The sequence below is a fragment of the Anaerosolibacter sp. genome (assembly GCF_029240175.1).
Classification (GTDB): domain Bacteria; phylum Bacillota; class Clostridia; order Peptostreptococcales; family Thermotaleaceae; genus Anaerosolibacter.
The window spans coordinates 115,343-173,013 of sequence record NZ_JARBTM010000016.1 but is presented as its reverse complement, the minus strand read 5'-3'; the positions used below and the strand labels follow the sequence as shown (position 1 = coordinate 173,013).

General features: G+C 40.7%; 56 protein-coding genes. 53 read left to right on the top strand and 3 right to left on the bottom strand.

Annotated features, from left to right (window positions below; genetic code table 11):
* Positions 1 to 128 precede the first annotated feature (128 nt).
* The 23 genes from K0R93_RS12660 (at position 129) to K0R93_RS12550 (ending at position 22,361) form a co-directional block, all read left to right on the top strand.
* Positions 129 to 548: a DUF3785 family protein gene (locus K0R93_RS12660; protein ID WP_300301866.1), complete on the top strand. Its 420-nt coding sequence runs from the start codon at positions 129 to 131 to the stop codon at positions 546 to 548.
* Between the two features lie 34 nt (positions 549 to 582).
* Positions 583 to 1,344: an exodeoxyribonuclease III gene (locus tag K0R93_RS12655; protein ID WP_300301864.1), complete on the top strand. Its 762-nt coding sequence runs from the start codon at positions 583 to 585 to the stop codon at positions 1,342 to 1,344.
* 43 nt (positions 1,345 to 1,387) lie between these two features.
* Positions 1,388 to 1,633: a SemiSWEET transporter gene (locus K0R93_RS12650; protein WP_300301862.1), complete on the top strand. Its 246-nt coding sequence runs from the start codon at positions 1,388 to 1,390 to the stop codon at positions 1,631 to 1,633.
* Between the two features lie 72 nt (positions 1,634 to 1,705).
* Complete coding sequence (locus tag K0R93_RS12645) at positions 1,706 to 1,975, top strand: hypothetical protein (protein ID WP_300301860.1); 270 nt, start codon at positions 1,706 to 1,708, stop codon at positions 1,973 to 1,975.
* A 143-nt stretch (positions 1,976 to 2,118) separates the two neighbouring features.
* On the top strand, positions 2,119 to 2,457 hold the full coding sequence (locus K0R93_RS12640; RefSeq protein WP_300301858.1) for an arsenate reductase family protein: 339 nt from the start codon (positions 2,119 to 2,121) through the stop codon (positions 2,455 to 2,457).
* A gap of 100 nt (positions 2,458 to 2,557) precedes the next feature.
* Complete coding sequence (locus tag K0R93_RS12635; protein ID WP_300301856.1) at positions 2,558 to 2,896, top strand: YckD family protein; 339 nt, start codon at positions 2,558 to 2,560, stop codon at positions 2,894 to 2,896.
* A gap of 121 nt (positions 2,897 to 3,017) precedes the next feature.
* Positions 3,018 to 3,920 carry a phosphogluconate dehydrogenase (NAD(+)-dependent, decarboxylating) gene (gene gnd / locus K0R93_RS12630; protein WP_300301854.1) on the top strand — a complete coding sequence of 301 codons (903 nt, stop codon included), beginning with the start codon at positions 3,018 to 3,020 and terminating at the stop codon, positions 3,918 to 3,920.
* 19 nt (positions 3,921 to 3,939) lie between these two features.
* Positions 3,940 to 5,412: a glucose-6-phosphate dehydrogenase gene (gene zwf, locus K0R93_RS12625; protein ID WP_300301851.1), complete on the top strand. Its 1,473-nt coding sequence runs from the start codon at positions 3,940 to 3,942 to the stop codon at positions 5,410 to 5,412.
* A gap of 11 nt (positions 5,413 to 5,423) precedes the next feature.
* Positions 5,424 to 6,065, top strand: coding sequence for a cyclase family protein (locus tag K0R93_RS12620; RefSeq protein ID WP_300301849.1), 642 nt, complete (start codon positions 5,424 to 5,426; stop codon positions 6,063 to 6,065).
* A gap of 267 nt (positions 6,066 to 6,332) precedes the next feature.
* Entirely contained in the window at positions 6,333 to 7,226 is an 894-nt protein-coding gene (locus K0R93_RS12615; protein ID WP_300301847.1) for a DMT family transporter, read from the top strand.
* Between the two features lie 245 nt (positions 7,227 to 7,471).
* Positions 7,472 to 8,905 (top strand): PTS system trehalose-specific EIIBC component, encoded by a 1,434-nt coding sequence (gene treP, locus K0R93_RS12610; protein ID WP_300301845.1) that lies wholly within the window; start codon positions 7,472 to 7,474, stop codon positions 8,903 to 8,905.
* 150 nt (positions 8,906 to 9,055) lie between these two features.
* Positions 9,056 to 10,720, top strand: a complete 1,665-nt coding sequence (gene treC, locus K0R93_RS12605; RefSeq protein ID WP_300301843.1) for an alpha,alpha-phosphotrehalase — start codon at positions 9,056 to 9,058, stop codon at positions 10,718 to 10,720.
* Between the two features lie 35 nt (positions 10,721 to 10,755).
* On the top strand, positions 10,756 to 11,469 hold the full coding sequence (treR, locus tag K0R93_RS12600) for a trehalose operon repressor (RefSeq protein WP_300301841.1): 714 nt from the start codon (positions 10,756 to 10,758) through the stop codon (positions 11,467 to 11,469).
* Positions 11,470 to 11,659: 190 nt separating this feature from the next.
* Positions 11,660 to 12,406, top strand: coding sequence for a polysaccharide deacetylase family protein (locus tag K0R93_RS12595; RefSeq protein WP_300301838.1), 747 nt, complete (start codon positions 11,660 to 11,662; stop codon positions 12,404 to 12,406).
* 17 nt (positions 12,407 to 12,423) lie between these two features.
* Positions 12,424 to 13,371: an ABC transporter substrate-binding protein gene (locus K0R93_RS12590; protein ID WP_300301836.1), complete on the top strand. Its 948-nt coding sequence runs from the start codon at positions 12,424 to 12,426 to the stop codon at positions 13,369 to 13,371.
* 91 nt (positions 13,372 to 13,462) lie between these two features.
* Entirely contained in the window at positions 13,463 to 14,908 is a 1,446-nt protein-coding gene (locus tag K0R93_RS12585; RefSeq protein WP_300301834.1) for a sigma-54 interaction domain-containing protein, read from the top strand.
* Positions 14,909 to 15,235: 327 nt separating this feature from the next.
* Positions 15,236 to 16,414: an acetyl-CoA C-acetyltransferase gene (locus tag K0R93_RS12580; RefSeq protein ID WP_300301832.1), complete on the top strand. Its 1,179-nt coding sequence runs from the start codon at positions 15,236 to 15,238 to the stop codon at positions 16,412 to 16,414.
* Between the two features lie 26 nt (positions 16,415 to 16,440).
* Positions 16,441 to 17,094, top strand: coding sequence for an acetate CoA-transferase subunit alpha (gene atoD / locus K0R93_RS12575; protein ID WP_300301830.1), 654 nt, complete (start codon positions 16,441 to 16,443; stop codon positions 17,092 to 17,094).
* Positions 17,094 to 17,753 (top strand): 3-oxoacid CoA-transferase subunit B, encoded by a 660-nt coding sequence (locus K0R93_RS12570; protein WP_300301827.1) that lies wholly within the window; start codon positions 17,094 to 17,096, stop codon positions 17,751 to 17,753. Before atoD ends, K0R93_RS12570 begins: the two co-directional genes overlap by 1 nt.
* A gap of 136 nt (positions 17,754 to 17,889) precedes the next feature.
* Positions 17,890 to 19,770, top strand: coding sequence for a molecular chaperone HtpG (gene htpG / locus K0R93_RS12565; protein WP_300301824.1), 1,881 nt, complete (start codon positions 17,890 to 17,892; stop codon positions 19,768 to 19,770).
* A gap of 176 nt (positions 19,771 to 19,946) precedes the next feature.
* On the top strand, positions 19,947 to 20,123 hold the full coding sequence (locus tag K0R93_RS12560) for a hypothetical protein (protein WP_300301821.1): 177 nt from the start codon (positions 19,947 to 19,949) through the stop codon (positions 20,121 to 20,123).
* 617 nt (positions 20,124 to 20,740) lie between these two features.
* The gene (locus K0R93_RS12555) at positions 20,741 to 22,234 is read left to right on the top strand and encodes a sodium-dependent transporter (RefSeq protein WP_300301818.1); all 1,494 of its coding nucleotides are present in this window, start codon (positions 20,741 to 20,743) and stop codon (positions 22,232 to 22,234) included.
* 22 nt (positions 22,235 to 22,256) lie between these two features.
* On the top strand, positions 22,257 to 22,361 hold the full coding sequence (locus K0R93_RS12550) for a MetS family NSS transporter small subunit (RefSeq protein ID WP_300301815.1): 105 nt from the start codon (positions 22,257 to 22,259) through the stop codon (positions 22,359 to 22,361).
* Positions 22,362 to 22,432: 71 nt separating this feature from the next.
* On the opposite strand, the gene K0R93_RS12545 is transcribed toward K0R93_RS12550, so the two are convergent.
* A complete protein-coding gene (locus K0R93_RS12545) occupies positions 22,433 to 22,693 on the bottom strand; it encodes a glutaredoxin domain-containing protein (RefSeq protein ID WP_300301812.1) in 261 nt (86 codons plus the stop codon).
* A 183-nt stretch (positions 22,694 to 22,876) separates the two neighbouring features.
* On the opposite strand from K0R93_RS12545, the gene K0R93_RS12540 reads away from it, so the two are divergent.
* The 8 genes from K0R93_RS12540 (at position 22,877) to K0R93_RS12505 (ending at position 32,656) form a co-directional block, all read left to right on the top strand.
* Positions 22,877 to 23,650 carry a GNAT family N-acetyltransferase gene (locus K0R93_RS12540; protein ID WP_300301809.1) on the top strand — a complete coding sequence of 258 codons (774 nt, stop codon included), beginning with the start codon at positions 22,877 to 22,879 and terminating at the stop codon, positions 23,648 to 23,650.
* 79 nt (positions 23,651 to 23,729) lie between these two features.
* On the top strand, positions 23,730 to 24,380 hold the full coding sequence (locus K0R93_RS12535; RefSeq protein WP_300301806.1) for a GntR family transcriptional regulator: 651 nt from the start codon (positions 23,730 to 23,732) through the stop codon (positions 24,378 to 24,380).
* A 144-nt stretch (positions 24,381 to 24,524) separates the two neighbouring features.
* Positions 24,525 to 25,712 carry a CaiB/BaiF CoA transferase family protein gene (locus K0R93_RS12530; RefSeq protein ID WP_300301803.1) on the top strand — a complete coding sequence of 396 codons (1,188 nt, stop codon included), beginning with the start codon at positions 24,525 to 24,527 and terminating at the stop codon, positions 25,710 to 25,712.
* A gap of 191 nt (positions 25,713 to 25,903) precedes the next feature.
* Positions 25,904 to 26,917: a formimidoylglutamase gene (gene hutG / locus K0R93_RS12525; RefSeq protein WP_300301800.1), complete on the top strand. Its 1,014-nt coding sequence runs from the start codon at positions 25,904 to 25,906 to the stop codon at positions 26,915 to 26,917.
* Between the two features lie 258 nt (positions 26,918 to 27,175).
* Positions 27,176 to 28,405: an aminopeptidase gene (locus tag K0R93_RS12520; protein ID WP_300301799.1), complete on the top strand. Its 1,230-nt coding sequence runs from the start codon at positions 27,176 to 27,178 to the stop codon at positions 28,403 to 28,405.
* A gap of 163 nt (positions 28,406 to 28,568) precedes the next feature.
* Positions 28,569 to 29,024: a MarR family winged helix-turn-helix transcriptional regulator gene (locus tag K0R93_RS12515; protein ID WP_300301796.1), complete on the top strand. Its 456-nt coding sequence runs from the start codon at positions 28,569 to 28,571 to the stop codon at positions 29,022 to 29,024.
* A 39-nt stretch (positions 29,025 to 29,063) separates the two neighbouring features.
* Positions 29,064 to 30,791 carry an ABC transporter ATP-binding protein gene (locus K0R93_RS12510; protein ID WP_300301793.1) on the top strand — a complete coding sequence of 576 codons (1,728 nt, stop codon included), beginning with the start codon at positions 29,064 to 29,066 and terminating at the stop codon, positions 30,789 to 30,791.
* Positions 30,788 to 32,656, top strand: a complete 1,869-nt coding sequence (locus K0R93_RS12505; RefSeq protein ID WP_300301790.1) for an ABC transporter ATP-binding protein — start codon at positions 30,788 to 30,790, stop codon at positions 32,654 to 32,656. Before K0R93_RS12510 ends, K0R93_RS12505 begins: the two co-directional genes overlap by 4 nt.
* A gap of 41 nt (positions 32,657 to 32,697) precedes the next feature.
* Here the strand turns inward: K0R93_RS12505 and K0R93_RS12500 are convergent, their stop codons facing one another.
* Complete coding sequence (locus tag K0R93_RS12500; protein ID WP_300301787.1) at positions 32,698 to 33,324, bottom strand: GTP pyrophosphokinase; 627 nt, start codon at positions 33,322 to 33,324, stop codon at positions 32,698 to 32,700.
* A 267-nt stretch (positions 33,325 to 33,591) separates the two neighbouring features.
* On the opposite strand from K0R93_RS12500, the gene K0R93_RS12495 reads away from it, so the two are divergent.
* The 22 genes from K0R93_RS12495 to K0R93_RS12390 all read left to right on the top strand — a co-directional run bounded on the left by K0R93_RS12495 (position 33,592) and on the right by K0R93_RS12390 (position 55,985).
* Positions 33,592 to 34,623 (top strand): hypothetical protein, encoded by a 1,032-nt coding sequence (locus tag K0R93_RS12495; protein WP_300301785.1) that lies wholly within the window; start codon positions 33,592 to 33,594, stop codon positions 34,621 to 34,623.
* 465 nt (positions 34,624 to 35,088) lie between these two features.
* Positions 35,089 to 36,222, top strand: a complete 1,134-nt coding sequence (locus K0R93_RS12490) for an alpha/beta fold hydrolase (RefSeq protein WP_300301783.1) — start codon at positions 35,089 to 35,091, stop codon at positions 36,220 to 36,222.
* A gap of 97 nt (positions 36,223 to 36,319) precedes the next feature.
* Complete coding sequence (locus tag K0R93_RS12485) at positions 36,320 to 36,928, top strand: TetR/AcrR family transcriptional regulator (RefSeq protein ID WP_300301781.1); 609 nt, start codon at positions 36,320 to 36,322, stop codon at positions 36,926 to 36,928.
* 255 nt (positions 36,929 to 37,183) lie between these two features.
* A complete protein-coding gene (locus tag K0R93_RS12480) occupies positions 37,184 to 38,152 on the top strand; it encodes an MBL fold metallo-hydrolase (protein WP_330685157.1) in 969 nt (322 codons plus the stop codon).
* A 23-nt stretch (positions 38,153 to 38,175) separates the two neighbouring features.
* Entirely contained in the window at positions 38,176 to 38,946 is a 771-nt protein-coding gene (locus tag K0R93_RS12475) for a dienelactone hydrolase family protein (RefSeq protein ID WP_300301779.1), read from the top strand.
* A 97-nt stretch (positions 38,947 to 39,043) separates the two neighbouring features.
* Positions 39,044 to 40,939 carry an ABC-F family ATP-binding cassette domain-containing protein gene (locus K0R93_RS12470; RefSeq protein WP_300301777.1) on the top strand — a complete coding sequence of 632 codons (1,896 nt, stop codon included), beginning with the start codon at positions 39,044 to 39,046 and terminating at the stop codon, positions 40,937 to 40,939.
* A 151-nt stretch (positions 40,940 to 41,090) separates the two neighbouring features.
* Positions 41,091 to 41,912, top strand: a complete 822-nt coding sequence (locus tag K0R93_RS12465) for an undecaprenyl-diphosphate phosphatase (protein ID WP_300301775.1) — start codon at positions 41,091 to 41,093, stop codon at positions 41,910 to 41,912.
* Between the two features lie 295 nt (positions 41,913 to 42,207).
* Positions 42,208 to 42,894 carry a GntR family transcriptional regulator gene (locus K0R93_RS12460; RefSeq protein ID WP_300301772.1) on the top strand — a complete coding sequence of 229 codons (687 nt, stop codon included), beginning with the start codon at positions 42,208 to 42,210 and terminating at the stop codon, positions 42,892 to 42,894.
* Between the two features lie 46 nt (positions 42,895 to 42,940).
* Complete coding sequence (gene kduI, locus K0R93_RS12455) at positions 42,941 to 43,783, top strand: 5-dehydro-4-deoxy-D-glucuronate isomerase (RefSeq protein ID WP_300301770.1); 843 nt, start codon at positions 42,941 to 42,943, stop codon at positions 43,781 to 43,783.
* 19 nt (positions 43,784 to 43,802) lie between these two features.
* Complete coding sequence (gene kduD / locus K0R93_RS12450; protein ID WP_300301767.1) at positions 43,803 to 44,564, top strand: 2-dehydro-3-deoxy-D-gluconate 5-dehydrogenase KduD; 762 nt, start codon at positions 43,803 to 43,805, stop codon at positions 44,562 to 44,564.
* A gap of 313 nt (positions 44,565 to 44,877) precedes the next feature.
* Complete coding sequence (locus K0R93_RS12445) at positions 44,878 to 45,735, top strand: PRD domain-containing protein (RefSeq protein WP_300301764.1); 858 nt, start codon at positions 44,878 to 44,880, stop codon at positions 45,733 to 45,735.
* A gap of 346 nt (positions 45,736 to 46,081) precedes the next feature.
* A complete protein-coding gene (gene nagE, locus K0R93_RS12440; protein ID WP_300301762.1) occupies positions 46,082 to 47,488 on the top strand; it encodes an N-acetylglucosamine-specific PTS transporter subunit IIBC in 1,407 nt (468 codons plus the stop codon).
* A 106-nt stretch (positions 47,489 to 47,594) separates the two neighbouring features.
* Positions 47,595 to 48,359: a glucosamine-6-phosphate deaminase gene (nagB, locus tag K0R93_RS12435; RefSeq protein WP_300301760.1), complete on the top strand. Its 765-nt coding sequence runs from the start codon at positions 47,595 to 47,597 to the stop codon at positions 48,357 to 48,359.
* Positions 48,360 to 48,412: 53 nt separating this feature from the next.
* Positions 48,413 to 48,898: a PTS sugar transporter subunit IIA gene (locus K0R93_RS12430; RefSeq protein ID WP_300301758.1), complete on the top strand. Its 486-nt coding sequence runs from the start codon at positions 48,413 to 48,415 to the stop codon at positions 48,896 to 48,898.
* 44 nt (positions 48,899 to 48,942) lie between these two features.
* Positions 48,943 to 49,206: an HPr family phosphocarrier protein gene (locus K0R93_RS12425; protein WP_300301755.1), complete on the top strand. Its 264-nt coding sequence runs from the start codon at positions 48,943 to 48,945 to the stop codon at positions 49,204 to 49,206.
* 252 nt (positions 49,207 to 49,458) lie between these two features.
* Positions 49,459 to 49,629, top strand: coding sequence for a hypothetical protein (locus K0R93_RS12420; RefSeq protein ID WP_300301753.1), 171 nt, complete (start codon positions 49,459 to 49,461; stop codon positions 49,627 to 49,629).
* Positions 49,622 to 50,245: a PTS transporter subunit EIIC gene (locus K0R93_RS12415; RefSeq protein WP_300301751.1), complete on the top strand. Its 624-nt coding sequence runs from the start codon at positions 49,622 to 49,624 to the stop codon at positions 50,243 to 50,245. The genes K0R93_RS12420 and K0R93_RS12415 overlap by 8 nt, the downstream gene beginning before the upstream one ends.
* Before the next feature lie 55 nt (positions 50,246 to 50,300).
* Complete coding sequence (locus K0R93_RS12410) at positions 50,301 to 50,609, top strand: PTS lactose/cellobiose transporter subunit IIA (protein ID WP_300301749.1); 309 nt, start codon at positions 50,301 to 50,303, stop codon at positions 50,607 to 50,609.
* 42 nt (positions 50,610 to 50,651) lie between these two features.
* Positions 50,652 to 51,740, top strand: coding sequence for a DUF871 domain-containing protein (locus K0R93_RS12405; protein ID WP_300301747.1), 1,089 nt, complete (start codon positions 50,652 to 50,654; stop codon positions 51,738 to 51,740).
* Between the two features lie 68 nt (positions 51,741 to 51,808).
* On the top strand, positions 51,809 to 52,987 hold the full coding sequence (nagA, locus tag K0R93_RS12400) for an N-acetylglucosamine-6-phosphate deacetylase (protein ID WP_300301745.1): 1,179 nt from the start codon (positions 51,809 to 51,811) through the stop codon (positions 52,985 to 52,987).
* Positions 52,959 to 53,684: a glucosamine-6-phosphate deaminase gene (gene nagB, locus K0R93_RS12395; RefSeq protein ID WP_300301743.1), complete on the top strand. Its 726-nt coding sequence runs from the start codon at positions 52,959 to 52,961 to the stop codon at positions 53,682 to 53,684. The genes nagA and nagB (K0R93_RS12395) overlap by 29 nt, the downstream gene beginning before the upstream one ends.
* Positions 53,685 to 53,798: 114 nt before the next feature.
* The gene (locus tag K0R93_RS12390) at positions 53,799 to 55,985 is read left to right on the top strand and encodes a DNA topoisomerase III (protein WP_300301740.1); all 2,187 of its coding nucleotides are present in this window, start codon (positions 53,799 to 53,801) and stop codon (positions 55,983 to 55,985) included.
* A gap of 31 nt (positions 55,986 to 56,016) precedes the next feature.
* On the opposite strand, the gene K0R93_RS12385 is transcribed toward K0R93_RS12390, so the two are convergent.
* Complete coding sequence (locus K0R93_RS12385) at positions 56,017 to 57,093, bottom strand: M24 family metallopeptidase (protein WP_300301737.1); 1,077 nt, start codon at positions 57,091 to 57,093, stop codon at positions 56,017 to 56,019.
* Positions 57,094 to 57,671 lie beyond the last annotated feature (578 nt).

Sequence of the window (57,671 nt, the reverse complement as noted above, 5' to 3'; positions counted from 1 at the left end):
TCTTGGCTTTGTTTGTGAAACCTGCTCCGACAGTATGTAAGAAGACTTCCTTTTTAGAAAAAATTTCTATATAATGAAGGGACAAGGTGGTAAGAATACTAGGTAGAATACATACTTTGGAGGTAAGCATGGAAAGTTATAAATTTATTTTTGATGGCAAGGAATATGAATTGGGTATAGATCCAAATGGAGAACTGATTAACGATGAGGAGCATCCTGTTTCGGGAATTGAAATTCCCGATGTGTTGGCACTGCTTAATCAATGGGAGGAAGTTCAGTTTGATATCGCCCATTATGATCAGCCGTGTCCCAACTGCTTGGCAGGAAAGGCTGAAAAGGAAAAATACTTTAAGTTTTTGGAGTATCACTTTTATATCTATTCAAAAAACGGCCAATATGTGACCAGCAATATTTCTAAGGATATGGAGGACATTTCCTTTAATAAGCTGTTGAAAAAGGGAAAAGTAGATAATAGCTATATTGTAAGTGTAGTCGTATGTGTAAGCTGTGGAGACTATTCCATAGAAATTGAACAATGTGATATTTAAAGATGGATTTAGATAATTTTGTGGAGGTAACCATATGAAATTGGTGTCATGGAATGTAAATGGCCTAAGAGCTTGCGTAGGCAAAGGATTTTTAGAATATTTTAAAGAAGTGGATGCAGATATATTTTGTATCCAGGAATCTAAGCTGCAGGAAGGTCAAATCGACTTGAATCTGGAGGGCTATGGTCAGTACTGGAATTATGCCGTAAAAAAAGGGTATTCAGGAACAGCCGTATTCACAAAAAAGGAGCCTCTGTCGGTTCAATATGGCATAGGGATAGAAGAACATGATCAGGAAGGTCGAGTCATCACCCTGGAGTTTGAAGAATTTTACCTGGTAACCGTATATACGCCGAACTCCCAAAGAGAACTGGCAAGACTAGATTATCGGATGGGATGGGAGGAGGCTTTTAAAGAATATCTTCAGAGGTTAGATGAAGACAAACCTGTTATTATCTGTGGGGATTTGAATGTGGCCCATGCAGAAATTGATCTGAAGAATCCTTCTTCTAACAGAAAAAATGCAGGATTTACCGATGAGGAACGGGATAAAATGACGAGGCTGCTGGGCGCAGGGTTTATTGATACCTTTAGATATTTTTATCCTGATAAGGAAGATGCATATACCTGGTGGTCATACATGGGAAAGGCTAGGGATCGAAATGTTGGTTGGAGAATCGATTATTTTGTTGTCTCTGAGAGGTTAAAGGATAAGCTGCAGGATGCCCAGATCCATGCCAATATCATGGGTAGTGACCATTGTCCAGTAGTGCTGGAAATTAATTTGGGAAAATAATACTGTAGCAAAACATATAGATGTGATCAAGGGGGGACAAAGCATGGCTTTTATAGGGTGGATTGCTGCAGCACTAACCACATTTTCATTTTTGCCCCAGGCGATAAAAACGGTGAAGGAAAAAAACACCTCAGGCATTTCATTAGGTATGTACAGCATGTTTACCGCAGGTGTTTTTCTTTGGATGGTATACGGATTTATCATTGGAGATATTCCTTTGATGTTATCAAATATCGTTACATTTTTATTTGCATCCATTGTTCTTACCATGAAATTGAAGTATAAGTAGTAAACCAAGAATCAAAAGCAGGGAAACGGAGATAATAAAAATCATAAACATGCTTTTGAGGAGGACAAAGATATGTCAAGACTTACAGATGCCATGGAGAGAATTAGAGCCTTGGAATGCCCAACGGGAGATGTGGCGCATCGAGTGACAGGGATTCTTGAGGATTATGAGGTTGCTAATGGTGAAGCTATTACGGTGGAGCGGGAAGGCGAGCTAGGCAAAAATGGCCTGGAGGTATATCGGGCAGAGATTGGCAATGTTGGAGAGCAACCTATTATGATCATCGTACAATCAGGCGCCGATGACTATGTGGCGAAGGTCATAGATGTTCATATAGGTTAGTCTCATGATTTGATAAAACATGAAAATGTATAAAGTAAGTTAGCAAATAAAACCACCGACTATGATGGGACGCATCCATAAGGTGGTTTTTATTCTATACTTCAAAAAAAGTGAAGCATAAAGTCAGGGGGGAATTTATATCAATGAATATTCAAATTTTCGGGGTTAAAAAATGTTTCGATACAAAAAAGGCAGAACGATATTTTAAAGAGAGAAAAATAAACTATCAGTTGATAGATTTGACCATAAAGGGTTTAAGTAAGGGAGAGCTCCAAAGCGTAAGCGCAGCGGTAGGCGTGAATAATTTGATCAACCGTGAAGCAAAGGATTATAAAAAGCTAAATATGGATCGTATCGTTAGTGCAAATCTCCGGGAAGAAATGCTGTTGAAGCATCCAAGTCTTTATAAAACACCTATTGTACGAAATGGAAGACAGGCTACGGTAGGCTATGCACCAGATATTTGGCAAACCTGGGAATAGGTAATAAGAAATTGGAAGAGTGAGTTTCCTAGATAACGGATAAAAAAGAATAAAGATACAAAAAATAGGACTACCAACTGAGAAAGGAGTGATTTTTTTCATGGGTAACTTCAAGGCAGTTTTGGTGGCTTCTTTGTTAGCGATTGTGTTTGCTATTTCATTTGGAATACTTTCAGTACAGCCCGTTGAAGCTTTGACCTTTGATGCTGAAAAGACGACGGTACAGTTAACAGAGGCGCAAAAGAGAGAATTGGCAACACTTCACAAGGATATCTTGATAAAGCGAAAAGAAGTAATCTCAAAATATGTTGAATATGGAGTTATGACTGAGGAAAAAGGCAAGAAAATCATCTCTCGGTTGGAAAAACGTTATGAGAAGCTCGAAGAAAATGGATTTGTTCCAAAGTGGGATAAATCAAAAAAGAAACGTTGTCACTAGTCTTTAAAGGAATACTGCCTCTAGAAATAGAGGCAGTATTTTTTTGGGTATCTTTGATTTATGAATATACAAATGTGGTACTAAATATAATAAAATATCGATTGGCAAAGGAGTGGTAGTTTTGGAAATCGGAATCATAGGTTTGGGAAAGATGGGATACAATCTAGCATTGAACATAAAGGATCATGGTCACAAGGTGTTTGCCTATAATCGATCACCTGAAAAGATACAGGAAGCGGAGAACCAGGGTGTATTAGGTGCATACAGCATAGAAGAACTGGTAGGTAAACTGAGTGCACCGAGGGTCATTTGGCTGATGGTACCTGCAGGGAATCCTGTAGATGAGATGGTAGAAATGCTAATGCCACTGGTGGATCAAGGGGATATGATTATTGATGGGGGAAATTCAAACTACAAAGATACCTTGAGAAGATATGAAAGGTTGAAAGAAAAAGGGATTCGATTTGCAGATGTAGGCACAAGCGGCGGCGTAGAAGGTGCAAGAAACGGCGCTTGTATGATGGTGGGTGCTGAGAAGGATGTTTTTGAGAGGATCGAGCCTCTCATCAAGGATATCTGTGTAGAAAATGGATATGTACATACGGGTGAGAGTGGCTCAGGACATTATGTGAAGATGATTCACAATGGCATCGAATATGGTATGCTTCAAGCAATTGGAGAAGGTTTTGAAATTTTGGAGAAAAGCCAATTCGAATTGGACTATGGAGCTATTGCAAAGGTCTGGAATCATGGTTCTGTGATCCGAGGCTGGTTAATGGAATTAATGGAGAGAGCCTTTGAAAAAGATCCCCAGCTCCAGGCTATTAAAGGGGTGATCCATTCCTCAGGGGAAGGCCTATGGACTGTACAGGAGGCGCTAGAACTACAGGTTCCAGTCCATACCATAGCCAGTTCTTTATTTGTGCGGTATAGATCCCAGCAGGAGGATACCTTCTCTGGAAAGGTCATTGCAGCTTTGCGGAATGAATTTGGAGGACACAGTGTAGAGAAAATGGATAAATAATAGAAAGTAGGTGCGTAGAATGGACTTATCCTGCACCATGATCATATTTGGTGGAACTGGCGACCTGGCCCATAGAAAGCTGATGCCTGCGATCTATAATCTTCTCCATGAGAAGCTTCTCCCTGAAAATTTCGCAGTGGTAGCCGTTGGAAGAAAAGAAAAAACAAGTGAAGGCTATCGAGAGGAAATCTATCACTCTATTAGAGAGTTTTCAAGGTTTAAGGTAGATGAAGGGACATGGAATCATCTAAAAGATAGAATTTACTATAGAACCCTGGATTTTCTACAAGAAGAGGCGTATATTTCATTGGAGGCGTTTTTAAGAGATAAAGCAGATCAGTATCATACAAAGGGAAACAGAGTTTACTATATGGCAGTGGCACCAGAATATTTCGAAGGCATTGTAGATAAGCTGCATCGACATTGTATGGGTGGAGACGTCGCTGGGTGGCAGCGTGTTGTGATTGAAAAACCTTTTGGCAGGGATTTAAGCTCTGCAAAATATCTTAATGACAAAATTGTTCAGGTATTTCAAGAGGAAAATACCTATCGGATCGATCATTATTTGGGAAAAGAAATGCTGCAAAACATCATGGTGCTGCGGTTTGCCAACATGATTTTTGAACCCCTTTGGAATAATAGATTTATCGATCATATACAGATAACTTCCAGTGAAACCGTGGGTGTAGAAAATCGTGGAGATTACTATGAACGATCTGGAGCAATGCGGGATATGGTTCAAAGCCACATGCTTCAGCTCCTAAGCTTGATTGCCATGGAACCCCCTAATGATTTAGATACGGAATCCATAAGGAATGAGAAGGTCAAGGTTTTAAAAGCCCTTAAAAAGATTGAGGGTAAGGACGTTGTCGAAAATACAGTTCGGGGTCAGTATGGATCATATGAAGCTGATAATGGGAAAACCCCTGGATATAGGGAAGAGGTTCGGGTAGATCATCGCTCGGTTACAGAAACATTTGTAGCACTTAGGATTTTTATAGAGAATTTTAGATGGGCTGGCGTACCCTTTTACATAAGAACAGGGAAGCGGATGCCTGAAAAGTCAACGGAGATACTAATACAGTTTAAAACCATGGAAAACATACTGTATTTTAAAGATAAACAGCTGCAGCCCAACATTCTGGTCATCAGAATACAGCCCATGGAAGGAGTATTCTTTCAGTTCAACGCGAAGGAGCCAGGTACACGACAAAGAATCATCCCGGTGGAAATGGATTTTTGTCAGAACTGTCGGGTTGGGATCAACTCTCCGGAGGCTTATGAAAGACTTCTGTATGACGTCATGAGAGGAGATGCTACTCTTTTTGCAAGATGGGATGAAGTGGAATATGCCTGGAAATTTATCGATAGCATTCTTGAAGGATGGAAAGATCATATCCCTGTATTCCCAAATTATGAAGCTGGGACCTGGGGACCTAAGGAAGCAGATGAATTACTAGAAAAAGATCAGAGGAACTGGATCAATAGATAGGAGAATGTACCATGAAGATTTATGATATTTCGATGGATATCCATAAGGATATGACAGTCTATAAGAACAAGGAAGAAAAGAAACCCAGAATCACTGTTGCCCAAGATCATAAGACAGGTAGCTCCTATACCTCCTATATAACCATGGAGATGCATACAGGAACCCACATTGATGCACCCTTACATATGATTGATGGAGGAAGCACCATGGAACTTTATGATCTGGAGAAGTTTATTAGGAAATGCAAGGTATTCGACTTTACGAATGTAGAAGATAAGATTACAGAGGAGCTATTACAGAAAAAGAATATTGAAAAAGATGACTTTATTTTATTGAAAACAAGGAATTCCTTTGTAGAGGATTTTGATTTTCAATTTGTATACCTAGAAAAAAGTGGTGCAGCCTACTTAAAGGAAGTGGGTATTTCAGGTGTAGGTATTGATGCTTTAGGGATTGAAAGAGACCAAGGGGGACATGAAACCCATAAAGCCTTATTGGGTCAAGGCATCATCATTATGGAGGGACTCAGGCTTAAGGAAGTAGCGGAAGGGGAGTACATATTGTGCGCGCCACCTTTAAAAATAAGAAACGTGGAAGCTGCACCCACCAGAGCATTATTGATCAAGGATATACCTTCAAATATTTTTGAATAATGGGTCATACTGCCTCTAGCAATAGAGGCAGTATGTTTTGGGTGAAGATGATTCCATTCCATCGATAGTTTAGTTATAGGATTAGAGAGGAAAAATTAGTAGGATTGTTGAAGTAGTTTAAATATAACTGTACATATAGGCAATTATCGGTTGAGATATATCTCAAATCTGTGAAAGTTTGTTAAGGTGGACCTACAATATACAATTGTTAGATAGTTATCTGATGGAATATGTGTTGTGGGAGCCCGTTCAAGGGAGGTTAAGGATATGAGCAAGCATCGGGTTTGGTTATTGTTAATTGTGTGCAACTTGTTTTGGGCAGGGAACTATGTGTTTGGTAAGTATGTAACTGCAGAGGTTACACCGTTGTGGATTACATTTCTTCGTTGGACATTTGCCATACTTCTATTGTTTCCCATTGCCCACTTCCTAGAAAAGCCAGAATGGAAATCCATAAAAAAAGTATGGCCTTCCTTGGTGGCTATGGCAATATTGGGGATTATTGCTTACAATATGCTTCTATACTCAGCTTTGGACTACACTTCTCCTACCAATGCAGCATTTGTCAGTGCACTAAACCCTGGAGTCATGGTCATTTTCTCAGTACTTCTAACCCGGGAAAAAATATCTAAGATACAAATCCTAGGGATTTCGATTTCCCTCATAGGTGTGCTGGTGCTTTTGACCCAAGGAAATATCACCAAGGTTTTTCAAACCACCTACAATAGAGGAGACTTGCTCATGGTGGGTGCTGTCATGGTATGGACAGGATACTCTATTTTGGGCAGGCGGTTGACGTCTATTCCCCCCATTACAGCCACAGCAGTTTCAGCATTGTTTGCCGTGATGATGATGGCACCCTTTGCGTTCTGGCAAGGCATTGATTTGTCAAGCTTGAGTCCATTGGCCATAACGGGAATTGCCTATATGATCATCTTTCCTTCTGTCGGTTCATTTGTTTTTTGGAACATCTCAGTCCGGGAAATCGGCCCTGGTAAAGCAGGAATTTTTCTAAACTTGATTCCTGTTTTTACCGCAGTGATCAGCGGTATTTTGGGAGAACGAATTCTGGGCACCCAAATGATCGGTGGACTATTTGTATTTACAGGTGTATACTTGACAACGGGAATGCTGGAAAAAAGATTGGCAGCCAAAGAATGAAAAAGGGAGTTCTTCAACTGAAGAGTTCCCTTTTTCTATGATGTTGCATCGTATCAATGAGCAGGAGAGCCGATAAAATCCGGTGAATTATTAGAAAAGTTAAAAAAGTTATTGACTTAACATGTACGTACAAGTTATAATAAACCAAAGCTACATGTACGTACATGTCCTACATAGGAGAAAAGGTTTTTAATTGGATCTCTCATGCGGTACACTATTAAAAGAATAAAAGGGGGGTTTTGGGTTTGGCTAAGTTTTCGAATGAGGTTTTGGAATTATTAGCATTTATTGGTGGTAAAGACAATATTGCCACGGTATCCCATTGTGCAACAAGGCTGCGGTTTGTTTTAAAAGACCCGAAAAAAGCGGACATTGAGAAGATTGAAGGAATAAAGGCTGTAAAAGGTACATTTACTCAAGCTGGTCAATTTCAGATCATTATTGGAAATGATGTATCTACCTTCTACAATGAGCTTGTACAAAAAGCAAAAATAGAGACTGCCAGTAAGGATGAAGTGAAGAAGGCTGCGCGACAAAATCTAAATCTATTACAAAGATTGATTTCCCATCTGGGTGAAATCTTTGCACCATTGATCCCAGCCATTGTTGTTGGAGGTTTGATCTTAGGCTTCCGGAATGTGATTGGAGATATTAAGCTTCTAGAGGAAGGAACGAAATCCCTAACAGAAGTTTCTCAGTTCTGGAGTGGTGTCCATCATTTCTTATGGTTAATTGGTGAAGCAGTATTTTTCTTCCTTCCAGTAGGGATTACCTGGTCTATTTCTAAGAAAATGGGAACTACCCAGATATTAGGAATCATACTGGGAATTACCTTGGTTTCACCTCAGCTGTTAAATGCCTATGGGGTGGCAGGAGGTGCTGAGGCACCTGTTTGGGATTTTGGATTTACTCAGATAAAGATGATTGGGTATCAAGCCCAGGTTATACCAGCCATATTGGCAGGATTTGTCCTAGCAAACCTTGAGATCAAATTAAGAGATATTGTACCCGATTATATTTCCATGATCGTCGTACCATTTTTCGGATTGGTACCTACAGTACTCCTTGCTCACGTAGTATTAGGTCCTATTGGCTGGGCAATCGGTTCTGTGATATCTGATGTTGTATATACAGGATTAACTTCATCTTTAGGATGGCTGTTTGCAGCAGTTTTTGGATTTACCTACGCGCCTTTGGTAATTACTGGGTTACATCATATGACCAATGCCATTGACCTACAGCTGATGAGTGAGCTGGGGGGCACCAATCTATGGCCGATGATTGCCTTATCAAATATTGCCCAAGGCTCTGCGGTATTGGCTATGATCTACTTGAACAAGGATGATGAAGAAGAAAAGCAAGTATCTATTCCAGCGGCGATTTCATGCTATCTAGGGGTTACTGAGCCAGCGATGTTTGGTATCAACCTAAAGTATGTATATCCATTCTTTGCAGCCATGATAGGATCAGCTACGGCAGCGGTATTATCCGTGGGTACGGGGGTTATGGCGAACTCCATTGGCGTTGGAGGGTTACCAGGAATTTTATCGATTCAACCTCAGCACATGATTACCTTTGCCATCGCCATGGTGGCTGCTATTGCAGTACCATTTTTACTCACCATTGCTTTTGCCAAGAAAAAATCATTATTTAAGAAAGAAAAGAAAGTGACGGCTTAAGATAGAGCTGAAAAGAAGTCATAAAGAATACAACAAGGAAGGAGAGGGGAGTCAAGATCCCCTTCTTTTTCTTAATAGAAAAGAAATGCTTTTGTTCTATATTGCAGATATGATTGGACTTTATTACCTATAGCTGAAGGAGCAGATCGTATGAAGGACTTTAGAAAGAGCGTGGTGTATCAAATCTATCCCAAATCCTTTCATGACGCCAATGGAGATGGATTCGGTGACTTAAAGGGCGTAACAGAAAAACTGGATTATTTAAAGGCTTTAGGTGTGGATTATATATGGCTGACACCCTTTTATGTTTCTCCCCAAAGAGACAATGGATATGATGTGGCAGATTACTGTAATATTGATCCTCTGTTTGGAACCATGGAAGACTTTGAAGAAATGGTGACCCAAGCCCAATGCAGGGGAATTGATGTGATGCTGGATATGGTATTTAATCACACATCCACCGCCCATCCATGGTTTCGAAAAGCTATAGAGGGAGACGACAAATATAAGCAGTATTATATCTTTAAACCGCCTAAACATGGGAAAGAACCAACCAACTGGGCTTCTAAATTTGGTGGATCAGCTTGGCAATATGTAGAGGACCTTGATGAATACTATCTGCATCTATTTGATACCACCCAGGCAGATTTAAACTGGGAGAATGAAGATCTAAGAAAAGAGATTTATGATATCGTAAACTTTTGGATTCAAAAAGGAGTAAAGGGTTTTCGTCTAGATGTTATTAATTTGATTTCAAAGCCAGACCATTATGAAGATGACCTAGCGGGTGATGGACGAAGTTTCTATACAGATGGACCCCGTATACACCATTATTTAAAAGGTCTGAATAGAGAAACCTTTGGAAGACGGGAAGATATTATTACCGTAGGGGAAATGTCTTCTACCACCATTGATAACTGCATCAAGTATTCAAATCCAGTGGAAAAGGAATTATCCATGGTATTTAATTTTCACCATCTAAAAGTGGACTACAAGGATGGAGACAAATGGACCCGAATGGATTTTGATTTCAAGCAATTGAAACGGATTTTTAATGAATGGCACACCGGAATGGAAGAAGGCAATGGATGGAATGCAGTATTTTGGTGCAATCACGATCAACCTCGGATTGTATCACGATTTGGGGATGATGGAAAGTATCATGGGGAGTCGGCCAAGATGCTGGCTACTGCCATACACATGCTCAGGGGAACTCCTTATATTTACCAGGGAGAAGAAATCGGTATGACCAACCCATACTTTGAGGAAATCGATCAATATAAGGATGTGGAATCCATCAACTACTATGACATCCTGCTGAAGCAAGGGAAAGACCAGAAGGAAATCCTAGAAACCCTAAAGGCAAAGTCCCGGGATAATTCCCGTACACCTATGCAGTGGAACAGCCAAGGTCATGGGGGATTTACAACAGGGACACCTTGGATATCTATAGGAAAAAATTATCAACAAATCAATGTAGAAAATGCACTGAAAGATCCAAATTCTATATTCCATCATTATCAGCAGTTGATCCGTTTGCGTAAGATATTAGACATTATTCCCTATGGTACGTATCAGCCCCTATTGGAGCAGGATGCCCATATATTTGCCTATATCAGGGCCTATCAGTCAGAAAGATTATTGGTGGTGAATAATTTCTTTGGTCAAGATGCATGGTTTGAATTGCCACAGGAAGTCAACCTGGATGGGTATAGAAGTAAAATATTGATTTCCAATTACGCCGATTCCCCACGATCATTTAGAAAAATGAAGCTGCGTCCCTATGAGGCTATCGTATATCACCTTGAAAAATGAGGATAAAAATGGTAAAATGACTACGGTGATGAAAGATGGATAGCAAATACTTTACAATTTTTAATGAAATCGTGAGCAAAATTGAAAATGGCAAGTTGGAGTCTGGTGTGAAGCTTCCCTCAGAGAATGAATTGATGAAAATTTATGAGGTTTCCAGAGATACCATCAGAAAAGCCCTTAATTTGCTGGAGCGAAACGGATACATCCAAAAAATAAAGGGCAAAGGTTCCTTTGTTTTAGATATCCATAAATTCGATTTCAGCGTATCAGGTCTTACCAGTTTTAAAGAACTGGCTGAAAGAATGGATGCAAAGTCAAATACTATTTTAGAGGAATTGTCAATTATCGAACCCGATGACTATCTAAGAAAACAGTTAGACTTGTCCAAGCATGAGGACGTATGGAAGGTCATCAGAGTTAGAGAAATCGAGGATATGAAGATCATTTTAGACAAAGATTTTCTTAATAGAAAAGTAGTACCCTATTTGACAAGGGAAATTTGCGAAAACTCTATATATGAATATCTTGAGAATGACTTAGGGTTGAAAATCAGCTTTGCAAAAAAAGAAATTACCGTTCAACAGGCTACCGAGGAAGATCGAAAGCACTTAGATTTGGAAGGCCACACCATGATTGTTGTCGTAAAAAACTATACCTATTTGGAAGATGCCAGCCTTTTTCAATATACAGAATCCAGACATAGACCGGATAAATTTAGATTTGTGGATTTTGCCAGAAGAAAGCATTAAGTAACAATAGAAGAGAGAAAGAACATAAAAAATGCCATGATTCTTTGAAACGGATCATGGCATTTTTTGGTATGTTGGCAAGAACAGGATATTCGTTTGACATATGACTTGCTGTATTATACCATTATATTGGTTAGTGGTGAAGAAAATAACTACAATACTGAAAAAAGCTGACTGGAGGAACCTTTTCATGGGCCATTTTCACACGTTGATGTATCATGAGATTATTAAGAAAGACGATTTCCATATGAATAGTCCGTCCAAAATCGTCGTCAATCAAGGATATGAGGATGTACTGCCAAAGCCTTTGTTTGTTTTTTTAGAAGACTTTGAAGCACAAATGCAGTACTTGTACGAAAACGATTATCATACCCTGGGATTAGAAGAAATCATAGACTTTTTTTATAACAATAAGCCTTTACCAGAGAAATCCGTGTTGTTAACCTTTGATGATCTGTATCAATCGGTTTTACACTACGCTTACCCTATTTTAAAAAAATATCAGTTTCATGCTGTAGGGTTTGTGGTACTGGATTGGCTTTTCAATGAATTTAGGCCCTATGCCAATAGTCAGTCCGTGTGCCTTTCGAAGGAAGAGCTAGAAAACATGAAAGATGTTTTTGAATATGCCAACCATACAAAGAGCCTACATACCAGAAATGATGGACTTACGGCATTGCAAACCGTGGATGAAGCAGACTTCCGTGGAGATATTATGGCATGTGAGGATTACGTAAGTACAAAAAAAGTATTTGCCTACCCCTTTGGCATTCTCACAGAAGAAGTGGTGGCGTGGCTTCAGGATATGGGATTTCATCTGGCTTTTACCACAGAAGCGGGGCCGAATGATTTAGGAACAGATCCTCTAAAGCTCAAGAGAAATGGCGTATTTTTAGGCTTAGGATTGGACAAGTTTCAAGAGATATTTAAGAAATAGTGAATGGAGGAAAAATGATGAAAAAGTATAGTGTATTATTAACAGTATTGATTGCCCTAGGATTATTGGTCACTGGATGCGGGTCAAAGCCAGCACCGGTGGAAACACCACCAGAAGAGGCAGCAGCACCCATAAAATTTGCAACCCTTCCTGCGGAATCAGCAATTCCATTGATTATTGCCAAGGAAAAGGGATTTTTTGAAGAAGAGGGAGTCAATATTGAACTGGTACCCTTTAATTCTCCCAATGATCGTAATGTAGCAGTACAGGCAGGTCAGATCGATGGAATGATCGCAGATGTTATGACATCTTTAACCTTCCATGAAGCTGGATTTGGCATGAAGATTACTTCTGATATCAATGAAGATTTCAAGCTATTAACCTCACCAAACTCTGGCATCGACACCTTCGATAAACTAAACAACAAAGATGTGTCCATTATTCCTAACTTGATTTTGGAATACATCATGGATGAGATGGCAGAAAAAAATGGCATCAGCTATGAAATCGTAGCAATTCCGTCCATTCCTGCTCGTTTCGAGGCACTAATGGCGGATCAAGTCAGTGCCGTTGTCTTTACGGAGCCCCAGGCTACATTACTTGCCTCTAGGGGTGCTAAAGTATTGGCTGGCTCTAAAGAATATGGATTAAAAGCAGGAACATTATTATTTAGTGAAAAGATTATTGCAGCCCAGCCTAAGGGATTAAAAGGATTCTACAATGCATATAACAAGGCGGTAGACTATATAAATGAAACAGATGCATCTGAGTATGGCCAGATTCTTACCAGCTATGGATTCCCGGATGCGGTGGTAAGTTATTTAAACAGTGATGTAACCTACGAGAAGGCCCGGAAGATTACGGATGAGAGCTTTGCAGATGTTTTAGAATGGGCAAAAGCAAAGGAAATGATCAAAGAGACCTACGAACTGAAGGATGTAAGTGATTTTAGCTTTATTGAATAGTTTTAGAATAAATGACAGAAGCTTGAGCCAGGGAAAATTATCCTTGGCTCATTCTACATAGATAAATCTAGCTTGGGGAGGGATCAATGGGATGGAAGGAACCTTTTTAAATAGTATGGAGAACGACCCTAGTGAACAAATGAGAAAGCTAAAAGAAAGCATAGAGATGATCGAGGAGCTTTTTGATAATGCCTATCATGGAATGGTGTTAGTAAATAAAGAAGGCAGAATTGTAAAATGGAATTATGAAAAACTATTGGGAATTAAAGAAGAGGATGTATTGAATAAGCATGTCCAGGATGTCATTGAAAATACAAGACTCCATATTGTGGCACGGACAGGAGAAAAGGAACTGGGAGAAATACAAAAGATACAGGGCCACGATATGATTACGAGCCGGGTGCCTATTATCAAGGATGGCAAGATCATCGGGGCTGCCGGAACCGTCATGTTTAAAGATGTAAAGGAACTTAAATCCTTGACCCTGAAAATGGAAACATTGATGAGTACGGTTCATAAATACCGGGGAGAAATCAAAAAATTCTATGAAGCCAAGTATTCCTTTGATCATATTATCACAAAGGATAGGCATATGATGTACCTGAAGGAAATTGCCAGAAGGGCAGCGGAGAGTAATTCAACCATACTTATTCAAGGAGAAAGCGGTACTGGAAAGGAACTTTTTGCCCATGCTGTGCACAATGCCAGCTTGAGAAAATACGGGAGCTTTGTGTCTATTAACTGTGCAGCAATTCCAAAGGAGCTCTTGGAGGCAGAGTTATTTGGTTATGAGGGCGGAGCTTTTACAGGAGCAAAAAAAGAAGGGAAGCTGGGGAAATTCGAGCTGGCCAAAGGCGGAACTATATTATTAGATGAGATTGGAGATATGCCGCTAGAGATGCAGGCTAAGCTTCTTCGGGTACTGGAAAGCAGAGAATTCGAAAGGGTAGGGGGTACCCATCCCATTGAACTAGATGTAAGGGTCATAGCGGCTACCCATGAAAAACTAGAAGAAGCAATTTACAAGGGAGCTTTTCGGCAGGATTTATACTACCGTTTGAATGTGGTACGAATTGATATTCCTCCCCTTCGGGAGAGAAAAGAAGATATCCCCTTACAGACAGCCTATATTTTAGAAAGTCTAGCCAATGAGTTAAAGATAGGGCCTAAAAAGATTTCTGATGAAGCTTTAGATATTTTGAGTGTCCATGATTGGCCTGGAAATACAAGGGAACTGAGAAATATCCTAGAGCGTGCTTTAAATATAGTCCAGGGAGAAGTGATCCAATGGGAACACCTGCCCGAGTATTTGAAGAAGTACAAAAAAATGACTGGGGAGGCAGCAGAAGAATCACTGCTGCTAAAGGATATGGTAGCCAAGGCTGAAATAGAAGGAATTCAGAAAGCCCTTCGGGCATGTGGTGGAAACCGAACCCTAGCTGCGAAAAAATTAGGGATCCATAGAACGGCCATCTATAAAAAAATGGAGGCCTATGGAATAGACCTTGCTATATGGGATGATTGTAAAAACAAATAGTGTAGAAAATGAGATACAGACCAAAGATAGTGTAGAATTTTTTCTACACTATCTTTATTTTTGGAAAAAAGGGAATTGTAGTAAAAAACTATCTTTTAACAAAGGAAAAGAACAGCATTTCCCTTGCGAGTGTAGAGTTTTTTCTACACTTGTAAGGGAAATGCTGTTAGGAAAAAAGGGTATTTTATATAAAAGTATATAAGGCCTTGAAAAATAGGGGTTTCTTTCATAGGATAAAAGTTGGTATAAAAATTGCTATATAAATATAGTGTTTCGATAATTTTACTGACAGAAAAAATGATGATGAGAATAAGGAGGCTATTTTATATGAGAGAAGTTGTTATTGTAAGTGCAGTTAGAACACCTATAGGTGCTTTTGGCGGTTGTTTTAAAAATGTGTCTGCGGTAGAGCTTGGCACAGTAGCTGCAAAGGAAGCGATCAAACAGGCAGGAATTAAACCAGAGATGGTCAATGAGGTAATCTTTGGAAATGTACTGCAAGCAGGGCAAGGACAGAATGTGGCAAGACAGGTTTCCATGGGTGCGGGTATCCCAGAAGAAGTTTCATCCTTTACAGTGAACAAGGTATGTGGCTCTGGATTAAAAACAGTTGCTTTAGCCGCCCAATCTATCATGGTGGGAGAAGCTGATGTGGTACTGGCTGGAGGAACGGAAAGCATGAGCTCTGCTCCCTATCTTTTAGAGGGTGCTAGATGGGGCATGAGAATGGGAGATCAAAAGGTGGTTGACTACATCGTACATGATGGTTTATGGGATATATTCCATGACTATCATATGGGTATCACTGCAGAAAACATTGCAGAAAGATGGAACATATCTAGGGAGGAGCAGGACCAATTTGCTCTTCAAAGTCAGAGCAGGGCAGAAGAAGCCATGAAGTCAGGAAGATTCAATGAAGAGATTGTGCCAGTACCTGTACCACAGCGAAAGGGAGAACCCCTTATGGTTGCTGTCGATGAATATCCAAAGTTCGGTACTACCCTTGAGAGTTTATCCAAACTGAAGCCGGCTTTCAAGAAGGATGGAACAGTTACTGCAGGAAATGCTTCCGGTATCAATGATGGTGCTGCTGCACTGGTACTTATGTCCAAGGAAATGGCTGAAAAGCTGGGCCTAAAACCTTTGGCAACCATTGTTTCCTTTGCTTCAGCAGGGCTTGATCCAAAAGTTATGGGATATGGACCTGTACCTGCTTCTAGAAAGGCATTGGAAAAGGCCGGACTTACCTCAAAGGATATCGACCTGGTAGAAGCCAATGAAGCCTTTGCAGCACAGTCTTTATCCGTGGTAAAGGATTTAGGCCTAGACCCTGAAAAGACAAATGTTAACGGTGGGGCCATTGCCTTAGGACATCCGATTGGTGCATCTGGAACACGAATTTTGGTGACATTAATACATGAAATGATCAAGAGAGAGGCACAGACAGGACTGGCGACCCTTTGTATTGGCGGCGGACAGGGAATTGCCATGGTGATTAAGCGATAGATAGAAAGGCAAAGGAGGATAACTTTATGAATAAAATCGTATCTATAGAAGAGGCTGTAACCCATATTCGAGATGGTATGACAGTCATGGTGGGAGGATTTTTAGGCTGTGGAAGTCCCCACAAGTTAATCGATGCGTTGGTTGAAAAAGGTGTAAAGGATCTAACCTTGATCTGCAACGATACGGCTTTTCCTGATGCAGGTGTTGGAAAAATGGTTGTGAATAAGCAGTTTAAAAAGATCATTACCTCCCATATCGGCACCAATCCTGAAACTGGACGACAAATGAACGAAAAAGAAACGGAAGTGAATTTGGTTCCCCAAGGAAGCCTGGCAGAAAAGATACGGGCAGGCGGTGCTGGCTTAGGTGGTATCTTAACACCAACAGGTGTAGGTACAGAGGTAGAAGAAGGTAAGGAAAAGATGGTATTGGACGGGAAAACTTATTTGTTAGAATTACCGTTAAAGGCGGATGTGGCACTAATCTTTGGACACAAGGTGGATACAAAAGGAAACATTCTCTATCAAGGTGCAGAGAGAAATTTCAATCCTTTGATGGCTACAGCAGCTGATATAGTGATTGTTGAAGCAGAGCAGACAGTAGCCGTAGGTGAGTTAGATCCTAATGAGGTAATGACGCCAGGAATCTTTGTAAATTATATTGTGGGCGGTGATAAATAATGGATAAAAATGAAGTGAAGATTGTCATAGCCAAAAGAGTGTCCAAGGAATTTAAAGATGGAGATGTTGTAAACTTAGGGATTGGCTTACCTACTATGGTAGCAAATTATTTATCGCCAGACATAGATGTTATTCTTCAATCTGAAAACGGATTTGTAGGTCTCGGACCAGCAGCAGAAGCAGGACAGGAAAAGAAATATATCGTCAATGCAGGTGGTCAGCCTGTAACCATTAAGAGTGGCGGAGCTTTCTTTGACAGCGCCATGTCTTTCACCATTATAAGGGGAGGACATGTGGATGCTACGGTGCTGGGGGCACTGCAAGTAGACCAAGAAGGAAATCTAGCGAACTGGAAGATCCCAGGAAAAATGGTTCCTGGTATGGGCGGTGCCATGGATTTAGTCGTTGGGGCAAAGAAAGTTATTGTTGCCATGGAGCATACGGCAAAGGGTGCACCAAAAATATTAAAGAAGTGCAGTCTTCCCTTAACGGCAGTACAACAGGTAGACTTGATCATCACGGAGATGGGTGTGATGGAGATTACACCCCAGGGGATCGTGTTGAAAGAGATTCATCCGGAATTTACTGTGGATGATATAAAGGCCGCAACAGAAGCAGATATCATTGTTGCAGAGGATTTGAAACCTATGGAAATATAAAAATTAGCACTCTCATCTCGAGAGTGCTAATTTTTTATTGACTAGAAATTTATAAAGTTGTAATATAAATGTGTAAATGGATTGTGTGCATTCAATCCATAATCTAACATAATTTCAAATGACAAGGAGGGCATTTATGAGTACAGAAAAAGGAAGTTTGTCTATTCATAGTGAGAATATCTTTCCCATCATTAAAAAGTGGCTCTATTCAGACCACGACATTTTTATTCGAGAGCTGATCTCAAATGCTTGTGATGCCATTACCAAGGTAAAGCGGTTGAGCAGCCTAGGAGAGGCTGACCTAGGCGGCAAAACGGATTTTCAGGTAAAGGTGATCCTGGATACAACGGCAAGAACGTTAAAATTCATTGATAATGGTATTGGTATGACCGATGAGGAAGTAAAGAAATATATCAATCAGATTGCTTTCTCAGGTGCCGAGGATTTTATTAAGACCTATAAGGACAAGGGAGATATTGATCAGATCATTGGCCACTTTGGCCTTGGGTTTTATTCAGCTTTCATGGTAGCTGATGTGGTGGAAATTGACACCTTATCCTATCGGCAAGGGGCTGCGGGTGTGAAGTGGCACTGTGACGGCGGCACAGAGTTTGAAATGGGGGAAGGCAGCAGACGTGATAGGGGAACGGAAATTACCCTTCATCTGGGACCAGATGGAGAAACCTTCTTAAGTGAATATACCGTAAGATCCACCATTGAAAAATACTGCTCCTTCATGCCGTATCCTATCTATTTTGAAGTGGCAGATAAGGAACCAGAGAAAGATAAGGATGGAAATATTATCATTTCAGAACCAGAGGCCCTAAATGATGTACTGCCTTTATATCTGAAGCAGCCAAGTGCCTGCACCGATGAGGAGTACAAAGAGTTCTACAGAAAAACCTTCAGGGATTTTCAGGAACCGCTTTTCTGGATTCATCTAAATATGGACTATCCGTTTAACCTAAAGGGGATTTTGTATTTCCCTAAATTAAGCACGGAGTTTGATACCATTGAGGGCCGCATCAAACTGTATAATAGCCAAGTCTTTGTGGCAGACAACATCAAGGAAGTAATTCCAGAGTTCTTATTGCTTTTGAAGGGTGTTATTGACTGTCCTGATTTACCTCTAAATGTATCTAGAAGCTTTCTTCAAAATGATGGTTTTACCAAAAAGATTTCTGATTATATTACCAAGAAGGTGGCTGACAAGCTAAATGGTCTCTTCAAGACAGATCGTGAAGGCTTTGAAAAATTCTGGGATGACATCAGTCCATTTATTAAATACGGATCGATCAAGGATGATAAATTCTATGAGAAGGTAGAATCCATCCTCCTATACAAAACAACGGATGAAAAACATGTGACCATCCAGGAGTACTTAGAGAACCATACTGGAAAACTAGAAAAGCAGGTGTACTACGTTTCAGATCCTGTGCAGCAGGCCCAGTATGTGGGATTATTAAAGGAGCATGGGGTAGAGGCTGTGATTTTAGACCACAGCATTGACTCGGCCTTCATATCCCATATAGAAGCGAAAAAGAATGATATACACTTTAAAAGAGTGGACTCAGATATTTCGGATCTCATGAAAGAACAGGATCAAACCGATGAAGAGACTGGTAAGACAGAAGTGGAAAGCATGATCAAGGTCTTTAAGAGAGCATTGGGCAAAGAGGATTGTAAAGTTCAGCTGGAAAGCTTAAAGTCTGAGGACGTGGCAGGGATGATCATCCTAGGGGAGGATAATCGAAGAATGCAGGAAATGATGAAGCGCTACAGCATGGGCGGCTTCAACCCAGGCATGTTCCCTAGCGAAGAGACCCTTGTGTTAAATAGAAAGCATCCTTTGATTAAATATATTCTAGGCCATGCCAATGAAGAAACAGAGCTGTTGGATTTAATTGCCCAGCAGGTATATGATTTGGCAGTGCTTAGCCATAAGCCCCTTGCACCAGAGGCTATGACAAAGTTCATAAAACGAAGCAATGAGCTTATGAAAAAGATGATTTCCTAGGAAGAGAAAGGGAGCAGCAGGGGCTGCTCCCTTTTTGCAGTGTTTGAGGTGGTATAACCGTAGGGAACGTGCCCCTGTGCCGTTCCGGCAGATATATCATTAACATCTCAAATCCTTGATTGGGCACAATGTTTATCTATTCTACAAACGGAAGGCCACAGGGGGCCTTCCCTACAATGGGTAATACATGGATTGAGGGGTCTTCGGGCGGGGAAACCCGCGCCCCTACTTCCTATACTCAATCTTCTAGCGTATTTTTATACAACAATGGCTTCAGTTTTTTCATTACCTACCTACCCTTGAAGCAAGCGTTTTCCTTGATTTGGGAAAAAATTACTGAAAATTATTTATAGATTTACTATTGCATAAATTTAAACACCCTAGTATAATAAGTCTTAAGTTGATGGACAAAAGCAAAGATTCTAAAAGTTATGACGGACAAAACTAAATATGATAAAAGTTATGACGGAGAGAAAAATACTAGAATTTTGACTACAGAGAGCCGAGATTGCTGAGAATCGGTGTTAATAAGGTATACAATGATCACTCCAGAGCTGCCAAGTTGAAATAGAGGTTAAAGTAAACAAGGCCGGGATTCTACGGAAAGTAGAAGTGCCACCGTTATATGGCTAGGGTTCAAAAGCATTCTTTTCGACCTAAAGAGATAATTCACGGGAGTTTTTTATCTAATAGGAAAGTTCTACTTTCCTATTAGATAAAAAAATCAGGGGTGCAGGGGAAGTATTCCCCGCCGTATTCAGAGGGGTGCTCAGGCTGCCTTGCAGCCGTCGAAGGGGAACTAGGTTCCCCTAGCGAAAGCGTCGGAGACGCTCTTTTTATTCTCCTGAAAAACATTTATCCATTTGGAATAAGTCTGGCCAGACCTTGTCCCAAGATCAAAGAAACAAAAAATATGAAGTATACACATTGAAAAAATCAAAACGTACATTGTAGAAGGAGTTGTGACGAGATGGAGCAAAAAAGAGATCAATGGGGATCAAAACTAGGATTTATTCTTGCAGCAGTTGGATCAGCTGTAGGGTTAGGAAATATTTGGAGATATCCGTATCTGCTGTACTCTAATGGCGGAGGTGCTTTCTTAATTCCTTACTTTTTCGCACTATTTACTGCGGGTATACCGCTGATGATTTTAGAATATGGATTAGGACATAAATACAAGGGATCTACCCCCTTGGCAATGGCAAGAGCGAATAAGAAATGGGAATGGCTGGGCTGGTGGCCTAGTATCAACTCATTTATCATATTGACCTATTATTCAATGATATTAAGCTGGGCAGTAAATTACTTGTATTTTAGTCTAACCCAAGCATGGGGAACAGACACCAACGCCTTTTTCTTTAATGATTTCTTAAAATTATCTAGTGCACCCTTTGACTTAGGGGGAATGGTATGGCCAATCTTCTTTGGCATTACAGCTCTTTGGGTAATTAATTGGTTCATTTGTTATCGAGGTGTTTCTGGCGGTATTGAAAAGCTTAACAAGATATTACTACCAACCCTTATCGGCATTATGGTTATTATCGTCATCCGAGGAGCAACCCTTCCAGGTGCAAGTCTTGGATTGAACAAATTATTTACACCTGATTGGTCAAAGGTTATGGACCCGAAGGTATGGATCGCTGCCTATGGCCAAGTATTTTTCTCACTAAGCTTAGCCATGGGGGTTATGATGACCTACTCCAGTTACCTACCGGAGAAAACAGATATTAATAATACAGCGTTTATGACGGCCTTTGCCAACAGTGGCTTTGAGTTTTTATCAGCCATAGGGGTCTTCGGAATCCTAGGATTCATGGCATCGAGTCAAGGGGTAGGTATTGATGAAGTTGCTTCACAAAGTATTGGACTTGCTTTTGTTGTTTTCCCTAAGGTGTTTACCATGATGGGAGCCTTCGGAAAAATATTTGGGGTACTTTTCTTTGCTTGTCTTGTATTTGCAGGATTGACATCCTCCGTATCCTTGGTAGAGGCATTTTCATCAGCCATCATAGACAAGACAGGAATGGACAGAAAAAAGGTTGTCACATTGGCTGCTGTTGGGGGCTATTTGGTAAGTATTTTCTATGCCACAGGGGCAGGACTATATTTCCTAGATATCATCGATGCATTTATCAACTCTTATGGTATTGTAGTCGTTGGTTTGGCAGAAGCTGTTGTTATCGGATGGTTATTAGGACCTGGACAAATCAGAGAGCATACCAATGCCATCTCCTACTATTCCATTGGTAAGTGGTGGGATGTGATGATCAAGTTTGTAACGCCCACAGTGTTGACATTTATGTTGGTGCAAAATATTGTGAACGAAATTAAGTCGCCTTATGGTGGATATCCTTCCCTGGCCCTTGCCATACTGGGATGGGGCGTAATCGGTTTAGGCATTTTATTATCTGTTGTGTTGAGTAAAAAAGCTTGGAAGAATAACAGCTTGGAAAATTATAAATAAGAAGTCAAAGGAGGCAGGGAAGATGACAGGAACATCACTCATATTCTTTCTCTTTGGCGCTACGGTACTATGGGGTGGATTGGCAGTGACCTTGGCCATAGCAATAAAGAAAGGGAAGACAAATTAAGGATTTTTATTGAACATATTGTTGAAATGAGAACGGGCAGCAAGAAGATTTTATTCTTGCTGCCCTACTTACTATTCGCAGGCCTTTTCTAATATCTTTCGCACAATTTCCTTGGTGGCGGCTCCTTCATGAACCTTTTCGCCATCTACATAGTATGTGGGTACGTAATAATAGTCATATTTATTGGCGATATCAGGCTGACGCCGCTCATCAATCTTTTTAATGTCGATGTTAAAATACTTCACATTTTCTTCTTTGAGCTCCTCCATCCATGTACTGGCTTCCTTGCAGAATGGACATGCCTCCATGGTAAACATCAATACAGATTTCATTTGGATACCCTCCTTTTTTAAATGTTAATTATGTTGAGATAATTGTTTTCTTAGATGGGCAACTTATGAGAGAATACAAGTAGAGCCTGCATCAATAAGATACAAATATTATACCCAAATTTGAGTATCAAAACAAAGGGTGAGTACATAAAATAACACTTTATATTGATCTGGAGGATAAGCATGATAAGGGAAATTCTCGAGGAAGAATACGGAGAAGTGCTTCAGTTTATAGAGCAAGACATTGGAAGGAATTATTTCATTCGCCTAGGACTTGAGAATACCAAGAGGGTATACGAAAGGATCATAGGAGAATGGGATCATGAAGGGAAATTAAAGGCAGTGCTCTTTAGACGTAAATTAGGGAATTTGCAGTTCTATGCCTGGGAGGATTTTGATGTGGAAGGATTTGCGGAATCCATGGGAAAGATGGAATTTAAGGCTTTGATTGGGCCTGCTTCCTATTGCGATTCGTTCCTAGGTAAAAATCTATTTTCCGCTGTCCATGGCGGTGCCATTATTGCCAAGTTAGCCGTGGAAAATCATAGATTAAGGACCACTGTTTTTGATGAAATAGATGTGCTTAGGGTTCAAGATCTAGATGAGGTGGTGGCCATATACGAGAAAGTATTTACTGGATTTAGTGGAAAGCCTGTGATGGAGGAAAGACTCAACAGCGGTAGGGGGAGAGGACTCTGCATTCGCAGAAATGGGAAAATCGCAGCTGTGGCTCAAAGTGAATTTGAAATGGATCATGCTGCTCTGATTGTTGGTGTTGCCACAGACCCGGAATTTCAGAGAAAAGGATTGGGAACTAAATGTGTAGAAGCATTATGCGGACAGCTGCTTAGGGAAGGTAAAGACCTATATTTGCAGTATGATAATATAGATGCGGGGCGTATTTATGAAAGCTTGGGCTTTATGCCCTTTGATCAAGTGATGCATTATGAAAAATAAATGATATTTGATATCAATAAATAGTTATTTGATATTTGATATAATATATGATATAATTCCAATTATAGAGGTGATGTACATGGACTTTCTAACAAAGAATGACATTATATATCAAAAGTTGAAGGATAAGATCATAGATGGCATGCTAAAGCCTGGAGAGAGGATTATTATTTCAGATTTGGCCGCAGAGTTTAATGTAAGCCCTATGCCAGTAAGGGAAGCCATCAAAAGACTACAGCAGGATGAGTTTGTGGAGGTAATACCCCATATAGGAGCAAGGGTTGCTTCTTTCGAGGTGGATAAACTGAAGGAAATCCTTCTTATCTTAACAGAGCTAGAAGTTTTGGCGGCAAAATTAGCTACTCCCTATATACATGACAACCAGATTAAGGAACTAGAAGAACTGATTCAAGAAATGGAGACGGCTTTAGAAGATCGAGACTATAGGATATATGCAGAGCTTAATAAGGAATTTCATGGGTGTATTTATAAGGCCAGCCCTTATCACTATCTCCACGAAATGATTATGGGTCTTTGGGAGAAATCTGCATTCTATAGAACACTTTTTACGAAATCAGATACGCGGCCAAAAGAATCCTTAGAGGAACATAAAGAATGGCTGGATGCAATAAAGGAAAAAAATGTTGAAAGGTCCCAGGAAATTCTTAGAAAGCACAAGGAAAAAGCTTTTGAAGTTTTCTTTCAGTCCTATAAATCAGAAAAGAAGTAGATAGAACCTCCTTAAAACAAGAGTTCGGTTAAATCTAGAATAGAATTCCCTTAGTTAGTATTTTTTTAGGGGATATGAATAATATATTAAAGAGTTTTTTATATAAAGCGTCAACAATACTGAAAAAGAAAAGGAGAGAAGCTTATGAAACAGGCATTAGAGGGTATTAAGGTATTAGACTTAACAAGGGTATTAGCAGGTCCATATGCGACTATGGTAATGGCAGATATGGGTGCCGATGTAATCAAGATTGAAGCGCCTGAGGTAGGAGATGATTCAAGACAATTTGGGCCCTATATCAAGGATGAAAGTGCATATTTTATGAGCTTAAACCGAAACAAAAGAAGTATAACACTAAACTTAAAAGCACCGAAGGCAAAAGAACTATTTATAGAAATGGTGAAGAAGGCAGATGTGGTGGTAGAAAACTACAGACCTGGCACCATGGAGAAGCTAGGCTTAGGCTATGAAGATCTAAAGAAAATTAATCCTAAAATTATCTATGCAGCAGCTTCAGGATTTGGTCACTCTGGCCCTTATAGCAAAAGGGCAGCCTACGATGCCGTTGTACAGGCCATGGGCGGAATTATGAGTATTACAGGACCAGTGGGAGGCAAACCAACCAGAGTTGGTCCATCCATCGGAGATGTTACCGCTGGATTATTTACAACCATCGGGATATTGTCAGCATTAAACTATCGTAACAATACTGGCGTAGGTCAAAAAGTGGATGTAGCCATGTTAGATTGCCAGGTAGCGATCTTAGAAAATGCCATCGCCAGATATGTAGTGACAGGAACGCCACCAAAACCAGCAGGCAATCGACACAGCTCCATTACACCATTTGAGCCATTTGAAACCAGTGATGGTGAAATCATGATCGCAGCGGGTAACGATGCACTATTCGTGAAGATGTGTGAATTGTTCGGAACTGAAGAATGGGTCCAAGATGAAAGATTTAAGACCAATCCACAAAGAACGAAGCATGTTGAGGAGTTAGTGCCATTAATTACTGCAGTTACAAAAACAAAGACAACGAAAGAATGGCAAGATCTATTGGACAAAGCAGGGGTTCCAAATGGACCAATCAATACCATCGATAAGGTGATGGAAGATCCACAGGTATTGGCAAGAGATATGATCGTAGAAGTAGACCATCCTGTAGCTGGGCACTTAAAAATGGCAGGGGTACCAATCAAAATGAGCGAGACTCAAGGCACTGTACGTACCCATGCACCATTGTTAGGACAACATACAGAAGAGATTTTAAAGGAATTGTTGGGTATGAGTACAGAGGAAATAGATGCTTTAAAGAACGAAAATATCTTCTAATAACTGAAAAAAATTATATCAATATGGGATGCTTTAAAGCATCCCATATTTTTCTAGAATTATCTGGATGGGGAATACTCTTTAGAAATACATTGTATTCCAGTGGATTGAATGGATGAAATTTACATTGACAGGGATACAGCATATCTACTAATGTAGTAATGGTATAGAAAACACACTTGGAGGAAAACATGTTTGACGATAATTATAAAACCATAGAAGCATCAGCCTGGCAGGGAAGGATTGATAGTGAAAGTAATTACGATACCTTCCGATGGCACCAATGGATACAACCCATAGATTTAAGGGAAAAAGACTTGGCTCCATTTACAGGGAAGTTAGGTTTTGCCTTTATCGGATTTTGCTGTGATGAAGGTGTAAAACGTAATAAAGGAAGGGCAGGCGCTGCCAATGGGCCCCAAAACATTCGGAGGGAGCTGTCCAATCTACCCTGCCGATTTACCCAAGAAGTGAAGCTTTTCGATGCAGGCAATATATACTGTGAAAACAGTACCCTAGAAGAAAGTCAAGAATTGCTTGCAAAAGCCGTTGAAAAGGTTCTGGAATTAAATCTTTTTCCTATTGTACTGGGAGGAGGACATGAAGTAGCTTTTGGTCATTATCAGGGGATACTTAATCATACAAAGAAAAACAATGCAAAACCCAATATCGGTATTATTAATTTCGATGCTCATTTTGATCTGAGGCCTTATCCCAATGGAGGAAGTTCAGGAACCATGTTCCGGCAAATAGCCGACCAGTGTCAGGAGCAAGCGTTGAATTATTCCTATTTCTGTGTAGGGGTACAGAAGCACAGCAACACCATCGATTTGTTCAAAACTGCAGATCGATTGGAGGCAGAATATGTCCTTGCAAAAGATATTATTGATGGGGACAGCTGGAGTCTATTAGAAAGATTTGATCAATTTATAAAAGGGAATGACCATATTTATATGACCATCTGCGCCGATGTATTTTCATCAGCCTTTGCGCCGGGGGTCAGCGCCACCCAGCCCTTAGGGCTAGAACCTGAAAAGGTGATAAAATTTATAAAATATATATTGAAGTCCAATAAAGTAGTGAGTTTTGATATTGCCGAGGTATCCCCGCGATTCGATCAAGACAACACAACTGCAAACCTGGCAAAGGTATTGATTTTTTCTGTCATAGATACCCTATGCCAAGGTCACGATCTGGCCCTTTAGGTAGGGCAGGGTGTAGGAAAATGCGTACTAAGGTGCCCAGGTTAAGGTTAAGGCTAAGGGTAAGTAAAAGACCCCCAGCGTCGGACAGAAGCAAATTCTCAACCTTAACCTCAGCCTCAACCTTGCGTAGCTTTGCTACGCATACTTTTAAGATTTTTTAAAAGAAATGGTATGTTTTTACAATGGTGTGGTATAATTTTACTCGTGGGGAAAATATAGAAACAAAGGATCTATACGACGAGTGAAAGGGGTTTTATCATGGATCATGCTTTGCTGGAAAAATATGCTCAGTTGATTGTAAAAACAGGGGTAAACATTCAAAAAGATCAGATTTTAGTGATTACCACACCCATAGAATGTGCTTCCTTTGCAAGATTGATTGCCAAAATTGCCTATGAAGAAGGGGCGAAGGATGTGGTAATGAATTGGAGAGACGAGTTGTTCTCAAAAATTAGATTTATCCATGGGCCAGAGGAAATTTTTGAAGAATTTCCATCCTGGCAGAAGGAGTTATACATATCCTATGCAAATCAAGGGGCAGCATTCTTAAGCATTTCTGCTTCTGATCCAGAATTGATGAAGGATGTTAATCCCGAAAGAATGGCGAAGGCAGAAAAGGTTCGGAGCACTGCTTTAAAAGAATATTATGAAAGACTAATGGCCAACAAAAACGTATGGTGCGTGGCATCGGTTCCAACGCCAGCTTGGGCAGCGAAGGTCTTTCCAGGACTTTCGGAGGATGATGCAGTGGAAAAGCTATGGGAAACCATATGTAAGACTGTAAGGGCAGACCAAGAAGACCCTGTGGCAGCCTGGGAAGCACATAAAAACAATTTGAAGGAAAAAATGGCATTCCTCAATGAAAATCAATTTAAGATGCTACATTATAAAAATTCTTTGGGTACAGATTTAAGGATCGAACTCCCAGAAGGACATCTGTGGCTTGGCGGATCGGACTATACCCCTAGAGGTGTAGAGTTTATCGCCAATATGCCTACAGAGGAAATCTTCACTTTACCAAAGAAGACAGGAGTCAATGGGACAGTAGTCAGCTCCATGCCTTTGAACCACAATGGAAATTTGATTGATGAGTTCTCCTTTACATTTAAGGATGGAAAAGTCGTAGATTTCAGTGCAAAAAAAGGGTATGATGTCCTGAAAAAGCTCTTAGAAACAGATGAAGGGGCCTTATACCTTGGAGAGGTTGCATTGGTTCAATACGACTCACCGATTTCAAATTTAAATATATTGTTCTACAATACTCTTTTTGATGAAAACGCTTCCTGTCATTTGGCCATAGGAAAAGCATATCCCGTGTGTATAAAGGGCGGCGAAGATATGTCAGAGGCAGAATTAGAAAAGGCAGGGGTAAATGATTCACTTACCCATGAGGACTTTATGCTCGGAACAGCAGATTTAGAGATCATGGGTACGACGATAGATGGACGAGAAATACCAATATTTAAGAATGGAAATTTCGCATTTTAATAAAGGGGACGAATTCATCTGAATTCGTCCCCTTTATTAAAATGCTGCCGAGCACCTATTATGGTGTAATGAGAAAAGTAAAAAGCACAAGGAGTTGACATCATAATAAAATAGTTTTATAATAAAACAGTTCGTATATAAAACGAAAGAAAGGTGCGTAATTATGGAAGAGTTAAAGCATAGCACACCAGAACAAATTCAAGATTTGTTAAAAAAAATTCATATGAACATCAGTCACGTAATGATGAAAGAACTAGAGAGTAAACACCTAACCATGCATCAGGTATTTATCATGAAGATGATTAAAAAGCATCCCAAAGCCAATTTAACTACTTTATGCAATCATTTAAACCTGGCGAAAAGCTCTTTGAGTTTGACTGTGAATAAGTTGGTAGATGAGGGTTATGTGAAACGGATTGAGAATCAGGAAGATAGAAGGAATATATACTTTGACATTTCAGATGAGGGGAAAAAAATGTTTAATGAGATGCGAGAAAAAAGCAGAAAGCATTTTGGTGGACTGATAGATGGGTTAGAATCTGATGAATTAATGGAAATCGAGGTGCAGCTGTTGAAGTTACACAATACGATAGAAAAGAATATTAGAAATCGAGGGTAATTTTGGATGAATAGTATCTTGGAATGGAGCTGATAAAGGATGATACAACTACTGAAATTTTTAAGACCCTATACAAATACGGTTGTCGCGGTTTTGGCTCTTCTGTTCTTCCAATCTTTAGGAGAGCTGTACTTGCCTACCTTGATGGCAGATATCGTAGACAAAGGGATTGTCAATGGAGATACCCGTTATATTATCAGCATCGGGGGATTGATGCTCCTAGTAGCGGCACTTGGAACCAGTTGTTCTATTGGGGCTGCATTTTTATCATCTAAAACGGCAACGGCTTTTAGCAGGGATCTTCGTGGCAAAGTTTTTTCAAGGGTAGAGAGCTATTCTCTTCATGAATTTGACAAGATTGGTACAGCTTCACTGATCACTAGAACGACCAATGATATCAATCAGGTTCAGCAAGTGATGATTATGGGATTACGTATGATGGTCAGTGCACCCATGATGTGCATTGGGGGAATTATTATGGCAGTGTCTAAGGATGCAAAGCTATCACTAATCTTCGTCGTTGTCATCCCAGTACTAGCAGTCTTAATATTCTCTGTGGCGCGCAAGGGACTGCCTCTTTTTAAAGTGATGCAGGGAAAGCTGGATAAGCTAAACCTTGTACTTCGGGAAAATTTAATAGGGATTCGAGTAGTTCGTGCTTTTAATCGTATCGATCATGAAAAGAAACGTTTTAACGATGCAAACCGAGATTTAACGGATAATGCCATTCGCGTCAACAAGATTATGGCTGCGATCATGCCGATGATGATGCTTGTAATGAACTTTACGACCATTGCTATTATCTGGTTTGGGAGCATTCGTATCGACAATGGGAACATGCAGGTTGGAGATATGATGGCATTTATCCAATATGCCATGCAGATCATGTTCTCCCTGATCATGGTTTCTATGATGTTCGTTATGATCCCGAGGGCTTCCGCATCGGCCATAAGGATCAATGAAGTGTTAGATATGGTTCCAGAGATTGAAGATGCAGATGAGATAAAGGAAGGAAATGATAAAAAAGGTTATGTGGCCTTTGAGCATGTAACCTTCTATTACCCAGGAGCCGAACAGCCAGCCCTCCAAGATATTACATTCCAGGCAGGGCCAGGGGAGGTAACAGCGATCATTGGTGGAACAGGTTCGGGCAAATCGACCTTGATCAATTTGATCACCAGATTCTATGATGTGAACGACGGAAGTATACGAGTGGATGATGTGGATGTCCGTGAAATCTCTCAGGAGAGCCTTCGGGCTAAAATTGGATTGATACCTCAAAAGGCTGTGCTTTTTACAGGTACCATTGCAGAAAACATTCGATATGGGAAAGAAAATGCATCGGATGAGGAAATCAGACATGCAGCAGAAACGGCTCAGGCTATGGATTTTATAGCAACGATGAAGGATGGCTTTGAATCGGTTCTTGCCCAAGGGGGGAAAAATGTATCTGGGGGACAGAAGCAGCGGCTGGCCATTGCCCGAGCATTGATTAGAAAACCAGAGATATATATTTTTGATGACAGCTTTTCTGCCTTAGACTTCAAAACTGACGCAAAGCTCCGAGCTGCCCTTAAGAGAGAGACAAAGGATGCTACGGTGTTAATTGTAGCCCAACGGGTAAGCACGGTGATGGATGCAGATCGGATCATTGTCTTGGACGAAGGGGAAATTGTAGGAATGGGAAAACATAGAGAGCTTTTAAACACTTGTAAAGTTTACCGTGAGATTGTAACGTCGCAGCTTTCAGAGGAGGAAATCGCATGAGTGAACAACGTGGAGGTCATGTAGGCGGTAGAAGATTTGGCGGAGGGCCCATGGGCCATGGCATGGGAATGCCTGGGGAAAAGCCAAAGGATTTTAAAGGTACAATGAAACGGCTGCTTGTCTATTTAAAACCCCGGAGCTTTCAATTTGTTATCGTATTTTTTATGGCAGTTTTAAGCACTGCTTTCAGCATTTTCAGTCCAAAGGTTATGGGGAAAGCCACAACCAAGCTGTTCGAGGGAATCATGATGAAAATCCAGGGTGTTCCAGGAGCCGGGATTGACTTCGATTATATCTTTCAGATACTTCTGATTCTAGGAGGACTATATCTGATCAGTACCTTTTTTAGTTATATTCAGCAGTTCATTATGGCCGGTGTTGCCCAAAAAACCGTTTATGATATCCGAGAAGCTGTGAATGATAAGCTTGCACGGCTGCCCCTAAAATTCTTTGATTCTCGTACCCATGGGGAAATATTGAGTCGTGTTACCAACGATATTGATAATATTGGTAGTACACTGCAGCAAAGCATGACCCAACTCATCACATCGGTCATCACCTTGGTAGGCATTGTAATCATGATGTTATCCATCAGTCCGCTGATGACGTTGATCTGTGTAGTAACCCTGCCATTGTATGTGATGGTAACGAAGGCCGTAACTTCTCGTTCTCAGAAATTTTTTGCAGGGCAGCAGAAGGCATTGGGAGAACTGAATGGCCATGTGGAGGAGATGTATACAGGCCACACCATTGTAAAAGCCTTTGGTCATGAAAAGAAATCTGTTGAACAGTTTAATCAGATCAATGAAAGGCTCTATCATGAGGGATGGAAGGCTCAGTTTATTTCAGGTATTATCATGCCGTTCATGAGCTTTATCAACAACATCGGGTATGTATTTGTCTGCGTGGTCGGCGGTATTCTTGTGACGAGACAGACAATCCAGATCGGGGATGTTCAGGCATTTATTCAGTACTCCAGACAGTTTACACAGCCCATCGTACAGACAGCCAATATTGCCAATATCCTTCAATCTACCGTGGCTTCGGCAGAGCGGGTTTTTGAACTGCTGGATGAGGCGGAGGAGATACCGGATGCCATGGATGTAAATGAAATTACTTCTCCTAGAGGAGAGGTACGGTTTGAACATGTGAGGTTTGGTTATCAGGAGGATTCTATACTGATGGAAGACCTAAACATTGATGTAAAGCAAGGTCAAACCGTGGCTATTGTAGGACCGACGGGGGCGGGAAAAACGACCCTTGTTAATCTATTGATGCGTTTTTACGAAATCAAAGAGGGCAGAATTACCATTGATGGAAGAGATATTCGAAATATAAAACGAGGAAACCTGCGAAGTATTTTTGGTATGGTGCTGCAAGATACCTGGCTCTTCCATGGTACCATCCGAGAGAATATTGGTTATGGCCGTCAGGGTGCCAGTGAAGAAGAAATTATTGAAGCAGCCAAGGCTGCCCGGGCCCATCACTTTATCAAAACCCTTCCAGATGGATATGATACTTTGCTCAATGAGGAAGCTTCGAATATTTCCCAAGGACAAAAACAGCTGTTGACCATTGCTCGGGCTATTCTGGCGGATCCAGCAATCTTGATACTGGACGAGGCCACCAGCAGTGTAGATACAAGGACCGAGCTGAATATACAGAAAGCCATGGGGGAGCTGATGAATGGAAGAACCAGTTTTGTCATCGCCCATCGACTATCAACCATTCGTAATGCAGATTTGATTTTGGTCATGAATAACGGCAGTGTCATTGAGAAGGGGAAGCATCAAGGGCTCTTAGACAAAGGCGGTTTTTATGCAGACCTGTATAACAGTCAGTTTGCAGGTAGCCAAGTGAGCTGATATAAGGATTTCAATATAAATAGACCATGAATCTTCATGGTCTATTTATATTGGGCGATGACGTTTCGAATAGAAAGCATTCGATGATCTAGGTTAGAAACAACATCGGCACATTCTTTCAGTTGGTCAGTGATACCTTCTGGAACAGCTTTATTAAACTTGTAGAAGATTTTATGCTCCAAACTTGCCCAGAAATCCATGGCAATGGTACGGATTTGTATTTCCACCTTCACTGGTTCGGCTCGGTCAGAAAGAAAGATAGGAATCTCAACGATGAGATGGAGACTTTGATAGCCATTGGGCTTAGGATTTTTGATATAATCCTTTACCTCCACAATTTTCACATCACTCTGGTTCTTAATCAAGTCATAGATGGTATAGATATCCGATGTAAAAGAACAAATGATCCGAACTCCAGCAATATCATGAATATGTTCCTTTGCATCCTCAATGGTGACACCATGGCCCTTACGTTTTAATTTGCTGATGATGCTGTCCGTTGTTTTCACTCTGGATTTGATATGCTCAATAGGGTTATGGGCATGAATAAACTGAAATTCTTCATTCAAAATATTTAACTTGGTATCGATTTCTTTAAGGGCAAATTTATAAATAAGTATTAGATTTTTCCATTCAGCTACATCCCTAGGTATTTTCATGGCTTCCATGACAAAATCACTCCTGTTTTTGTAAATATGAGCGTATGTATTATATGAACTACTTTCATTATAACACATGTCGAAATTTGTTTTTTGTAGGCTATCTATATTTTAGCATACAATAAGAGGTCATAGATGTAAAGTTTTCCAACGATCTTAGATGGATAAGAGTGAAAGTCTTAGAAGTTTTACAGAAAAGGAAAATCGTTAGACAGCAGGAAACATTTAGCATGTATAGAAGTTAGTATGTATATCTTTGGTGAGGAGGGAACAGAAATGAAAACAATAAGAATTGCGATGGTAGGCTTTGGGAATGCAGGGAAAGCCTTGGCAAAAATCATTTTAGATAAGCAGGAAGCATTAGATAAAACCATGGGTTGGAAGCTGAAGACGGTAGCTATTACTACTGCAACCAGGGGAAATCTGGTGGACGAAAATGGTATCGATTTAAAAAAGACCCTTAAGGACTTGGAATGTCAAGGATGCTTCGATAAGACGTGGGAAGCTTATCGGGAATGGACTACCTTAGAAATCATTGAGAAAGTAGATTATGATGTACTCATCGAAATTTCGCCCTTAAATATCTTTACAGGACAACCGGCCATCGATCATATCCATACAGCCTTTGGCAGAAAAAAACATGTCATCACTGCCAATAAGGGCCCTATTGCATGGGCATATCACCAATTAAAAACCATGGCAGAAAAGCAGCAGGTCTACTTCTTTCACGAGACGACGGTCATGGATGGCACCCCTGTGTTCAATCTAGTGGATGAAACCCTGCCCATGTGCAAGGTTATGGGAATAAAAGGAATCCTGAACACCACCACCAATTTTGTTCTAGAGGAAATGGCGCATGAGAAAAGCTTTGAAGATGCTATGAATGAAGGGAAAAGAAGAGGTTTTGTGGAGGCAGACCCTTCTATGGATATAGAAGGATGGGATGCAGCTGCGAAAACTGCAGCACTACTGAATGTACTGATGGACGCAAATATCACACCAAGGGAAATACAAAGAAAAGGTATAGAGGATGTCACCTATGAGGATATACTGAAGGCCCAGCAGGCAGGAAAAGTGATCAAGCTGATCTGCCAGGGAATGGTGGATGACGGGAAAGTTATAGGTATGGTGAAACCCATGGAGATCTCCAATGATCATGTTTTTGCCAGCGTAACAGGAACCTCATCTATACTGTCTATTCAAACGGATTTAATGGGTGAACTGACCGTCATTGAACACGACCCTGAGATTGAACAAACAGGCTATGGATTATTCAGTGATTTGATGAGGCTGATTAGGAAATTTTGATCGATGTCTAATAGAATGTAGCAAAAGAAGTATTACGTGTATGTAGGACAATGCGGCATAAATGCCGCAGATCAAGATCGAGATTGAAACCCGTAGACCAGGGTCATCCTGCCCTTGTTCTGCTGATCTCTTGGGTCTTCGGGCGGGGAAACCCGCGCCCCTACCGTCTTTACTCGATCTCAATCTTGATCTCGATCTTCTGTCGTATCTTTTATTTGTTACGAAGAGATATAATGGGTAACTATACAAGCTAACGAGAATTAGCTCATAAGGTGATTATAATAATCGCCTTTTTATTTTTGTCTTTTGAATATGATTTAGACAAATGGAGTGTTTATTGACAAGGATTGGGGAAATATATATAATAGACTTATTGGTCTAGACTGAATGGTCTATAGAAAATGATCTTTTATTGTTACTACATTCCCATCAAGAACCTATTGGAATAGATAAGGAGTGATGAAAATGACAAAGTTTCATTTCCCTGTAGGATATCACAAGTTTCATCCAACAAAAATCATGGATTTTCAATTGAATCGGTGGTATTCCTTTGGCTATGCAAGGTTTGAAGATATGATAGAGGCAGGAAAGAAAATAAAATCCATAGAAGATTGGAAAGGCGAGATGGTTCGCCAGGCAGAGAAGGCCTTGGAAGAAGGGCGAACGATGAATGGAGCATTCTATTATCGGGCGGCAGAATTTTTTGTATCTCCATCAGACCCTGACAAGCAGTTACTGTACGAGAAGTTCATAGACCTTTTTTATCATCAAGTATTTTCAGAAGATAAGATAGAAAGGGTATTTGTCCCATATGAAAAAGGATATCTTCCTGCTATGAGAATTCCTTCCAACACCAAACAGACAAAAGATACGATTGTCATTCACGGGGGATTTGATTCCTTCATTGAAGAGTTTTATTCCATGGCCTGTTATTTTGCAGACCTAGGGTATGAAGTAATCCTATTTGAAGGACCAGGACAGGGTGGGGCCCTAAAAAAATACGGCCTGCCTTTGACCCATGAATGGGAAAAACCTGCCAAGGCTATTCTAGACTATTTTGATTTGAAGTCAGTCACGTGGATAGGTATTTCCATGGGAGGATGGCTGTGTTTCCGTGCAGCTGCCTTTGAACCTAGGATCAAGCGGGTCATTGCATCCAGTATTGCATTTGATTACATGCAGATTCCCCCAGAACCGGTAGCAAAGCTCGCAAAACTATTCTTCCGGTTTCCTAAAATGATGAATTACATGGCAAAAGTGAAAGCAAAGGCTAGTGACCAGAATAAATGGGGGATTTATAATTTGATGCATATTACCAAAAAAGATAACCCTTTTGATGCCAGTATGGCAATGATTCAGCTGAATGAGAAAAATCTGCATTCGGAGTTAGTAAACCAGGATGTATTGATTCTAACAGGTGCTGAAGACCATTTCATTCCATTAAAAATGCATTATAAACAGATAGAAGCCCTGAAAAGTGCAAAATCTATTACAGAACGGATATTTACAAGGGAAGAGCAAGGTCAAAATCACTGTCAGGTGGGGAACTTCGGTTTGGCACTGGATGTAATGACAAAATGGATTGAAGAGAAATTATAATTTAGATAAAATGAATGTAGAATTAGAGATAAAAGAATAGATAGCTATCAGAATTCGATGCAGTGGATGAAATGATTGACAGTAGAGGTGAAAAACAATGGATCAGGAAAAAGAGAAAAGCTTTGAGAGACGGCAGTACCTTATAGATGCAGCGATTAAGGAATTTAGCCAGAAAGGCTATGAAAGTGCTTCCCTTAACAACATACTAAAAGAAGCCCAGATTAGCAAAGGTACCTTTTACTATCATTTTAAGAACAAAGAAGAGTTATACTTTTATCTCATTGAGCTTTTGATCCAAGAGAAGAAGAGGTTTCTTGGTCAAGCTATGAAGCCAGAGGATTTTCAGCAGGATATCTTTACAATTCTTAAACTTCAAGCGAAGCTTGGGATTGAATTTGCAGGAAATAATCCAGAAATCAATGATTTTGCAGAAAGCTTTACCAAGGAAAAGGGCAGTGAAATTTATGTAAAAGCCCTAAAAAAATATAATTTCCATGAGAATGACCCTATGAAATTGTTGATTGATCGAGCATATACAAGAGGGGATCTGAGAACGGACTTACCCAAAGAATTTGTTCAGAGATTGATCGGGTATTTGTTCACCCATATGGCAGAGATCACCAATGCAGTAAAGGTACAGGAGTATGAGGGAGATTTAAATTATCTAATTGATTTTATGTGTGATGGATTGAGGGCAAAAGAGTAGAAAAGACATGAACGAGCCAGTCTGTTTTAGGATAGACTGGCTTTTCTATATCATTGGGCTATAATAGTATTATAAGAAAAATAAAAAATCGAGAACTTGATGGATGGGTCGGCATTAAAGGGGGACTAAAATACCGGGACATCAATTTCTCGATAGTGATAGTATTGACAGGTTTCAGAACCTTATACATGGATGGTAGAAAAATATTTTGAATTTTTCATGGCTTATAAAAACGAAGGAGAAGGTGAATACATAATGATACAAGTATATCCTAACATCTATCAAATAGAGATTCCCCTGCCTAATAATCCCTTAAGAGCAGTCAACAGCTATGTTGTTATCTCGGAAGACAGGAATCTAATCATCGATACAGGCTTCAATAGTGAGGCTTGTAGAGATGCGTTGATGGGAGGAATCCAAGAACTGAGCATAGATTTAAAGAAAACAGACTTATTGATTACTCACTTGCATTCAGACCATTCAGGTCTCGCTGCCGAATTAAACCATGAAGGGGTTAAGGTATATGCTGGTGCCATAGATGGCCACATGATCAATGAGATGACAAAGAAGGAATATTGGGAGACGTTTGAAGAATACAATGTCCTATTTGGCCTAGGGCAAGATGGTATCTCCTTTGAAGAACACCCAGGATATAAATACTGCCCCAAGAAACCCATCGATTTTAATGCACTGGGGGAAGGAGATATTCTAAACATAGGAAGGTATGTCTTTGAAGTAGTAGATATTCCAGGACATACGCCTGGACAGATAGGACTTTATGAGAAAAAACACAAGTTGTTTTTCGGTGGAGATCATATCCTAGATAGAATTACGCCCAATATAGCATTTTGGGGATTTGATCAGGATATTCTATCGATTTATTTTAACAGTCTAAAGAAAGTGCGTGCATACGATATTGACTATCTTTTTACAGCCCATCGCAATATCATAAGGGATCCAAAACGGCGCATCGATGAGCTTTTACAGCATCATAAGAAGCGCCTAGATGAGATCATGGGAATTATTAAGGGCGAGAGAAGGACGGTTCGAGATACGGCATCACGGATGCATTGGGATTTGAGATATGATACATGGGAAGACTTTCCCGGTCCTCAGAAATGGTTTGCCGCAGGGGAAGCCATGTCCCATTTAGAGCATCTAGCAGCCATCGGCTTAGCTGAAAAGACCCAGGAAAATGGGATATTATACTATTGCGTATACTAGCATAGGGGAGGAGGACCATGGAAATGATGTGTTCATTTGAGACCGAGCTTGTTGCCATAGAGCGGGTCGCCATTGGAGGAATACCTTGTCTGAAGATTCGACCCAAAGGGAGTCGTGACCAACTTCCAACGTTGATATTTTATCATGGCTGGAGCTCCAACAAAGAGTACCAAAAATTTAGAGGGGTTTCCCTTGCAACCTATGGATATCAAGTGATTCTGCCTGATGCCCTGCATCATGGAGAGAGAAATCCTATACAATATGATGATCCCAAAATGATGGAAGTGTACTTTTGGAAAGTTGTGCTTCAGAATGTAGAGGAATCCAGGACGCTGATCCAGGAAATCGTAGAAAATCATGATGGAGATCCTCGGCGGATAGGGGTCATGGGGAGCTCTATGGGGGGATTCAGTGCATCGGGTGTATTTGTTCATAATTCTCAGGTACAGTGCTTGGTAAATTTTAATGGTTCCTGTGCCTGGGCAAAGGCAGAGGAGATATTTCGGCAGAGCGGGAAAATACCGCCGGCAGATCCATCTCACCTAGAGATGCTTGCCCAATATGACCCTTCGCAGCAAAAGGAAGCCCTTAGGGGAAGGCCTATTTTGATGCTCCATGGCGATGCGGATTCATCGGTGCCCATCGACTGTCAGCGAGTTTTCTATCAAGAGGCATCCCCTTTATATAAGGAGGCACCTGAGAAATTAAGGCTCCAGGAAATCCCTAGATTGGATCATTATATCACCACAGGAATGTTGGAGGAAGCCATCATATGGCTTAAAAAATACCTGTAGCAATATCTTCCATAGGGCAGGGGCTGAAAAAGTTTGCATTGTTCACTGCAGTATGTTATAAGTAAGTAAATCAACCCATAGAAGGAAAGGGAGTACCATGAATCTTTTAAACGTAGAAAATATTTCGAAAAACTATAGTGAGAAACCACTATTGAATCATATCAATCTAGGCATTAATGAGGGAGATAGAATTGGCGTCATAGGTATCAATGGCACGGGAAAAAGTACACTGTTAAAGATCATCGCTGGAATGGAAGTGCCTGATGATGGCCGGGTGATGAAGGGAAGTTCTGTAGTGATAGAATATTTGTCCCAAAACCCTTATTTCGATCCCGAAGCCAATGTCCTTACCCAGGTATTTAAAGGGGAATCAGCGGTGATGAAGGTTCTTCGCGCCTATGAGGAAGCCATCCAGAATCCAGACACCCCCAATGAAATGATTATAAAGCTTAGCCATGATATGGATACCATGAATGGTTGGAGTATCGAAAACGAAGCCAAGACAGTGCTGACAAAGCTGGGCATTACGGACTTTCAGGGGAAGGTAGGAACCCTATCAGGAGGTCAGCGAAAGCGTATTGCTTTGGCAGCAGCATTAATCAACCCATCGGACTTACTGATTCTAGATGAACCTACGAACCATTTGGATAATGACACCATTGATTGGCTGGAGCAGTATCTGAATAAGAGAAAAGGGGCCCTTCTTATGATTACCCATGACCGATATTTTTTGGATCGGGTTGTCAATGAGATTATCGAGTTAGATCAGGGCAATTTGTTTGTATATAAAGGGAATTACAATAATTTCTTAGAGAAGAAGGTAGAACGTGAGGATATAGAGGCTGCCACAGAAAGGAAACGGCAGAACCTGTTACGAAATGAGCTGGCATGGATCAGACGGGGTGCCCGGGCTAGAAGTACAAAACAAAAAGCGAGAATCGAGCGTTTTGAAAAGCTAAAGGAGGCAGGCGTAGATTTCGACGAGGAGAAATTGGAGATATCTGTGGCCAGCAGCCGGTTAGGAAGAAAGGTTATAGAGTTAGAGCATATTTCTAAGGCCTTTGATGGCAAGGAAGTGATCTGCGATTTTAGTTATACGGTTTTAAGGAATGATCGAATAGGTATTATAGGTCCCAATGGAAGGGGCAAGTCCACCTTGATAAATCTACTGGCAGGGATACTTCAACCAGACCAAGGAAAGATTGAAGTGGGTGAAACGGTGAAGATCGGTATGTTCGCCCAAGAAACCTCCCATATGGATGATAGCCTGCGGGTCATTGAATATATTCGAGAAGGGGCAGAGTACGTCAAGACAGCGGATGGAGAAAGAATCAGTGCCTCCCAAATGCTTGAAAGGTTTTTGTTTCCCCCTGGATTACAGTGGACGCCCATTGGCAGGCTTTCCGGGGGTGAAAGAAGAAGATTACATCTCTTGAGAATCCTCATGGAAGCGCCTAATGTACTGCTGCTAGATGAACCTACCAACGATTTGGATATTGAAACCCTTACCATTCTGGAGGACTATCTGGAATATTTTTCAGGAGCGGTGATCGCTGTCTCCCATGACCGCTATTTCTTAGATAAAATGGCAGACAAGATTTTTGCTTTTAAAGGTCAAGGAATGATCCAGCAGTATACGGGTAACTATAGCGATTATAAAGAAAGCAGTGCCTATGAGGTAGAACATGAAGCATCAGAAAAGGATACAATGGCAAAGAAAGCGGATGCTGTAAGTAAAGTAGAGAGGGTAAAGGAGAAACCATTAAAGTTTTCCTTTAAAGAGCAGCGAGAGTACGAGGAGATTGACGATGTCATTGCCAATCTTGAGGAAAAAATTCAAGAAATAGAAGAAAAGCTTAACAATGCTGTTACGGAGTATACGCTTCTACAACAGTTATCTGCAGAAAAGGAAGACCTAGAAATGCAGTTGGAAGAGAAAATGGAAAGATGGATGTATCTCAATGAACTGGCTGAAAAAATTGAGAAGAAATAATGAGCCGCCCACTTTAGGGTGGTTGGTTTGGGTTATCCACAATGACAATACGCTTTGCCAATAGTAAATTATGTGTCATTTTATCATCGTAACTTTGATATAATTTGTAGGGTAATAGCAGAATAAAAGATAATATTTGGAGGGAATAGGCATGGAATGGATAGAGATTTTGAAGGCGATTATATTGGGAATTGTCCAGGGAATTACGGAATGGCTTCCGGTGAGCAGCACGGGCCATCTTATTTTGGTGGAAGAAATGATGAAGTTCAGGCTTTCTCCTACCTTTGTCAGTACATTTTTTGTTGTGATCCAATTTGGATCTATTTTGGCAGTAATCGTTCTATTCTTTAAGAAGCTAAACCCTTTTGATCCACGTAAAAAAGCATATGAGAGAAGAGAGACATTGAGTATTTGGTTTAAAATTATTGTAGCTACGGTGCCAGCTGGTGTTGTAGGTGTACTATTTGAGGATGCCATAGAGGAACTGTTGTATAATCCTATAACGGTAGCTTTAACTTTGATTATCTATGGTGTAGCATTTATCGTTATAGAAAATTTCAATAAGAGAGCTAGAATTAATTCATTTCAGCAGCTAAGCTATATGACTGCTATCGGTATAGGGCTGTTTCAGATATTGGCATTGGTTCCAGGGACATCTCGATCAGGTTCAACCATCATCGGCGCAGTGCTTCTAGGGACATCAAGATACATCGCAGCGGAGTTTTCATTTTTTCTAGCCATACCTATTATGCTGGGAGCCAGTGTTTTAAAGCTAATGAAAGCAGGACTAGGCTTCAGCAGCTCGGAATGGATTGCCCTAGGGACAGGTTCTTTGGTTGCCTTTGTGGTATCTATATTTGCCATCAAATTCTTGATGGATTATATTAAGAAGCATGATTTCAAGGTGTTCGGATACTATAGAATTGTACTAGGTATCATCGTGCTAGGATACTTTCAGTTCATTGCTGGATAAGTAAAAGCTATTTGAAAGATTTCTTCAAAAATGAGGGAATCTTTTTTTATACATTAATTGGGTATGGATACTATCGTGGGCGGATAAAATAAAAAAAGGATACAGAATTTTTAGAAAAAGAATCTTTACAAATGAAATTGGAGTATGCTAAACTTACATTATAAACTTGCATGCAAGAATTCAAGAGATCAAGAATGTAAGCCTTGCTATTTGCATTGAATAGATTTATTATTTTAGTTGGAGACTTTAATAAAAGAGGGGAATTCCAATTAGAATTAGATAAGTAGGTGGTAGCATGACAAATTTACATTTTAAAAGCATGAACAGCGAAGAAATTTATGCTGCATTGAAAGAAGATATCCTTAATCTTAGACTAGCTCCAGGGCAGTTCATTAGTGAAAATGAGATTTCTAAGAAATATAATGTGTCTAGAACTCCTGTAAAGACGGCATTCTTAAGACTTAGCAGCGAGAAGTTTATAGAAATCGTTCCTCAAAAGGGTACCTATGTCACGTTGTTGGATATGGAATTGATTAAGGAAATCATTTATATGCGAAATGTCCTTGAAACTACAGTCATAAAAGGAGTCATAGGAAATATACCTGATGAGATCCTTTGCAAGTTGGAAGAGAATCTTAAAAAGCAGGAAGCGATCGTGAGTAAGCCTGAAATAGACCCCAGTGAATTCTATGCTGTAGACAGCCAATTTCATGGAATTTTATTTGACTTTGCAGGCAAAACAAAACTCTGGGAGGTCATTCAGGAGTTTCAGGTGTATTATACAAGATTTAGAATGCTAGATATTGTTGCTGTAGGAAAATTTGATAGATTGTATGAAGAGCATTTCGAGTTGTTTGAAATTATCAAAAATGCGCGCGTTGATAAACTGGATGAGATAATGGATCGTCATCTGCATGGGAATATCAACAGGCTTGGAGATAAGATATACAATGAGCTGAAGGACTACTTCATTCAAAAATAGGGGAATAAAGGTTCCCCCGAATAATACTTTACTATTGGAGGTAATCATGAATATAAGGTATGGTGCCAATCAGTTAGATGTAAAAACATACGATACAGAGAGACTAAGAGAAGAGTTTCTGATCGAAAAGCTTTTCGAAGCAGATGATGTGCTGTCCACGTACTCTCATATCGATAGAATCATTACCATGGGAGCGATGCCTGTATCCCAAACATTAAACCTAGAGAAAAACATAGATTGTCAAAAAGATCTTGGGGTGGACTATTTCCTTGAACGACGGGAGCTAGGGATTATAAATATTGGCGGCCCTGGAACTGTTATCGTGGATGAAGTGGAGTATAGACTGGAAAGGCTAAATGGTCTATATGTAGGAAAGGAATGCCACGATATTTATCTTAAAAGCGAGAACCCTGAAGAACCAGCAAAGTTCTACATGTCTTCTACACCTGCCCATAAAAAATTCGATACGAAACTAATTACCCTTGATATCGCAAATAAGGTAGAAATGGGAAGCGTAGAAACATCCAATAAGCGTGTGATTTATCAATTTATTCACCCAGCAGTATTAGAGACCTGTCAATTATCTATGGGCTGCACCATATTGGATACAGGTTGCGTATGGAATTCCATGCCATGTCATACCCATGAGAGAAGAATGGAAGTCTATATGTATTTCAATTTACCTGAAGACAATGTGGTTTTCCACTTCATGGGTGAGCCACAGCAAACGCGGAACATTGTGATACAAAATGAGCAAGCGGTTATATCGCCCAGCTGGTCTATTCACTGTGGCTGTGGAACGAGCAATTATGCATTTATATGGTCTATGGCAGGTGAGAATAGAACCTTTACAGATATGGATCATGTGAAAGTTAGTGATATACGATAACAAAGTAAGGAGAATAGCGATGATTTTAGATAATTTTAAACTAGAAGGAAAGACAGCCATCGTAACAGGCTGTAGAACAGGCCTTGGACAAGGCATGGCATTAGCCCTGGCAGAAGCAGGGGCAGACATCGTTGGGGTTGGATCTACTGACTTAGAGGAGACAAAGGCTCTTGTAGAAAAGCTTGGAAGAAAGTTTGTGGAAGTACAGGCCAACTTGATGGAAATGAATGCGATTCCAAAGGTAATGGACGCGGTCATGAGCAACTTTGGAAAGGTTGATATCCTGGTGAATAATGCAGGGATCATCCGACGTGAGGATGCCATCAACTTCTCAGAAAAAGACTGGGATGATGTGATGGATATTAATGTAAAAACGGTGTTTTTCTTGAGTCAAGCAGTCGCAAAGAAATTTATTGAACAGAATACAGGGGGCAAGATCATTAACATTGCATCCATGCTTTCCTATCAAGGGGGTATAAGGGTACCTTCCTATACCGCTGCAAAATCGGGGGTTATGGGTATCACAAGACTTATGGCCAACGAGTGGGCAAAACATAATATTAACGTGAATGGTATAGCACCTGGCTATATGGCTACCGATAATACATCGGCCCTAAGGGCGGATGAATCAAGAAGTACAGAAATACTTGGTAGAATACCTGCAGGAAGATGGGGATTACCTGATGATCTGAAAGGTCCAGTCGTATTCTTGGCATCATCTGCTGCTGACTATATAAATGGCTACACAATCGCAGTGGATGGCGGATGGCTGGCAAGATAATAAATTGAAGAAAAGATGAATTTGGAAGTTGCTCTATAGTATAGTATAAATCCCACCCAGTGAAAGGGAAGTGTAATTTTTCATACGCTTCCCTTTCCCCTATAAATGAGAATACCCATAGAGAAAAAATCATAAAACAAATTGACAGAATATAAAACTTATGATAGCATTTAGTTGAAAATAAGAATATTGTTCCACAAAAGATCATTTAGGTGTGTTACTGTATAAAGCAGGCATAAACCTAAGTGCAGTTGAAAGAATAACTGCATTTGGGTGTATGCCTTTTTTACTATGTAAAAGGGGGCTAACGAATATGCTAAATGAAACACAGGATTATCAAATTATTAAAATATTAAACAACAATGTAATCCTAGCCCTTGAGAAAGAAAGTCATCAAGAGATGATCCTTGTAAGCAAAGGGATCGGATTTGGAAAGAAAGAAAATATGGTGATCCATCTAATCGACGAAAAAATAGAGAAGAAGTTTTTAGCCTTTGATGAAAAAATGAAAAAAGAATATTTTCAACTGATGAACCAAATCGATGGAAAGGTCATCGGGGTGAGCGAAGAGATTATTGCCAAGGCAGAGGAAACGTTGGGTAAGCTGAATCCCCATATTCACATTGTGTTGACAGATCATATCGGGTTTGCTCTGGAGCGAATGCAAATGGGTATGGAAATTAACAATCCGTTCCTCTATGAAATCAAGATGTTGTATGAAGAGGAATTTGCCATGGGTAAAATAGCGGCAGCGTTGATACATAAGAATCTAAATATTGATATTTGCGAGGGTGAGATTGGTTTCATTGCCCTTCATCTTCATTCCGCAAGGCAAAACAAAAAAATCTCTGAAACCATGAAGAATACAAGGCTTCTCAAAGAATTAATAGAAATCATACAAACAGAAATAACAATTCCTATAGGAGATCATGGTCTAACCTATATGCGCTTGATGAATCATCTGAAAGGAATGATTACAAGGCTGGATGAAGGAAAATTTATTGAGAATCCTTTCTTGAAGGATCTGAAAAAACAGTTTAAAGAATCATTTAAGGTTGCTCAGAAGTTAGGACGACATATCCAAGAGAGCAAGGGTGCCGCCCTTCCAGAAAGCGAACTGGGCTATATGGCCATTCATATTGAAAGAATAAAAGGGACAAAAATCAACTAAGACTCAGTTCAGATGGAGTTTGCACCCGCGGGCACAGGTAACTCCACCTGAACGCCGTCTCCCGCTTGTATAAGCAGGGATCATAAATCTTTGATTTATTGATCATCGCTTACACAGCGTGCAAGCGGGAGTCTTAGAGTTGTTAGCCATCGGATGAAATAACAAAGCGTGTTACTGTTCAATCAGGCATGAGCTTATGGATAGGTGAAACCTCAATAGAAGGTTTGCTGCCTATGTATAATCTCATGCCTTTGTTTTAGTAAAGCATACAAAAAGTAGAAAGGAGGAAAGGATTATCGGTTTAAGTACTTATTACCTTATACCATTTTAAAAGGGGGATTTATTTATGGGTAATCTGTTTGGCAAGCTCCAAAAACTAGGGAAAGCAATGATGCTTCCCGTGGCAGTACTTCCTGTGGCGGCAATCTTACTAAGAATAGGTCAAGGTGACTTATTAAATATGCCGTTTATTTCAGCCGCAGGAGATGCAGTGTTTGCAAATCTAGCATTAATATTTGCCATTGGTATTGCAGTAGGTCTTGCAAAAGATAATGCGGGGGCAGCGGGGTTGGCAGGAGCTGTAGGCTATTTTACATTGACAAAAGGGGCAACCACCATTGATTCTACCATCAATATGGGTGTGTTGGCAGGTATTATCTCAGGGGTATTGGCAGGAAATATGTACAATAAGTTTCATGATATCAAGCTGCCTGAGTGGTTAGGTTTCTTTGGGGGAAGGCGTTTCGTTCCAATTATTACTTCTCTGGCAACCATTGTGTTGGCTTTATTATTCGGAAACATATGGCCGCCGATTCAAGGGGTCATCGATGGGGCTGGACAGTGGATTATTGGTGCAGGTGCAACAGGTGTATTTGTATTCGGACTTTTAAATAGATTATTGATTCCAGTAGGACTGCATCATGTTCTAAATACAATCGTATGGTTTGTATTTGGAGAGTATACAAAGGTAGATGGCACAGTGGCTACAGGGGATTTAAACAGATTTTTTGCTGGAGATCCAACGGCGGGTGGATTTATGGCAGGTTTTTATCCAATTATGATGTTTGGCTTGGTGGGCGTTGCCCTAGCTATTTATACAACAGCAAAACCTGAAAATCGAAAGGCCGTAGGTGGTGCATTGTTTTCTGTTGGATTTACCTCATTTCTGACAGGTATTACAGAGCCACTAGAGTTTATGTTCATGTTCCTTGCGCCCGTATTGTATGCCCTTCATGCGTTGTTTACAGGGGCTGCCATGGCTATATGTTACGTACTAGGTATTAAACATGGTTTTGGTTTTTCAGCAGGTTTGATTGACTTTGTACTCAACATGAAATTCGCTACAAACGGGTGGATGCTGATTCCTGTAGGCTTGGCATTCATGGCAGTTTATTATTTCGTATTTGTATTTGCCATCAAAGCTATGAATTTACCTACACCAGGAAGAATGGATGATGAAGAGGGAAGTGCAGCGGAAATTATTGCAGACAAAGGAATTGGGGGACTGGCCAGAGAATATGTAGAGAAACTGGGTGGACCGGAAAATATTGTGGAAATAGACTCTTGTATTACACGGTTGAGAATCACCTTGAGAGACGCATCCATTGTTAAGGACGAAGAAATGAAGGCATTGGGCGCTTCCGGGGTGTTAAGACCGAACAATAAGAATCTCCAGGTGGTTGTAGGAACAAAGGCGGAGCTGATTGCTGATGAGATCAAAGACACTTTAAAGACAATGGCTAGAAAAGCATAAAGGATTTTATGCTGCATGGCGTGCTGCGTAAGGAGTGCGCCATGCAGATATACTATAAGGTGAAAGTCATCTATATGAGTATGGTTCAATAGATTGGAGGATGAACATGAGAATCATCATTGCAAAAGACTATAAAGAAATGGGAAAAAAAGCAGCCAATATTATTGCCAGCCAGATGATCCTCAAGCCGGAGAGTGTTATAGGCTTTGCAACGGGGGAAACGCCCCTTGGCATGTATAAGGAATTGGTGGACTTATATAAAGCAGGCAGCTTGGATACGAGTAAGATAACCACCTTTAACTTAGATGAGTATTATAGACTATCCCATGATAACCCTCAAAGCTACGCCTATTATATGCATGAAAATTTATTTAAGCATATTCATATCGAGTTAAGCCGCACCCATCTTCCCTATGGGATGTGCGAAGATATAGAAGAAGAATGCACCCACTATGAAGAAAAAATTAAAAACGCAGGTGGAATTGATTTGCAGGTTCTGGGTATTGGAAGAAATGGACATATCGGGTTTAATGAACCCGATGTAAAGTTCGAAGCCAGAACCCATATGGTAGAATTGGACCAAGATACCATAGAAGCCAATGCAAGATTTTTTCCTTCCATGGAGGACGTTCCAAAGCAGGCTATCAGTATGGGGATCAAGACGATTATGGGTGCACGGAAGATTTTATTGATGGCATCAGGTGCTGAAAAAGCCCGGGCCATTTATGATGCAATCTATGGAAAAATTACACCTGAGTTACCTGCCTCTATTCTACAGCTCCATCCCGATGTGACCATGGTTCTTGAAAAGGAAGCAGCCTCTCTGTTGACGATTGTGCAAGGAAAACAAACAAGAGAATTCGCCGTCTAACAGCGGTTTCAAAATAAATAAAGGGAAACTAGCGTTTGTAAAGGAGGATGAAAATGTTTGGATTTTTAAAGAAAAATAAGATCATGACGATAATAGCACCTATGGATGGTGAAGTGATTTCTCTACAAGAAGTACCCGATGCGGTTTTTTCGCAGAAGATGTTGGGAGACGGGGCTGCCATCAAACCATCCAATGGTTTGGTTGTATCACCCTGCAGTGGGAAAGTGGTACAAATCTTCGACACAAACCATGCAGTAGGCATTGAAACCAGTGAAGGGGCCGAGGTGCTTATCCATATCGGTATTGATACCGTGGAGCTAAAGGGGAAAGGATTTCAAAGAATTGCAAAGGTGGGAGACAAAGTAGATGTTGGAGATGCTTTAATTGAAGTAGATCTAGACTACATCGAAGCAGCAGGCAAATCCACCATTACGCCAATAATCATCACCAATATGGAAAAGGTCCATGAAATATCAAAGACAGCTGGACCTTGTAAACGGGGAGAAAGTGAGATCTTAAAGGTAGAAGTAAAAGCGTAAAACGACAGATCGAAGAGGTTTAAACAAAATAGGAGGAATGATCGATGGAGAAAATAACGGTGATTATACAACACGAAACAGGATTACACGCTAGACCGGCCGCCCTACTTATGCGTTTGGCAGAAAAGTTTCAATCTCATATTGAACTGGAAAAAAAGGGACGAAGCTGTAATGCCAAGAGTATCATGGGAATTCTAAGTATGGGTGCAGTAAAGGGCGATGAACTGATCATCACAGCGGATGGCAGCGATGAAACCCATGCGATTGAAGCAATAAAAGAGTTGTTTGATAAGGAGCTTTCTGCGTAAAATAATGGTTTTGACAAGTGAGGTATACCGAAATAAATGAATATTTGGTATACCTCATTCTATATATTGATATAGGGTAGGAATTTGTTAGGCAGAAAATTAAGATTGGATCTGAAAATTGTAGGGGTTGCATAGCATGCAACCCGCCTTGGGTCTAGGCTGTTTTTTCGGGTCGCATACTATGCGACCCCTACGACTTCGACCCTGATCTGTTGGCACATCTTCGTAACATTTCATGCAAGGGGGGATAGGATGAAAAAGATAGACAAGGTATATAAAATGCTGGAAGAATTAGAAGTGAAAATGAAGAGGGGGATCTCTGCTTTTGAAATCAGCGAAGTTCTCCATATAGACCGTACCAGTGTGAGTATGGAAAGACACTTTGTACCCATCGCATCTAGAATTGGTGCCAGGTTTGGGTGATTTATCGGGTATCAATGGAAACATCTGGTGGGGAACTTTCGCCATCATGACATTACTCGTTGTATTTTCCATTGGATATAACCTAGCAAAGAGCTATGACTCCGATGGCTTAGCGGCTGGATTGATCTCCATAGGTGCATTTATCGCCGTAACACCTCAAGCCCATGGAGAGGCTGGCTGGGGATACATCCATTGGGGATATTTAAATGCAACGGGACTATTTACAGGTATTATTATTGCCCTTATTGCTACGGAGATTTTTGTAAAGTTAATGAAAAAGAATCTTGTGATTAAAATGCCGGAAAACGTTCCGCCGGCAGTAGGGAGAGCCTTTGCAGCTGTCATACCTGGTGTTATTGCCTTATATGTATTTGGCATTTTGGGATACTTGATCACCAAACTGGGAGGCAATAGTTTATATGATCTTATCTTTAACCTTATTCAAAAGCCTCTCCAAGGATTTAGTCAAGGGGTAGGGTCAGCCATGGCGGCGGTAATACTCATCAACCTTTTCTGGTTCTTCGGATTACATGGGGGCAATATTATGGACCCTATCATGAATGCCCTTTATCTTCCTGTCCTTGAAGCATTAAGAAGGAAATACAGTATAACATGAGAATTTAAAATTAACATGAGTTTTCTAAACTATCATGGATGAGGAGCGAATCAGTATGGATTTTGAAGTAACAATTTTTACGATTATTTCACACAGCGGAGAAGCCAGGAGTTCCAGTATGGAGGCCATTGCCCATGCAAAGCAAGGAAACTTTACCCAAGCTTCCGCATGCTTGGAGGATGCCAATCGTAAACTAGACTTGGCCCATGGTGAGCAGACAAAGCTGATACAGGCAGAGGCCCAAGGAAAAAGCGTAGAGATATCCTTGTTATTGGTTCATGCCCAGGATCATTTAATGAATGCCATCGTTCTGCGGGATTTGGCAACGGAATTTGTAGACCTTTATAAGCATATGGATAAATAGGTGGAAATGGTTGATACCGATAAAAATCTTGGGGGGATGGGCATGAGACAATTGGGTATTTCTATATATCCTGAGCAGGCTGCCGTGGAAGAACACAAAGAATATCTATCCTTAGCAGCCCAATATGGTTTTGCCAGAGTTTTTACCTGTCTGATTTCTGTAAAAGGAAATAAAGAGCAGGTTTTAAAGGAGTTCCAGGAAATCATGGGTCATGGACGTTCTTTAGGTATGGAGATCATTGCCGATGTGAGCCCTGTGGTTTTTGAAGATTTTAGCATATCCTATAGAGATTTAAAGTTTTTTAAGGACCTGGGTGTTTCAGGAATAAGATTGGACCTTGGCTTTAGCGGAATGGAGGAAAGTATCATGACCTTCAATCCCTATGGCTTAAAAATAGAGCTAAACATGAGCAGCGGAACAAAGTATGTTGATAATATCTTAACCTATCATCCGAATAAGGAACATATTATTGGATGTCATAACTTCTATCCTCACCGATATACGGGGCTTTCCAGAAAGCACTTCATGAAATGCTCGAAACAATTCAAGGATTATGGTATACGAACGGCTGCCTTTGTATCTTCAAAAGAAGCAGCTTTTGGCCCGTGGCCCCTGAATGAGGGACTGTGCACTTTAGAAGAACATAGAAATTTGCCTATTGAAGTACAGGCAAAAGACCTATTTCATACAGGCTTGATTGATGATGTAATCATTGCCAATGCCTTTGCCTCGGAAGACGAGTTAAGGACGTTAAGTGAATTAAATAAGGAGATGCTCACATTAAGAGCAGTGTTGACAGAGGGGATTTCAAATATTGAGAGAAAGATTATTTTAGATGAGGTTCATTTTAATCGGGGGGATGTATCCGACTATATGATACGTTCCACCCAAAGCAGGGTAAAATATAAAAACCATCACTTTGAGGCTGCCCATATAAAATCGATTCGCAGAGGGGATATACTGATTGAAAGCTCCTTGTATGACCGCTATGCAGGAGAGCTGCAGGTGGCATTGAAGGATATGGAGAATAGTGGAAAAACCAATGTGGTAGGCAGAATTGCTGAGGAGGAAATCTATCTGATTGATAAGATAGAACCGTGGCATAAGTTCAAATTTGCTGTGAAGAAGTAAATTGTGTAGGGAACAGCCATGGCTGTTCCGCAAGGATAAAAAAGAAGGTTGGCAAAGGTGGAGAATTTATGACAAAGAAAGCAATAAAGAACGGTCGCATCATTTTAAAAGACGAAATACTGGACGGAAAGGTCCTTCTTTACGATGAAAAAATTCTTGGAATGGTAGATGCAGTGGACCCAAAAGAGGAGTTAGAGTGGTTGGATGCAAGGGGAAACTATGTCTCGCCAGGTTTTATCGATATTCATATCCATGGGGCAGGTGGCTTTGATGCCATGGACGAAGAGGAAGATGCCATTGACCATATCAGCATGGGCATATGTGAAAGGGGTGTAACGGGTTTTTTGCCAGCCACTATGACCATGGCCAAGGAAAGAATCCATAAGGCTTTAGAGAATATCAGGCGCAGTATGGAGAGAAATGGCAGGGGGGCACGGGTTTTGGGCGCCCATATGGAAGGGCCGTTTATTCATCCTGAACGAAAAGGAGCCCACAATGAGGTCTATATCTTGAAGCCAGACTATAGCTTGATTGCAGAATACTTAGACGTAATCCGTGTCATCACCTTGGCGCCAGAGCAGGATGAGGGGCACAAGTTTATACATCAGATGAAGGCCCATCCCCAGGTCGTATTATCCATTGGCCATTCCAATGCTACCTTTGAGGAAGCCATGGAAGCCATCAAGGTGGGGATACGTAGTGCAACCCACTTGTTCAATGCTATGACAGGTTTCCACCACAGAAATCCCGGTGTAGTAGGTGCCATTTTGAAAAGCGATATATTTTGTGAGATCATTGCAGACAATATTCACATACATCCAGGCATCTATAGTATTTTAGGGAAGGTGAAAGGAACAGATAGAATCATCTTAATTACAGATGCCATGCGGGCTGCATGTCTGAAGTGTGGTACCTATGATTTGGGAGGGCAGACAGTAAATGTGGACGATCAGGCTGTTCGTTTAGCAGATGGAACCCTTGCGGGCAGTATTTTGACCATGAATCATGCTGTGAAAAATTTTCTTGAAAACACAGATTGTGATCTGTCTGAAATCATTCATATGGCTAGTCTAAATCCTGCGAAGCTCCTGGGAATAGAAGATCAAAAAGGAAGCATAGCCGTTGGAAAGGATGCAGATATCATTATTTTCAATAAGGATTTTGAAGTATTGACCACCATTGTTGAAGGGCAAGTGTGTTTCAGGAGGGAGAAGGAAGATGCGAATCATTGTTGCGAAAGATTATGATGAGCTCAGTAAAAAGGCTGCCAGTATTTTGGCAGGGCAGATTTTACTGAAGTCCAACAGTGTTCTTGGATTGGCTACAGGGTCGACGCCCATTGGTACCTACAAGGAGCTAGTTCGGATGTATCAAGAAGGAATCATTGATTTCGAAGAGATTGTAACCTTTAACCTGGACGAATACCATGGCCTTTCAAGAACCAATGAGCAAAGCTACTATTACTTTATGAATGAGCATTTATTTCGGCATATCAATATACAGAACCAGAATATCCACATACCCAACGGGATCACAGAAGATATTGAAGGAGAATGCGAAAGATATGAAGAAGAAATCAAAAAAAAGGGTGGAATTGACTTTCAACTGCTGGGGATAGGGCGCAATGGGCATATTGGCTTTAATGAACCCGATGTGAAGTTTGAGGCGGTTACGCATCTCGTGACCTTAGATCAAGATACCATAGACGCCAATGCCAGATTTTTTGATAATCCCAACGATGTTCCTCATAAGGCCATCAGCATGGGTATTAAAACCATCATGCATTCCAAAAAAATCATCCTGCTGGCTAGCGGAGCTGAAAAAGCCAAGACCATCCATGCCATGATCCGTGGAAACATCACCCCGGAACTACCTGCCTCCATACTACAGCTCCACCAGGATGCCACAGTTATCCTAGACGAAGCTGCCGCGGAACTTCTTTAGTATAGGAACTGCCCAAATCATGGCAGTTTTTTTGTTGTCCGTTACCATCTTTGAAAAGTTCCTAGGAAAATGTGTTATACTATGAAGGATAGTGATTCGGAAAGGAATGTTGATATGAGTAAAACTTTGGTACTGGCCGAGAAGCCTTCTGTGGGAAGGGATTTGGCAAGGATTTTGCATTGCAGTAAAAAGGGCAATGGCTATTTAGAGGGTGACAAATATATTGTTACGTGGGCCCTAGGACATTTAGTAACTTTAGCTGACCCTGAGGAGTATGAAGATCGATACAAAACCTGGAGGATTGAGGATCTACCTATGCTGCCAGAGCATCTAAAGCTAGTGGTAATCAAGCAAAGCGGCAAACAATTTCATGCGGTGAAGGAGCAATTGAACCGAAAGGATGTAAGCCAGATTGTTATTGCCACCGATGCTGGCCGGGAAGGGGAGCTGGTAGGGAGATGGATTTTGGAAAAAGCCCATGTCAGAAAGCCTATCAAGCGCCTTTGGATATCCTCCGTTACAGATAAGGCGATTCAGGAAGGATTTCGAAACTTAAAGGATGGCAAGGTCTACGAAAATCTTTATGCATCGGCAGTGGCCCGGGCGGAAGCTGACTGGATTGTGGGAATCAATGCAACCCGAGCGCTGACCTGCCAGTACAATGCCCAACTATCCTGCGGCAGGGTACAAACCCCTACCCTGGCTATCATTGCGAAGCGAGAAGAGGAAATAAAAAAATTTGTGCCGAAAAGCTTTTATGGGATTACTGCAGCTGCCAGAGAGCTAAAGCTTACTTGGCAGGATGCCAAGACCAAGGATATAAAAACCTTTGACAAGGAAAAATGTGACCAGATCATTCGTTCCCTGCAAAACCAAGATGGAAAGATTATAGATATCGATAAGGCTTATAAAAAGAACTATGCGCCCCAGCTCTATGATTTAACAGAGCTTCAGCGAGATGCCAATCGAATCTTCAATTATTCCGCCAAGGAAACCCTGTCGATTATGCAAAGCCTGTACGAGCGCCATAAGGTATTGACCTATCCAAGGACGGATTCAAGATATATCTCCACAGACATGGTAGAAACCTTGAGAGATCGGGTAAAGGCCTGTGGTGTCGGCCCTTACGCAGGAAGTGCTGGAAAGCTTTTGAGAACAACCCTACAAGGCAGCAAAGGCTTTGTAGACAATAGTAAGGTATCTGATCACCATGCCATTATCCCCACAGAACAGCCTGTGTTCCTAGGAGATCTCAATGATAGAGAACGGAAAATCTATGATTTGGTGGTGAAACGGTTCCTGGCTGTATTATCTTCACCCTTCGAGTATGAGCAGACAACCATAAAGGCTCAAATTGGCAGTGAAATGTTTATAGCCAAAGGGAAAATGGTGATTTCACTTGGGTGGAAGGAGGTTTACAGCGGGCACTATGATGATGAGGAAGAACAAGACCATCTTTCGGAGCAGACCCTGCCCCGGGTGAGCAAAGGAGATAGCTTGAAAATCCTATCCATTACCCAAACCAAAGGGGAGACGAAGCCACCGGCACCATTTAATGAAGGAACCTTGCTCTCAGCCATGGAAAACCCTGCAAAATATATGGCCAATGAACCTAAAGATTTGATTAGGACCATGGGTGAAACAGGAGGGCTGGGTACTGTAGCTACCAGGGCAGATATTATTGAAAAGCTGTTTAATAGCTTTCTGATTGAAAAGAAGGGCAAGGATATTTTTGTCACTTCCAAAGGAAGGCAGCTCTTGGAATTGGTACCAGAGGATTTAAAATCTCCGGCATTGACAGCCCAATGGGAGCAAAAGCTGGGTGCCATTGCCAAGGGCACCTTGAATAGAAACGCATTTATCCAAGAGATGAGAGGCTATGCAAAAAGTGTAGTGAGCGAAATAAAGAACAGCGAAGAAACCTTTAAACATGACAACCTCACAAGGAATAGATGTCCAGAATGTGGAAAGTATATGCTGGAGGTCAAAGGGAAAAAAGGAAAAATGCTGGTTTGCCAAGATCGAGAGTGCGGTCACCGTAAAAGTGTTGCCAAGGTAACCAATGCCCGCTGTCCAAACTGTCATAAGAAGCTGGAGCTCCGAGGTGAAGGAGAAGGGCAGATCTTTGTGTGCGGCTGTGGGCATAAGGAAAAGCTGTCGGCCTTTAATGAAAGGAAAAAGCAGGATAAAAACAAGGTTTCCAAGAGAGATGTATCAAAGTATCTCAACGAGCAAAAGAAAGGTAAAGAAGAGCCTATCAATACAGCCTTGGCCGATGCACTGGCAAAGCTGAAGCTATAGAATAAACAAGGTTGCCAATTGGCAACCTTGTTTATTCTATAACTATCAAGTCTTTAGGATAACTGTTCAGCACTTTGCAGCCATCTTCTGTCACCAATACCAAATCCTCGATTCTTACGCCGAATTCTCCTGGAAGATAAATTCCTGGCTCGATGGAAAAGATCATGCCAGGCGTAAGGAGGTCTGTATTTATGGAAGATACATCACCAAAATCATGAACCTCGATGCCAATAGAATGACCTGTTCTGTGGGTGAAAAACTGTCCATAGCCTTTTTCCTCGATATAGCTTCTAGCAGCATGATCGATATCACAGAATCTTACACCCGGTTTTACGGCGGCAATAGCCCTTTCGTTGGCATCCTTTACGATATGATATACTTCCCTAGCCTTGTCAGACACAGATTTATAAAACACTGTCCGAGTCATATCTGCACAGTAGGAAGCTTTTTTACAGCCAATATCGAGGATGATGCTGTCACCCTCTTTAAGTTGGAAATAATCAGGTTCATGATGGGGATTGGCGCAGTTGGCACCGTATGCAACAATAGGGTCAAAGGAAGGACCTTCTCCCCCTAAATCTTCATAGATCCCTGGGAGCAGCTGACTTAGATGCTTTTCTGTATACTTATTAAGGATGAGATTTACCATTCGCTCCATGGCTTGGTCGTTTATTTTGGAGGCCTCCTCCATCAATGGAATCTCTTTTGCATCCTTGGACATTCGGATTTGATCTATGATAGGGGAGCTGTTTATAAAGGAGCTGCCACCCCCGAGTTCCATGAGCCTGAGTAAGAATTTTGCAGGCCAGTTTTTATCGATGCCCATGGGTTTGTCTTTATCTACATAACCAGATAAAAGCTGTATAGGCTCGTCGGTATCTTTGAACCAAACTTTTTCAACACCTAGATCTTCAGACACTGGGAATAATTCGTTGATGAACAGCTTGTGATTGCCTCGGGTATTCAGGTAAAGTGCCAGCATTCTCTTGCCAGGATGAATCCACTTACCCGTAAGGTAAAATATAGATGCAGGATCAGAGATAATCATCTGGGGAATATTACTTTCCTCCATTTTTGTTAAAACCTTTGCCAACCGAAGAATTTCCACAACCTTCACTCCTCTATATTTGATGATGAATATAGGTATTCTATATGGATACAATTATTTCCTTCTTGATAGACTTTTACAAGAATGAATGCAAAGATGATTGCACATATTAGGAATATAGGAATAAAATACATTGATAATCCTATTTGATTGGTGTAAAATATAGGTAATTAAGAAAAAAAGGGGCTTATTTGATGAGTGCGAGTGTTCTTATCTAACAAATTGCATAGTTAATCTTGAGGAAAAGCAAAAAACACCTGTTTAAGCAGGTCTATTTGTTGTACCTTGAGATGACGTTAGATAAAGAACACGAAATAGCCAATCTCATCAAGCCTATGCTGGATTTTTTAACCCCTACATAGGTCTGTATAACTTTACTTGCTATAGATGCCGTGCTCTGCACGGCTTTTTTGCGTCTATAAGCAAGTTAGTCGTTAGCGGTTAGCAAGTTAGCTGGATACAGATCTATCTTGAGGGAAAACAAACTTTTCAGTGGTATATTTTTGAGCAAATAAAAGTATTAAGATCTAGGGCTGTAGATAAAGTGTATTTATCTGTAGCCTTATATTTTTTGGAGG

Bases quoted from the DNA above. Each gene is read 5' to 3' on its own strand.
- K0R93_RS12515 (WP_300301796.1), top strand. From the start codon at position 28,569: ATGGAAGAGTTAAAGCATAGCACACCAGAACAAATTCAAGATTTGTTA.
- K0R93_RS12540 (WP_300301809.1), top strand. From the start codon at position 22,877: ATGATAAGGGAAATTCTCGAGGAAGAATACGGAGAAGTGCTTCAGTTT.
- K0R93_RS12420 (WP_300301753.1), top strand. From the start codon at position 49,459: ATGAAAAAGATAGACAAGGTATATAAAATGCTGGAAGAATTAGAAGTG.
- K0R93_RS12495 (WP_300301785.1), top strand. From the start codon at position 33,592: ATGAAAACAATAAGAATTGCGATGGTAGGCTTTGGGAATGCAGGGAAA.
- K0R93_RS12545 (WP_300301812.1), bottom strand. From the start codon at position 22,693: ATGAAATCTGTATTGATGTTTACCATGGAGGCATGTCCATTCTGCAAG.
- K0R93_RS12460 (WP_300301772.1), top strand. From the start codon at position 42,208: ATGACAAATTTACATTTTAAAAGCATGAACAGCGAAGAAATTTATGCT.
- K0R93_RS12505 (WP_300301790.1), top strand. From the start codon at position 30,788: ATGAGTGAACAACGTGGAGGTCATGTAGGCGGTAGAAGATTTGGCGGA.
- K0R93_RS12430 (WP_300301758.1), top strand. From the start codon at position 48,413: ATGTTTGGATTTTTAAAGAAAAATAAGATCATGACGATAATAGCACCT.
- K0R93_RS12660 (WP_300301866.1), top strand. From the start codon at position 129: ATGGAAAGTTATAAATTTATTTTTGATGGCAAGGAATATGAATTGGGT.
- K0R93_RS12475 (WP_300301779.1), top strand. From the start codon at position 38,176: ATGATGTGTTCATTTGAGACCGAGCTTGTTGCCATAGAGCGGGTCGCC.
- K0R93_RS12465 (WP_300301775.1), top strand. From the start codon at position 41,091: ATGGAATGGATAGAGATTTTGAAGGCGATTATATTGGGAATTGTCCAG.
- K0R93_RS12590 (WP_300301836.1), top strand. From the start codon at position 12,424: ATGAAAAAGTATAGTGTATTATTAACAGTATTGATTGCCCTAGGATTA.
- kduD (WP_300301767.1), top strand. From the start codon at position 43,803: ATGATTTTAGATAATTTTAAACTAGAAGGAAAGACAGCCATCGTAACA.
- K0R93_RS12560 (WP_300301821.1), top strand. From the start codon at position 19,947: ATGGGTAATACATGGATTGAGGGGTCTTCGGGCGGGGAAACCCGCGCC.
- K0R93_RS12510 (WP_300301793.1), top strand. From the start codon at position 29,064: ATGATACAACTACTGAAATTTTTAAGACCCTATACAAATACGGTTGTC.
- K0R93_RS12405 (WP_300301747.1), top strand. From the start codon at position 50,652: ATGAGACAATTGGGTATTTCTATATATCCTGAGCAGGCTGCCGTGGAA.
- K0R93_RS12580 (WP_300301832.1), top strand. From the start codon at position 15,236: ATGAGAGAAGTTGTTATTGTAAGTGCAGTTAGAACACCTATAGGTGCT.
- K0R93_RS12410 (WP_300301749.1), top strand. From the start codon at position 50,301: ATGGATTTTGAAGTAACAATTTTTACGATTATTTCACACAGCGGAGAA.
- hutG (WP_300301800.1), top strand. From the start codon at position 25,904: ATGTTTGACGATAATTATAAAACCATAGAAGCATCAGCCTGGCAGGGA.
- K0R93_RS12615 (WP_300301847.1), top strand. From the start codon at position 6,333: ATGAGCAAGCATCGGGTTTGGTTATTGTTAATTGTGTGCAACTTGTTT.
- nagB (WP_300301743.1), top strand. From the start codon at position 52,959: ATGCGAATCATTGTTGCGAAAGATTATGATGAGCTCAGTAAAAAGGCT.
- treR (WP_300301841.1), top strand. From the start codon at position 10,756: ATGGATAGCAAATACTTTACAATTTTTAATGAAATCGTGAGCAAAATT.
- kduI (WP_300301770.1), top strand. From the start codon at position 42,941: ATGAATATAAGGTATGGTGCCAATCAGTTAGATGTAAAAACATACGAT.
- K0R93_RS12620 (WP_300301849.1), top strand. From the start codon at position 5,424: ATGAAGATTTATGATATTTCGATGGATATCCATAAGGATATGACAGTC.
- K0R93_RS12650 (WP_300301862.1), top strand. From the start codon at position 1,388: ATGGCTTTTATAGGGTGGATTGCTGCAGCACTAACCACATTTTCATTT.
- K0R93_RS12655 (WP_300301864.1), top strand. From the start codon at position 583: ATGAAATTGGTGTCATGGAATGTAAATGGCCTAAGAGCTTGCGTAGGC.
- K0R93_RS12470 (WP_300301777.1), top strand. From the start codon at position 39,044: ATGAATCTTTTAAACGTAGAAAATATTTCGAAAAACTATAGTGAGAAA.
- K0R93_RS12490 (WP_300301783.1), top strand. From the start codon at position 35,089: ATGACAAAGTTTCATTTCCCTGTAGGATATCACAAGTTTCATCCAACA.
- K0R93_RS12585 (WP_300301834.1), top strand. From the start codon at position 13,463: ATGGAAGGAACCTTTTTAAATAGTATGGAGAACGACCCTAGTGAACAA.
- K0R93_RS12555 (WP_300301818.1), top strand. From the start codon at position 20,741: ATGGAGCAAAAAAGAGATCAATGGGGATCAAAACTAGGATTTATTCTT.
- K0R93_RS12520 (WP_300301799.1), top strand. From the start codon at position 27,176: ATGGATCATGCTTTGCTGGAAAAATATGCTCAGTTGATTGTAAAAACA.
- K0R93_RS12640 (WP_300301858.1), top strand. From the start codon at position 2,119: ATGAATATTCAAATTTTCGGGGTTAAAAAATGTTTCGATACAAAAAAG.
- K0R93_RS12550 (WP_300301815.1), top strand. From the start codon at position 22,257: ATGACAGGAACATCACTCATATTCTTTCTCTTTGGCGCTACGGTACTA.
- K0R93_RS12485 (WP_300301781.1), top strand. From the start codon at position 36,320: ATGGATCAGGAAAAAGAGAAAAGCTTTGAGAGACGGCAGTACCTTATA.
- K0R93_RS12535 (WP_300301806.1), top strand. From the start codon at position 23,730: ATGGACTTTCTAACAAAGAATGACATTATATATCAAAAGTTGAAGGAT.
- nagB (WP_300301760.1), top strand. From the start codon at position 47,595: ATGAGAATCATCATTGCAAAAGACTATAAAGAAATGGGAAAAAAAGCA.
- K0R93_RS12390 (WP_300301740.1), top strand. From the start codon at position 53,799: ATGAGTAAAACTTTGGTACTGGCCGAGAAGCCTTCTGTGGGAAGGGAT.
- K0R93_RS12500 (WP_300301787.1), bottom strand. From the start codon at position 33,324: ATGGAAGCCATGAAAATACCTAGGGATGTAGCTGAATGGAAAAATCTA.
- K0R93_RS12425 (WP_300301755.1), top strand. From the start codon at position 48,943: ATGGAGAAAATAACGGTGATTATACAACACGAAACAGGATTACACGCT.
- K0R93_RS12595 (WP_300301838.1), top strand. From the start codon at position 11,660: ATGGGCCATTTTCACACGTTGATGTATCATGAGATTATTAAGAAAGAC.
- K0R93_RS12645 (WP_300301860.1), top strand. From the start codon at position 1,706: ATGTCAAGACTTACAGATGCCATGGAGAGAATTAGAGCCTTGGAATGC.
- K0R93_RS12530 (WP_300301803.1), top strand. From the start codon at position 24,525: ATGAAACAGGCATTAGAGGGTATTAAGGTATTAGACTTAACAAGGGTA.
- atoD (WP_300301830.1), top strand. From the start codon at position 16,441: ATGAATAAAATCGTATCTATAGAAGAGGCTGTAACCCATATTCGAGAT.
- treC (WP_300301843.1), top strand. From the start codon at position 9,056: ATGAAGGACTTTAGAAAGAGCGTGGTGTATCAAATCTATCCCAAATCC.
- K0R93_RS12570 (WP_300301827.1), top strand. From the start codon at position 17,094: ATGGATAAAAATGAAGTGAAGATTGTCATAGCCAAAAGAGTGTCCAAG.
- K0R93_RS12445 (WP_300301764.1), top strand. From the start codon at position 44,878: ATGCTAAATGAAACACAGGATTATCAAATTATTAAAATATTAAACAAC.
- K0R93_RS12480 (WP_330685157.1), top strand. From the start codon at position 37,184: ATGATACAAGTATATCCTAACATCTATCAAATAGAGATTCCCCTGCCT.
- htpG (WP_300301824.1), top strand. From the start codon at position 17,890: ATGAGTACAGAAAAAGGAAGTTTGTCTATTCATAGTGAGAATATCTTT.
- K0R93_RS12635 (WP_300301856.1), top strand. From the start codon at position 2,558: ATGGGTAACTTCAAGGCAGTTTTGGTGGCTTCTTTGTTAGCGATTGTG.
- nagA (WP_300301745.1), top strand. From the start codon at position 51,809: ATGACAAAGAAAGCAATAAAGAACGGTCGCATCATTTTAAAAGACGAA.
- nagE (WP_300301762.1), top strand. From the start codon at position 46,082: ATGGGTAATCTGTTTGGCAAGCTCCAAAAACTAGGGAAAGCAATGATG.
- zwf (WP_300301851.1), top strand. From the start codon at position 3,940: ATGGACTTATCCTGCACCATGATCATATTTGGTGGAACTGGCGACCTG.